37 protein-coding genes and 1 pseudogene (2 of these 38 cut by a window edge) are annotated in these 57,671 nt (G+C 71.2%); 22 read left to right on the plus strand and 16 right to left on the minus strand.

The window, feature by feature from the left end; all coding sequences use genetic code 11:
* The 6 genes in view from Q0967_RS09685 to wecB are tightly spaced (at most 14 nt apart) and all read left to right on the plus strand, a layout consistent with a single transcriptional unit that may run on beyond the window.
* Positions 1-583: the 3' portion of a nucleoside-diphosphate sugar epimerase/dehydratase gene (locus Q0967_RS09685; protein WP_299449761.1), read on the plus strand. The gene continues 1,235 nt to the left of window position 1, outside the view; the window shows 583 of its 1,818 coding nt (coding positions 1,236-1,818); its start codon lies off the left edge, out of view; the stop codon is at positions 581-583.
* Positions 580-1,464, plus strand: coding sequence for a UDP-phosphate glycosyltransferase (locus Q0967_RS09690; RefSeq protein ID WP_299449763.1), 885 nt, complete (start codon positions 580-582; stop codon positions 1,462-1,464). Before Q0967_RS09685 ends, Q0967_RS09690 begins: the two co-directional genes overlap by 4 nt.
* Positions 1,461-2,804, plus strand: coding sequence for an SGNH/GDSL hydrolase family protein (locus Q0967_RS09695; RefSeq protein ID WP_299449765.1), 1,344 nt, complete (start codon positions 1,461-1,463; stop codon positions 2,802-2,804). Before Q0967_RS09690 ends, Q0967_RS09695 begins: the two co-directional genes overlap by 4 nt.
* Before the next feature lie 5 nt (positions 2,805-2,809).
* Positions 2,810-4,072, plus strand: coding sequence for a glycosyltransferase family 4 protein (locus Q0967_RS09700; protein ID WP_299449766.1), 1,263 nt, complete (start codon positions 2,810-2,812; stop codon positions 4,070-4,072).
* Entirely contained in the window at positions 4,069-5,853 is a 1,785-nt protein-coding gene (locus Q0967_RS09705) for a glycosyltransferase family 4 protein (RefSeq protein WP_299449768.1), read from the plus strand. The genes Q0967_RS09700 and Q0967_RS09705 overlap by 4 nt, the downstream gene beginning before the upstream one ends.
* A gap of 14 nt (positions 5,854-5,867) precedes the next feature.
* Positions 5,868-7,010: a non-hydrolyzing UDP-N-acetylglucosamine 2-epimerase gene (gene wecB, locus Q0967_RS09710; RefSeq protein WP_299449867.1), complete on the plus strand. Its 1,143-nt coding sequence runs from the start codon at positions 5,868-5,870 to the stop codon at positions 7,008-7,010.
* Positions 7,011-7,302: 292 nt separating this feature from the next.
* On the opposite strand, the gene Q0967_RS09715 is transcribed toward wecB, so the two are convergent.
* The gene (locus tag Q0967_RS09715) at positions 7,303-11,409 is read right to left on the minus strand and encodes a glycosyltransferase (protein ID WP_299449770.1); all 4,107 of its coding nucleotides are present in this window, start codon (positions 11,407-11,409) and stop codon (positions 7,303-7,305) included.
* A gap of 123 nt (positions 11,410-11,532) precedes the next feature.
* Between Q0967_RS09715 and Q0967_RS09720 the strand changes: the two genes are divergently transcribed.
* Genes Q0967_RS09720 through Q0967_RS09730 form a run of 3 tightly spaced genes read left to right on the plus strand, consistent with a single transcriptional unit; the run spans position 11,533 to position 15,002 of the window.
* On the plus strand, positions 11,533-12,390 hold the full coding sequence (locus Q0967_RS09720) for an ABC transporter permease (protein WP_299449773.1): 858 nt from the start codon (positions 11,533-11,535) through the stop codon (positions 12,388-12,390).
* Entirely contained in the window at positions 12,383-13,252 is an 870-nt protein-coding gene (locus tag Q0967_RS09725; protein WP_299449775.1) for an ABC transporter ATP-binding protein, read from the plus strand. Before Q0967_RS09720 ends, Q0967_RS09725 begins: the two co-directional genes overlap by 8 nt.
* Position 13,253: 1 nt before the next feature.
* Entirely contained in the window at positions 13,254-15,002 is a 1,749-nt protein-coding gene (locus tag Q0967_RS09730) for a DUF6270 domain-containing protein (RefSeq protein WP_299449777.1), read from the plus strand.
* Here the strand turns inward: Q0967_RS09730 and Q0967_RS09735 are convergent.
* From Q0967_RS09735 to Q0967_RS09760, 6 genes are all read right to left on the minus strand, one after another.
* Positions 14,977-17,835 carry a heparinase II/III family protein gene (locus tag Q0967_RS09735; protein WP_299449778.1) on the minus strand — a complete coding sequence of 953 codons (2,859 nt, stop codon included), beginning with the start codon at positions 17,833-17,835 and terminating at the stop codon, positions 14,977-14,979. The genes Q0967_RS09730 and Q0967_RS09735 overlap by 26 nt on opposite strands.
* Before the next feature lie 3 nt (positions 17,836-17,838).
* Positions 17,839-19,935, minus strand: a complete 2,097-nt coding sequence (locus tag Q0967_RS09740; RefSeq protein WP_299449780.1) for a glycosyltransferase family 4 protein — start codon at positions 19,933-19,935, stop codon at positions 17,839-17,841.
* Positions 19,932-21,182, minus strand: a complete 1,251-nt coding sequence (gene wecC, locus Q0967_RS09745) for a UDP-N-acetyl-D-mannosamine dehydrogenase (RefSeq protein ID WP_299449782.1) — start codon at positions 21,180-21,182, stop codon at positions 19,932-19,934. Before wecC ends, Q0967_RS09740 begins: the two co-directional genes overlap by 4 nt.
* Before the next feature lie 71 nt (positions 21,183-21,253).
* On the minus strand, positions 21,254-22,954 hold the full coding sequence (locus Q0967_RS09750) for a glycosyltransferase (RefSeq protein ID WP_299449784.1): 1,701 nt from the start codon (positions 22,952-22,954) through the stop codon (positions 21,254-21,256).
* Between the two features lie 237 nt (positions 22,955-23,191).
* A complete protein-coding gene (locus Q0967_RS09755; protein WP_299449786.1) occupies positions 23,192-33,307 on the minus strand; it encodes a LamG-like jellyroll fold domain-containing protein in 10,116 nt (3,371 codons plus the stop codon).
* A gap of 713 nt (positions 33,308-34,020) precedes the next feature.
* Positions 34,021-35,529, minus strand: coding sequence for an APC family permease (locus Q0967_RS09760; protein WP_299449788.1), 1,509 nt, complete (start codon positions 35,527-35,529; stop codon positions 34,021-34,023).
* A gap of 51 nt (positions 35,530-35,580) precedes the next feature.
* On the opposite strand from Q0967_RS09760, the pseudogene Q0967_RS17440 reads away from it, so the two are divergent.
* Positions 35,581-36,030, plus strand: a pseudogene (locus tag Q0967_RS17440) (sugar phosphate nucleotidyltransferase); the annotation flags it as partial.
* Positions 36,031-36,074: 44 nt separating this feature from the next.
* Here Q0967_RS17440 and Q0967_RS17445 read toward each other — a convergent pair.
* From Q0967_RS17445 to cysD, 5 genes are all read right to left on the minus strand, one after another.
* Positions 36,075-37,556 (minus strand): HAD-IIB family hydrolase, encoded by a 1,482-nt coding sequence (locus Q0967_RS17445; RefSeq protein ID WP_367181616.1) that lies wholly within the window; start codon positions 37,554-37,556, stop codon positions 36,075-36,077.
* Positions 37,557-37,682: 126 nt separating this feature from the next.
* Complete coding sequence (locus Q0967_RS09775) at positions 37,683-38,390, minus strand: response regulator transcription factor (RefSeq protein WP_299449790.1); 708 nt, start codon at positions 38,388-38,390, stop codon at positions 37,683-37,685.
* A gap of 563 nt (positions 38,391-38,953) precedes the next feature.
* A complete protein-coding gene (locus Q0967_RS09780; RefSeq protein ID WP_299449792.1) occupies positions 38,954-40,204 on the minus strand; it encodes a GAF domain-containing sensor histidine kinase in 1,251 nt (416 codons plus the stop codon).
* 13 nt (positions 40,205-40,217) lie between these two features.
* A complete protein-coding gene (locus Q0967_RS09785) occupies positions 40,218-41,462 on the minus strand; it encodes a sulfate adenylyltransferase subunit 1 (protein WP_299449869.1) in 1,245 nt (414 codons plus the stop codon).
* A gap of 23 nt (positions 41,463-41,485) precedes the next feature.
* The gene (gene cysD, locus Q0967_RS09790) at positions 41,486-42,397 is read right to left on the minus strand and encodes a sulfate adenylyltransferase subunit CysD (protein WP_299449795.1); all 912 of its coding nucleotides are present in this window, start codon (positions 42,395-42,397) and stop codon (positions 41,486-41,488) included.
* A 106-nt stretch (positions 42,398-42,503) separates the two neighbouring features.
* Here cysD and cysC point away from each other — a divergent pair, with 106 nt between their 5' ends.
* Positions 42,504-43,580 (plus strand): adenylyl-sulfate kinase, encoded by a 1,077-nt coding sequence (gene cysC / locus Q0967_RS09795; protein WP_299449797.1) that lies wholly within the window; start codon positions 42,504-42,506, stop codon positions 43,578-43,580.
* A gap of 16 nt (positions 43,581-43,596) precedes the next feature.
* Complete coding sequence (locus tag Q0967_RS09800; protein ID WP_299449799.1) at positions 43,597-44,367, plus strand: 3'(2'),5'-bisphosphate nucleotidase CysQ; 771 nt, start codon at positions 43,597-43,599, stop codon at positions 44,365-44,367.
* A 4-nt stretch (positions 44,368-44,371) separates the two neighbouring features.
* Here the strand turns inward: Q0967_RS09800 and Q0967_RS09805 are convergent, their stop codons facing one another.
* The 3 genes from Q0967_RS09805 to Q0967_RS09815 all read right to left on the minus strand — a co-directional run bounded on the left by Q0967_RS09805 (position 44,372) and on the right by Q0967_RS09815 (position 48,637).
* Complete coding sequence (locus Q0967_RS09805; RefSeq protein WP_299449801.1) at positions 44,372-46,138, minus strand: SLC13 family permease; 1,767 nt, start codon at positions 46,136-46,138, stop codon at positions 44,372-44,374.
* Positions 46,135-47,283, minus strand: a complete 1,149-nt coding sequence (locus tag Q0967_RS09810) for an acyltransferase (protein WP_299449803.1) — start codon at positions 47,281-47,283, stop codon at positions 46,135-46,137. Before Q0967_RS09810 ends, Q0967_RS09805 begins: the two co-directional genes overlap by 4 nt.
* Positions 47,284-47,395: 112 nt before the next feature.
* Complete coding sequence (locus tag Q0967_RS09815) at positions 47,396-48,637, minus strand: RimK family alpha-L-glutamate ligase (protein WP_299449805.1); 1,242 nt, start codon at positions 48,635-48,637, stop codon at positions 47,396-47,398.
* A gap of 111 nt (positions 48,638-48,748) precedes the next feature.
* Here Q0967_RS09815 and Q0967_RS09820 point away from each other — a divergent pair, with 111 nt between their 5' ends.
* The 3 genes from Q0967_RS09820 (at position 48,749) to Q0967_RS09830 (ending at position 50,314) form a co-directional block, all read left to right on the plus strand.
* A complete protein-coding gene (locus tag Q0967_RS09820; RefSeq protein ID WP_299449807.1) occupies positions 48,749-49,135 on the plus strand; it encodes a helix-turn-helix transcriptional regulator in 387 nt (128 codons plus the stop codon).
* A complete protein-coding gene (locus tag Q0967_RS09825) occupies positions 49,132-49,779 on the plus strand; it encodes an SRPBCC family protein (protein ID WP_299449809.1) in 648 nt (215 codons plus the stop codon). Before Q0967_RS09820 ends, Q0967_RS09825 begins: the two co-directional genes overlap by 4 nt.
* Before the next feature lie 76 nt (positions 49,780-49,855).
* Entirely contained in the window at positions 49,856-50,314 is a 459-nt protein-coding gene (locus Q0967_RS09830) for a DUF3817 domain-containing protein (protein ID WP_299449811.1), read from the plus strand.
* A gap of 28 nt (positions 50,315-50,342) precedes the next feature.
* Here Q0967_RS09830 and Q0967_RS09835 read toward each other — a convergent pair whose 3' ends face one another.
* Positions 50,343-51,086, minus strand: a complete 744-nt coding sequence (locus Q0967_RS09835) for an esterase family protein (protein ID WP_298749767.1) — start codon at positions 51,084-51,086, stop codon at positions 50,343-50,345.
* 317 nt (positions 51,087-51,403) lie between these two features.
* Between Q0967_RS09835 and Q0967_RS09840 the strand changes: the two genes are divergently transcribed.
* From Q0967_RS09840 to Q0967_RS09870, 7 genes are all read left to right on the plus strand, one after another.
* Entirely contained in the window at positions 51,404-51,631 is a 228-nt protein-coding gene (locus tag Q0967_RS09840; RefSeq protein WP_298749769.1) for a hypothetical protein, read from the plus strand.
* A gap of 46 nt (positions 51,632-51,677) precedes the next feature.
* Positions 51,678-52,979: a sensor histidine kinase gene (locus Q0967_RS09845; protein WP_299449813.1), complete on the plus strand. Its 1,302-nt coding sequence runs from the start codon at positions 51,678-51,680 to the stop codon at positions 52,977-52,979.
* Complete coding sequence (locus tag Q0967_RS09850; protein WP_299449815.1) at positions 52,976-53,653, plus strand: response regulator transcription factor; 678 nt, start codon at positions 52,976-52,978, stop codon at positions 53,651-53,653. Before Q0967_RS09845 ends, Q0967_RS09850 begins: the two co-directional genes overlap by 4 nt.
* Positions 53,654-53,890: 237 nt before the next feature.
* Positions 53,891-54,664, plus strand: a complete 774-nt coding sequence (locus Q0967_RS09855; RefSeq protein ID WP_299449817.1) for a 4-hydroxy-tetrahydrodipicolinate reductase — start codon at positions 53,891-53,893, stop codon at positions 54,662-54,664.
* 27 nt (positions 54,665-54,691) lie between these two features.
* A complete protein-coding gene (gene dapA / locus Q0967_RS09860) occupies positions 54,692-55,717 on the plus strand; it encodes a 4-hydroxy-tetrahydrodipicolinate synthase (RefSeq protein ID WP_299449819.1) in 1,026 nt (341 codons plus the stop codon).
* Positions 55,714-56,529, plus strand: a complete 816-nt coding sequence (locus Q0967_RS09865) for a 2,3,4,5-tetrahydropyridine-2,6-dicarboxylate N-succinyltransferase (RefSeq protein ID WP_298749780.1) — start codon at positions 55,714-55,716, stop codon at positions 56,527-56,529. The genes dapA and Q0967_RS09865 overlap by 4 nt, the downstream gene beginning before the upstream one ends.
* Positions 56,526-57,671, plus strand: the 5' portion of a protein-coding gene (locus Q0967_RS09870; protein WP_299449821.1) for a pyridoxal phosphate-dependent aminotransferase. The gene runs 39 nt beyond the window's last position; 1,146 of the gene's 1,185 nt are visible here — the first part of the coding sequence; the start codon lies at positions 56,526-56,528; the stop codon falls past the right edge of the window. Before Q0967_RS09865 ends, Q0967_RS09870 begins: the two co-directional genes overlap by 4 nt.

Raw genomic sequence — 57,671 nt, forward strand, 5'->3', positions numbered from 1 at the left:
CAAGGCGGCCAACCCGACGTCCATCCTGGGCTACACCAAGCGCGTCACGGAACGGTTGACCTCCCACTTCGCCTTCAGCCAGCCCGGGCGCTACGTCTCGGTGCGGTTCGGCAACGTCCTGGGCTCGCGCGGCTCGGTCATCCCCGTCTTCACCGAGCAGATCGAGCGCGGTGGCCCGGTCACCGTCACCCACCCCGACGTCGAGCGCTTCTTCATGCTGATCCCCGAGGCCTGCCAGCTCGTCATGCAGGCCGCCTCCCTGGGGTCGGACGGCGACGTCCTCGTCCTGGACATGGGGGTCCCCGTGCGCATCGACGACATGGCCCGCACCCTCATCGCGATGTCGGGCCGCCGCGACGTGAGCATCGAGTACACCGGACTGCGCCCCGGCGAGAAGCTCACCGAGGACCTCTTCGGCCTCGACGAGGAGCAGCAGACCCCGCACCACCTGCTGTGGTCGGTGCGGGTGCCGGGGCTGGACCCCGACGACGTCCCGTCGGGACGCCTCTCGAGCACCCCCGAGCTCATCGCGTGGCTGCGGGACCGCTCCGACCCGGCCGAGAGCGTGCTGCGCCCGGCATGAGCGATCTCGCCCCCGCGGCGCTGGCCGCGGGTGCCGGCGTGCTGACCGCGGCGACCGCGCCCGCCGTCGCCCCGCTGCTGCGCTCCTGGGGTCTGGTCGACGTCCCCAACCACCGCTCGTCCCACGGCACCCCGACGCTGCGGGGCGCGGGGGTGGCCGTGCTCCTCGGCCTCCTGCTCACGGCTGCCGGGGCGCAGCTGCTGGGGGCCTCCGACCTCCCATGGGCCGCGCTGGTGGCCTGCGCCGCGGCGGCCGTGCTGGGCCTGGCCGTGGACCTGCGAGAGCCCAGCCCCCTCGTGCGCCTGACGGCCCTCGCGATCATCGGTGCCGCCCTGGGGTCCCTGCTGGGTGGTCCCGGGACGGCTCTGCTCGGCGCCCTGGCGATGCCGGTGCTGGTCAACGTCGTCAACTTCATGGACGGCATCAACGGCATCACCGCGCTGACCGCCATGGCGTGGGGGCTCGTCGCCGTGCTGGGTGCCGGGACCGGAGCGGCCGTGACCCTGGGCGCGCTCACGCTGGGGGCCGCGGCGGGCTTCCTCCCGTGGAACCTCCCGAGGGCCCGGATGTTCCTCGGGGACTGCGGCAGCTACCTCGTCGGCGCGCTGGTCACCGCGGGCCTGCTCCTCGAGCAGTCCGGGGGCGGGCACGTCCTCCTCCTGCTGCTGCCGTTGCTGCCCTCGCTCGTCGACACCGGCCTGACCCTGGTGCGGCGCGCCGCCCGGGGTGAGCGGCTCACGCAGGCCCATCGGGAGCACCTCTACCAACGACTCTCCCGGCGTCGCGGATGGACGCACGCACGCGTGGCGTGCCTGTGGGCCGGTCTGGGACTCGCCGGGGCCGGGATCTGGTGGCTGCTGCGGCACAATGGTGCCTCGTGAGCGGCGCTTCCAGGGTCAGGTCCACGGGTCTCGGCGTCGTGGTCATCCTGACGAACGTCCTCATCGTCGCGCTGGTGGCGATCGGCTTCTCGCAGCGCGGCTTCTCCGGCTGGTGGGACACCCTGCGCGGGGACTGGCAGCCTCCGACCGTCTCCGACCCCTACGCCGACGACGCCGAGGTCACCGCCCCGCCCACCGAGTCCGAGCCCGAGCCGACACCGACGCCCTCCACCTCACCCTCGCCGTCGCCGACGACCGAGGAGCCGGAACCGCCCTCGCTGACGGAGCGCTTCGAGGAGGGTGAGGACCTGTCCGTCCTCGTCCTGGGCGACCGGACCGGCACCCACGAGAACGACTGGGTCGCGGCCTGGGCCCGCCAACTCACGAGCTCCCGCCAGGTGCAGCTCACCAGCACGCTGGCGGAGGACCCCACCCGCTACGGCGACCCGGTCGGCTTCGGCGGCGAGGGCCCGGCCCTCGACATCGACAACGCGAGCCTGGTGCAGGGGACGCCGGAGTATGCCGCCGCCCGCCTCGACCTCTTCGTCCAGGGCGACCCCGACCTGGTGCTGGTGAGCTTCGGGAGGGCCAACACCCCGGAGAACCTGCCCGAGCAGCTGAGCGACCTGCAGGACGAGCTCGCCCAGGCGCTTCCGGACACGCAGGTGCGCTACGTCGTGCAGCCCCCACGGCGGGACGGCGAGCCTGTCGTGACCGACACGGTCCGGGAGTGGGCCGCCGAGGAGGACGCGGAGGTCATCGACGTGGCCCAGGTCTTCGAGGACGAGGGCATCGTGGACGCGACGGTGTCGGGTCGCGACCCGCTGAGCGTCAACATCTTCGGTGGCCAGCGGTGGGCGGAGATCGTGCAGCAGGCGGTGTTCGGCGGTGACCAGCAGACGGAGGACGACGCAGCGCCGGACGACGGCGCCGGCGCGGCCCCCGAGGTCGACGAGGACGCCGGGGGCGAGGTCGGGTCAGCGGCCGGTGACCCCACCGCCGCCCAGGGGTCGAGCCCCCAGCCCGCGGCGCCGGCTGCGCCACCGGCCGGCCCGACGGCCGACCCCTTCCCCTGGCAACCACCGGTGTCACCGTGGTCCCCCCCGTCGACCCCCTCACCGGAGCCGGCACCCACCACGCCGGCACCCACGGGTCCCACGTCGCCTGCCCGGCCGACCGACCCGACCGACCCCACGCCCACCGACCCACCGACCACGGAGCCCGAACCGTCCCCGACCGACCCCGGCCCCACGGAGCCCGAGCCGGGGCCGGAGCCGACGGACCCCGAGACCTCCGGCCCGGACGCCGCCGAGCCGCTGTCCTGGCGGACGGCCAGCTGATCCCCGTGCGGATCCTGCTCCTCAGCCACTACTACCCGCCCGAGACCGGGCCGCCGCAGCTGCGCTGGTCCGCGCTGGTCCGGGACCTGCTGGCGGCGGGCCACGAGGTCGACGTGGTGACGCCGGCACCGCACTACCCGGCCGGTCGTCTGCTTCCCGGTGAGGACCCGTCCCAGGTAGGGCGGTCCCACCCCGGCGAGCACGGCGAGACCGTGCACCGGGTCACCTTCCGACGCTCCACGGGCGACGCCCGGTCACTCCTGCTGGACCAGGTCGTGGCCGCCGCGGACACCGTGCGGACGACCTGGCGCCGGCGGGACGGGCTGCGTCCGGACGTCGTCATCGCCACCGTCCCGGGGCTGCCCACGGCGCTCGCCGGACGCGCCGTGGCCACCCTCCTCCGCGTCCCCCTGGTGCTGGAGATGCGCGACGCCTGGCCGGACATCCTCGGGGGTGCCGCGTCCGGGGACCGGGCGACTCCCCGGGCCGCTCTGCGCGCCGGCCTGGTGCGGCTGGTCTCGACCGGCGTCACCTGGCTGCAACGGTCGGCGGACCTCGTGGTCACCACCACGGACAGCTTCGCCGCCACCCTGCGGGAGCGACAGGTGCCCCGGGTGGTGACCGTCCGCAACGCCCACCACGGGCTGCCGGGCCCCTCCGCGCCGGTCGACACCTCACCCTCCGGCGGCCCGCTGCACGTGGTCTACGTCGGCACCGTCGGTCGGGCCCAGGGCCTCGAGACGGCCGTCCGGGCGGCGCACCTGGCCCGGCGGGACGGCGTGGCCATCCGGCTGCGGGTGGTGGGCACCGGCGCCCGGCTGGCCTCGGTGCGCGGCCTGGCCCGGGAGCTGCAGGCTCCCGTGGAGTTCGCCGGCCCGGTGACGCGGGAGCAGGTGGCCGCGCACTACGACTGGTGCGACACCTTCCTCGTCTGCCTGCGCGACTGGCCCGGGCTCGACAGCACCGTGCCCTCGAAGCTCTACGAGGCCCTGGCCCTCGGGCTGCACGTGTCCGCGTCGGCCACCGGCGAGACGGCCACGATCGTCCGCGAGACCGGGGCGGGCTTCGCGACCGCGCCCGGCGATGCGCAGGGTCTCGCCCGTGCCTGGGGGGCGCTCGCCCAGACGGGACCGCAGCAGGACAGGGCGCGGATGAGCAGCTGGGTGGACCGGCACGCGAGCGAGTCCGGTGCGGCCGCGGTCCTGCTGGACGCCCTGGCCGACCTGGGTGACCTGGCCGGCCCAGGCCACGAGAGGGTCGGGGTATGACGCCCGCTCGCCCCTGGCGCCGCGCACGGCACCTGGGGGCGGCCGGGGTCACCGTGCTGGCGATGGCCGTCGACGACCCCGCCTGGCTGACCGTCCAGGCCGGGCGCCGGGCCCCGCGCCGGCTGCGGGGACTGCTGGGCCGGCTGGCGACCCGCACCGACAGCTCCTCCCCCACGGCCGTGTGGGGCGAGCTGCTCCTGGACCGGCCGGAGCAGGCGCGCGAGCGCCTCTCGCGGCAGCGGCGCAGCGGTGCGCTCTCCCGGGCGCTCGCCGTGCACGCGGGCCAGCGCCCCGACCAGGTCGGCCCCGGCGGCGCGCGGGCCCGCTGGGCCTGGCTGGTGGGTGACCTCGAGGAGGTCGAGGTGCTCCTCGCCGACGACGACGTGCCGCGGCGTCTGCGGGAGAAGCTGGCCGGCGACCTCGCGGCCCTGCAGCCCGGCCCGCGCCCCGCGCCCGCCGTACCACCACGTGACTGGCGGACCGACCCGGCCCGACCCCGCGTCGTGCACGCCCTCACCAACTCCCTGCCCTGGACCCGTTCGGGCTACACCCTGCGCAGCCACGCGGTCCTGCACGCACAGCAGCAGGCCGGGATCGAGGTCGCCGCGCTGACGCGACCCGCATACCCCGTCTCCATCGGTCGGGTGCTCACCGCGGACGTCGACGTGGTGGAGGGCGTGCCCTACCACCGCTGCGTCCCGACCCTCCTGGCCCCCGGGGAGGCCGGCCGGATCGACCGGTGGGCGACCGACCTCGCCCGCCTCGCCCGCGCCCGCCGCGCCACCCACGTGCACTCGACCACGCACTACCCCAACGCGCTGGCCGCCCAGGCCGCGGCCCGCGCCCTCGACCTGCCCTGGGTCCACGAGGTGCGCGGCCAGCTGGAGCGCACCTGGGCCTCGGCACGCCGTCGCGCCGGTGACCCCGCGCCCTACGCGAGCAGCAGGTTCGTCGCGTGGCGCGCCCGGGAGGCCGAGCTGGCGGCCGCCGCCGACCACGTCGTCACCATCAGCGAGACGATGCGCGCCGACCTCGTCGAGCGCGGCGTCGAGCCGGGCCGGGTGAGCGTCGTCCCCAACGGCATCGACGCCTCCCTGCTGCAGCGCGACATCACGCCGGAGCGGGCACGCGGTGTGCTCGGGCTGCCGGGTGCGGGCCTGTGGGTGGGTGCCGTGTCGTCGGTCGTGCACTACGAAGGGCTGACGGACCTCGTGGAGGCGGTGGCGCTGCTGCGGGCCCAGGGGGTGGACGTGCGCGGCGTGGTCGTCGGTGACGGCGTGGCGTGGCCGGGCCTGAGCCGCCGGGTGGCTGAGCTCGGCCTCGAGGAGACGTTCCTCCTCCCCGGCCGGCTCGACCGCGACGACGCCCTGCGGTGGCTCGACGCCCTCGACGTGGTGGTGGTGCCCCGGGAGGACCACGAGGTCACCCGGCTGGTGCCGCCGCTCAAGCTCGTCGAGGCCATGGGGGTCGGGCGCCCGGTCGTGGCCTCCGACCTGCCGCCCATGGCGGAGATCGTCGCTCCTGGCGAGACCGGGCTGCTCACGCCGCCCCAGGACCCGACCGCCCTCGCCACGGCCGTCGGCTCCTTGCTCGAGGACGCCGACCGACGCCACGACCTCGCCGCGCGGGCCCGCGCCTTCGCAGCCGGGCGGACCTGGGGGGCGCTGACCGGGACGTACCGCGACATCTACGACAGGTCGACCCGTAGGGTCGATGCGACCACAGACCGCCGAGCAACGTCCCGCGTGCCCGGTGAAACCGACCACGAGAGGCATTCGTGAGCACCAAGACCGTCATGACCGTGTACGGCACGCGACCGGAGGCTATCAAGGTGGCCCCGGTCATCAAGGCGATCGAGGCGGAGGCCGGCCTGACGTCGGTCACCGTGGTGACCGGGCAGCACCGGGAGATGCTGGACCAGGTCAACGAGGTCTTCGGGATCACCCCGGACCACGACCTCGACGTCTTCGCCCACGGACAGACGCTCAATGCGCTCATGGCGCGGGTGTTCCACCGTCTTGACCCCGTGCTGGAGAGCCGTCGACCGGACGCGCTCCTCGTGCAGGGCGACACCTCCACCGTGGCCGCCGCCTCCATCGCGGCGTTCTACCGACAGATCCCCGTCGTGCACCTCGAGGCGGGACTGCGCAGCGGCGACATCCTCTCCCCCTTCCCCGAGGAGGCCAACCGCAAGATCACGACGCAGGTCGCCCGGCTCCACCTGGCCCCGACGGCCACGTCCAAGGCCAACCTCCTGGCCGAGAAGGTCGACGCCGGCACCGTGGCCGTCACGGGGAACACGGTCATCGACGCCTTGCTGCACACCGTGGCGGAGGACATCCCCTTCTCCGACCCGCAGCTGCGGCAGATCGAGGAGTCCGGCCGTCGCGTCCTGCTCGTCACGACCCACCGACGTGAGAACTGGGGCGGCGCGATGGAGGGTGTCGGGCGCGCCCTGCGCCGGCTCGCCGAGCGCTACCCGGACACCGTCGTCATCCTGCCGGCGCACCGCAACCCGATCGTCCGCGAGGCGGTCCTGCCCCAGGTCGAAGGCCTGGAAAACGTGCTGGTCACCGAGCCCATGCCCTACGGGGAGTTCACCCGTCTCATGAGCCTGGCCACGGTCGTCCTCACCGACTCCGGAGGTGTGCAGGAAGAGGCGCCCTCGCTCGGCAAGCCGGTCCTGGTCATGCGCGAGAACACCGAGCGCCCGGAGGCCGTCGAGGCCGGCACCGTGCGGCTCATCGGGACCGACGAGGAGCGCATCGTCACGGAGGTGAGCGCCCTCTTCGACGACCCCGCCGCCTTCGAGGCCATGTCCCATGCCGTCAACCCCTACGGCGACGGCAAGGCCGCGGACCGGTCCGTCGCAGCCATCACGCACCTGTTCGGGATCGGGTCCAGGTTGCCTGACTTCACCGGACAGCCCACAGACTGAGGTTCTGCCGCGCGGCCCCGGCCTGCGTCACCCGCGGCGAGACAGCCGAAGACCTCTTCACGGCCGTTCTCTTCGACAGCCAAGGTCGTGTGACCGACCCGCGGGCTGGGCCGCGTCGGCGCCAGGACCGGTTTCATGAAGGGGTACGCAGTCGGCCGACACGCGTGGGAAAACCTCGGAGGCGGTGGCGCAGTACGCGCTGATCCAGCGTCAGCATCCGGTGCTGCTGTTCTTCGGCATCAACTCTCGCGAGAACCTCTTCCAGCGTTTGGTAGGCCGGCGGTAGGGGCGGCTACTCCGCGCACTCCAGGTGCAGCTCGGTGCGGGCCCCGCCGCGGGTCCGTACGTCGAAGGCGACCCCGAAGGACCAGGCCGGCTCGAGCTCGTTCTCCTCGCGTGACCTCCACCCGCGCAGCGGCGACTCCTGACCTCGGACCGGGTCGAGCACTCGCCCGTCGCTCCCGACCTGGAGGACGTCGCCCGAGGGCAGGCGGAAGCGCAGACCGGTGCTGGACCCGTCGAGGAGCTCGAGCGAGCCGTCCAGCAGGAACCACGCGACCGCATCACGGTCGTGGTCCAGCTGGGAGTGCACGGAGTCGAGCACGATGAGCCTGCGGCCCGGGACGAGGTTCAGCTTGCGGCGGTGGGTGTAGTCCCGGTAAGGCGCACGCGTGGTGATGGCGAAGGCTGATCCCTCGCGCTCGGCCGACACCAGGCCTGACCCGAACGGCGACCGACGTCGGTCCTGGATCTGCCCGTCGAGCTCGAGGGCGTTGTGGGCCCTGGTCGACTCGACGTGCTGTCGTCGCGGCTCGTCGTAGTAGAAGCCCTGCGCACGCAAGGGGTGGTCGGCCGGGAGCAGCGGCCCGTAGGCGAAGCGCCCCCCGTCGACGCAGATCTCCTGACCTCGGTCGTACCAGACGAAGGACAGGTCATCTGCGTGCTTGTGGGCCCGGGAGTGGAACCCCGCCTGCACCGCCAGGTAGGACGACGCAGCCCTGGCGCCGGGCTCGTGCGGCTGTGGGCTCCGCACGAAGGCATACCCACTCTCCGGCAGCGCCAGCATCTCGGACTCCTCAGGTCGCCCTTCGGCCCCGTCACTGGCGATCCACAGGGTGTGCTCGTCACCCATGGCGTGAACAGGACGCAGGGGACGTGACGGCGAGTCGCCCATCGTCACGATCGTCCCGTCCGGCTGCGTCATCCAGCCCAGGACGTTCGCTGCTCGCCTGATCCGGGCCACCAGCTCCTGGTCCTCGATGAGCCCGTCGCGCACCGCAGCGTGGAAGGAGCCGAGCAGCATGCGGTGATAGTCCGGCGAGTGCTCGAGATGGCCCCCGTCGTCCCCGAACTGGCTCTGCACCAGCAGCGACATGCGTTCCCTCGCCTGCACGAGCACCTCCTCCCGCTCCGGCAGACCGGGGAGGTGCTTCTCCAGGTGCAGCTGGGCGGCGGCCGAGTAGAACCCGTGGTTGGTGCGAGGCGTGAAGGCGTCCTCACCGCGCAGCCTGTCGCGATCGTCCAGGATCAGCCTCACCACGACCGGGACGGCCGGGCGGGTGGTGTCGTGCCCGGCCAGGGCCTCGAGCACCAGGAGGAGCCGGGGCGCTCGCAGGGCGAGCGCCATGTCGTAGTAGGCCATCGACTCGTCCGGGTCGTCCGATGCCTCCCGCGCATCGCGTGCGGCGACCCAGTCGAGGACGACCGTGGCGAGGAAGCAGGCTCGCTCGACGCTCACGGTGGTGCCGCTCCGGATCAGGGAGTCGACGAACTCCCAGGAGTGCAGGTGGAAGGCCCAGGACCGGTCGGTCTGCGCATAGGAGGACCAGTCGCTGACCTCATCGAGCCTGATCGGCGGACGCCCGTCGCGGACCCAGCCGTCCGTCATCACGTCCCCGTCGGTGTCCGGCGGCCCGTCCGGCTGGAACCAGCCTCTCCTCGGTGGCGGGTTCTCGCGCAGCATGTGCAGGACGTCGTCGGGATCGACACCCCGGAGTCCGAGCTGCTCCTCGGCCGTGCGGATCTGGCTCTCGTGCCACCTCGCCCCCAGCTCCTGGTAGAGGCTCAGGGCGCCGCGTGCGTTGGCGTCCCAGCTACGCTGGCGCACCACCCACTCCCTGCCACGACCGCCCAGCTCCCGTCGGAGGTCCTCGTCGTCCAGCAGGTCCTGGAGCCGTCGTCTGAGGTCGACCGCGTCACCCGCCCGGAAGGTCTGCACCGCGGCGCTCTGGTCAGCGATCTCCTGCAGAGCTCGCACGTCCGACATGACGACGGCCTTGCCCGCCGCGAGCGCCTCGAACGGCTTGAGCGGGGTGACGAGCTGGGTGACCGGAGTCGCTCGCCGGGGCACGACGAAGATGTCGATGAGGGAGTAGTAGCGATGCACGTCCTCGTGCGGCACGCGTCCGGTGATGACCACCGAGGCGTCGATGGCCTCGGCACGGAGACGGAGCTGACCGAGAACCGGCCCATCACCCACCAGGAGGAGATGCACCCTGGCACCCGGGCGGTCGGCTGGGGCGCGCAGGCCGCGCATCGCGTCGATGAGCAGGTCCACCCCTTCGTACTCGACCATCGAGCTGACATAGCCGATGACCAGGTCACCAGCCGCGATGCCGAGGTCGGCGGCCGTCTCGGCGTCCCGACCTCGGGGGACGAAGGAGCTGGGGTCGACCGCGTTCGGGAGGAGCCGGAGAGGAGTCGGGCGCGTTTCCCCTGCATGCTCGTCCTCGATGTGCTCGCGCATCACCTCGGCGAGGGTCACGACGGCGTCAGCCGCGGCGCGGACCTGCTTCTCTGCCTGTCGGCGCAGGACGTAGGCCTCGGGGAGACCGACGGCTGCCAAGGTCGACTCGGGGTCTGATCCCAGCCCCCAGGCGTCCCCGACGCGCGAGAGCCACGACTCCTCCCAGAATCCGCGGCTCTCGAACACGACGGGTATGCCCCGCGCCCGCCCCACGGCGACGGCCGCCGCACCGTTGAGGAAGTCGGAGTGCGCGTGCAGCACGCTGGGACGACGCTCGCCCACGACGCGGTCGAGAGCCACGACGTAGCCCTCGAGCCAGTCGTCCAGTGCCGTTCCGCCTCGGGCCGGACCCCCGAGCGCGACATGGGGGATGTCGTCGTGCTCGAACCTCCGGTCGGACTCCCCGTGGGCACCGTCCCCGCCGGGCTGCACGACCACGACGACAGAGATACCGAGGTCCGCCTGGGCCCTCACGGTGTAGGCGGTCCGAAGGGTGTAGCCGGTCTGGGTCGCCGGAAGCGCCTTCCCCACGAGGTGGAGCACCGGACCGGACCGGTCGTGATCCATCCGGTCGTCGGAGGGACGCCAGGCCGGCACGGGTGAACCGAAGACGGACAGCTCGGCGCTGACCAGTCGGCGGACCTTCTCGTCCCGCTCGTTGCCCGAGGCGAGGTACATCGCGGTGGCGACCTGCTCCTGCAGTCGCCAGTAGCCGGTGGCCCTGAGCAACCGGAACATGGCTCTCATCTGCGTGAGGTTGATGAGGGTGAGGAGATCCACCTGTCGGGAGAGGGCCACGAGGGCGAGAACTCGCCCACTCTCGATGAGCCGGGGCACGAGACCCCTGATCTCCTCCGGCGTGAGGACCCGGCTCGCGTCGCGACCGCTGAGGACCATCTCCTCCACGAGACGCCCCCTCAGGTCCTCGACCTGTGCGGGCAGCTCGGCGAGCTTCGCCGTGAGGTCCTCGCCCGCCTGGACCTTGCGACGCAGCACGACGTTGTCACGTCGGAGCTGGTCGAGGGCCTCCGCCGCAGGGGCCGCCTCGGCGGTGAGGTCGGCCGTGCGCTCGTCCAGGACACCGAGCCTGTCGGCGAGCATGTCGGACCGGGCGCCCGCCTCCTCCAGGCCGCGGCGGACCGTCCCCAGGTCGCCGCCGAGCGCGCCCTGCATCTCGCCCAGCTGGTGGAGGTCGCCGCTGAGCTCACCCTGCACCTCGCCGAGTCGGCGGAGCTCGTCTCGCGCGAGGACCACCCCGCTCTTGGCCTCCTCGAGGCCTGCCCCCAGCCCGTCGTCGCGCTGCTGCAACGCCTCCAACCAGGCGCGATGCACGCGTGCCCGCTCCTCCGCCAGTGCCTGCGTCCTCGCGCCGGCCCCGGCGCTCTCGCCCACCCGCTCGAGCTCGGCCCGCACCGACGTCAGCTCGGCGGTCACGTCGTCGAGGCGATCGCGCAGGCGCCTCCGTTCGACCCGCACGACGGCTCGTGCTCGGAGGATGAGGCGGACCGCCACCACCGCTGCGACGGTCAGACCGATCACCACGAGCGCCAGCGCGATCCACCCGACGTCGTCACGGACGACCGAGAGGGCCCAGCCGAGCAGAGCGACCGCGAGCGCTGCAGAACCGAGAAGAACGGGGGGGCGGAGGCGCATGGGGACCTTTCGTCGACGGGTCGTGACAGCGCTCCGGGTAGCCTAGTTCAACCGGCCCCGCCGGACGGCCGGACACGGGAGCCGTGGAGGGGCGCAGTCGAGTTCGGAGGCACGCGCGTTCACATGACAGGCACACGACCGCGCACCCCGGTAGCCAGGCCCTTGCTGCCGGTAGGTCGGCGGCCGGGACTGGGCGAGTACCTGCGACAGCTGTGGGAGCGGCGGCACTTCATCGTGGCCGACTCGCGGGCCAAGGCCTACTCCGGCAACCGCGACATGCTCCTGGGCAACCTCTGGCTGGTGGGCGTCCCCATCCTGCAGGGCGTCGTCTACTACGTCATCTTCGCCCTGGTCCTGCAGACGGACCGAGGCATCGACAACTTCACGGGGTTCTTGCTCATCGGGATCTTCCTGTTCCGACACACGACGAGCTGTGTCACTCAGGGGATGACCGTGATGAGTGCCAACCGAGGACTCATCACCTCCTTCTCCTTCCCACGGGCGGCGATCCCCTTGTCGTTGCTGCTCCGTGAGACCCTCTCGATGGCGCCGGTGCTCGCGACGATGGCGCTCCTGCTGCTCACCGTCCCGCCAGGGACGAGCATCACCTGGACATGGTTGCTCTTCCCGCCGATCTTCGGTCTGCACACGCTCTTCGTCGCCGGCCTGGTGCTCTACGCGGGGCGACTGGGGGCGGCGATCCCGGACCTCCGGCACCTGGTGAGCTTCCTGACCCGCTTCTGGTTCTACGCCTCCGGCGTCTTCTTCTCGATCGACCGCTTCGTGGACCGCGGCCCATGGCTCGCCGTCCTCCAGAACAACCCCATGTTCATCGTCCTGGACATGTCGCGGGACGTGCTGATCTACGACACGGTCCCCCCGCTGGAGCACTGGCTGCTCCTGCTGGTGTGGGCGACCATCACCCCCGCGCTGGGTTTCTGGTACTTCTGGCAGGGCGAGGAAGGGTATGGCCATGAGTGAGGCCCAGGCCACCGTCCTGGTCGACGCGGTGGCCCGCACCTTCGAGACACCCGTACGGCGCGAGACGTCTTCGACGACGCTTCGGGCACGAGTCACCCGCGCCCTCCGGCCGGCGACGACCCTGTCCGTCCACGCCCTGCGCTCGGTCTCGTTCGTCGCCCACGGCGGGGAGTCGATCGGCATCGTGGGCACGAACGGGTCCGGGAAGAGCACTCTCCTGCGCATCATCGCCGGGCTGGACCAGCCCACGAGTGGCGAGGTGCGATCTGTCTCCCAGCCCGTCCTCCTGGGAGTGCACGCGGCGCTCCAGCAGGATCTCACCGGACTCGAGAACGCGCGGCTCGGTCTCCTGGCGCTCGGCTTCACGCCGGAGAAGGTCGCCCAGACGCTCCCGCAGGTCCTGGAGATCGCCGGTCTGGGCGACGCCGTCCGACGCCCCATCCGCACCTACTCCTCCGGTATGGGCGGGCGCCTGCGGTTCGCCATCGCCGCGGCGGCCGAGCCGGAGATCCTCTTGCTCGACGAGGTGCTCTCCACCGGCGACGCCGCTTCGGTGCAACGCGCCGAGGCTCGCATGAACGAGGTGCGGGAGCGGGCTGGCACGGTCTTCCTGGTCTCGCACGCGGCCAAGACGATCGAGGAGACCTGCAGCCGGGCACTCTGGCTGCACGAGGGCGTCCTGATCCAGGACGGCCCCGCCCCGGAGACCGCCGAGGCCTACCGTTGGTGGGCGTGGAACCAGGCAAAGGGCGAGCATGCCGTCGCGGACCAGCTGCTCCGGCGGGCCCGGGAGTCCCGCACGGGGGTCGACGCCGCCGTGGACGAAGTGGCCCGCCTTCGCGACCAGAGAGAGAACACCTGACATGAGCGTCCGCACCTTCATCTACGGCAGCTGCGTGTCGCGTGACACCTTCGAGCGGCTGCCCGAGGGTTTCGAGCTGGTGAGCTATGTCGCCCGCCAGTCCCTCATCAGCGCCTTCACCCCGCCGAGCGCGCGGGGGGTCCCCGCCATCGACACCGACTCCGAGTTCCAGCGACGGATGATCGTCGGTGACTGGGAGAGCTCGCTCCCGGCTCAGCTGAGGCAGCATGCCGACGGCATCGACCTGCTGCTGTGGGACCTGTGCGACGAGCGGGTCGGGCTCCGCCGTCTGGAGCGCGTCGGCGCACGCCCCACGGCGCACGCCTGGGGCACGCGATCCGTCGACAGCATCCGGGCCGGCGTGGACGCCCAGCTCGACAGCTCCCGCCTCGTGGCTTTCGCCTCCGCGCGTCACCGGGTGCTCTTCCTCCACGCCCTGCGCCGCTTCCGCGCACTCCTGGACGAGCTGGGGCTGCGCGAGCGCACCCTGCTGCTCGCTCCGGCCTGGGCGACCCGGACCAGCGACGGCGAGTCCGTCCCCACGTCCTTCGGCCTGGACCCCGATCGCGCCAACCGGCTCTTCAGGGACTACCACCGCACGGCCACGCGCGTCACCGACGTGGCCGCTGCCCACGTCGGCGAGGTCGCTGCCGACGCGGGCCACCCCTGGGGCGTCGCCCCCTTCCACTACACGGAGAGCGTGTACTGCTCGCTGGCTGGGCAGGTGATCGATGCCGCAGAGCCTTCCGCAGCTCGACCTGAGGGCGTGCGTCTCGAGGTCCGCGGGAAGGACGCAGACCTCCCTGCGGCCACCTCGGCGGAGAGCCCGGCACCCCCGAGCGAGGAGGAGGTCGTCGTGGACCTCGTGGGCAGCCTGGTGCACGACCCTGCGTCGCTGTGGACAGGGGACCGTTCCCACATGTCGCTGCGTCAGCAGGGCCTGCTCGAGAAGTTCCAGGCGCGCAATGCGCTGCGTGACCTGGACGAGGTCCAGGTGGCCGTGCTGCGTTGGGCCCGCTCACGGGCCGGTGATCGTCCCATGACCTACTTCGTCGTCAACCCCGGTGGTGCCGGGTCTCACTGGTTGCAGGAGATGATGGCCGACGCGGGTGGGATGAACCCCTGCGGCGAGGTGTACCTCCCGCCGGGCATGACGTCCGCCGCTGCATCGCTCGGCGACGAGGCTCGTGGTCTTCTGCTGGACGCGGTGCACCTGCTGCAGGCCAACCGGCCGGTGGCAGACCTGCTGGACGCCCCCTTGATCAACACCGCGCACATCCGCGGCTGGCACCAGCACGAGCTCATGCCTGCTCCCAAGAGCCTGGTGCTGCTCACCCGCGACCCGCTGGACGTGGTCCTGTCCCGCACCTTCCGCAAGCAGGCCTACCGCACCCAGCACTTCGCCGGGGAGAGCGACGAGACCTACCTGCGACGCAACATCGACTTCGTGCAGAAATTCTACTTGCGCGGCGAGGGGACGACCCCGGACGCCAGCGTGCGTTACGAGGACCTGCGGGCCGACGCCCCCGGCACCATCTCCCGACTCGGACGGGCGCTCGGGGTGGATCTCGAGGGGCCCCGGGCGCTCGAGGTCGATGCCCGTGGGGGCAGCAACAAGTACGCCGGACCAGCGGTTGAGATCTCGCCACATCTGAGGCAGCTGGCCGCTGACGAGCTGGCCGAGCTGCGAGAGCGTCTCGGGTACCTCGAGGCCGCCCCGGCAGTCACTGACGGCCCAGCCTCCACCTGATCCACGAGGTGACCTCGGTCGCGGGCAACGCGAAGTGGCCCTTCCCGCCCTCGATCTCGGTCACCGAGACCGTCCCCAGGCCCCTGTCCCTGACCCGCTCCGTAAAGGGTCGCACATGACGCGTCTTGTGCAGCTCGTCCTGGGTGTTCAGCACGATGTGCGCCCTCGGCCCGCCCGGGACCCTCGACCTCTCCCACCTCTCCACGGCGCTGACCCGCACGTCGTCGGACTCCGCCATGGTGGGGATCCCGAGGACAGCCAGGGCCGCCCGGTCGGCGAAGGAGCGGTGGTAGGCGCGGAGGTCGGTCTGGGGGTTGAAGGCCAGCGCCGCAGACCGTGGCAGCAGCGCAGAAAGATGGAGGGCCGTGAAGCCGCCCCCCGAACTGCCCACGGCGAGGACGTCGCGCAAGCCGAGCGCCTGGCGGACCTGCTCCACCAGAGATGCCAACCACACGTGGCCGTCGACATCGGGAGAGCCCGCGAACCATGCCAGGGTCAAGTCGTCCCGCCGGTCGAGTGCCGGGTCCTGCAGCACGAGGTAGGGCTGCGGCTGACCGGCTGCCGAGCTCATCCCCGGGAGGACGGGCAGAGTCAGGCGCGTGCGGTTGACGGCGCCGTGCAGCCGCACGACCAGGGTCTGACCCTCTCCCGCCCGGGCGACCCAGGGCATGACGAGCGGACCGGCCAGGCTGCTCCCCATCACTGGCCCCTCAGCCCCGCCGGCCAGCTCGCTCAACGCGTCCGCCTCCGTGCGTTGCACCAGATGGTCGTACCCACTGGCGGGTGCAGGTCGCTTGTGCACCCCCAGCGCCGGGAGCCGCCGAGGTGAGCGCTCGCCCAGCAGGGTGCGCACCTTCGGCCACAGGGTGGGGCCGACCACGTCGATCAGCCCGGCGACGAGGGCATCCTCAGCGCCGCCCAACCCTCGTGAGGCAGGGATGCGGTCCACCAGAGCACCGGCCCACGCACCGCGCACGCTCTCGCTCCCGCTACGGCTGACCTCCTCCCGCGCCAGGGCGAGCAGAGTGCCCAACGGGAGGTCGGCAACCTCCTGCGGCCTCTCGACCTCGATGAAGGGCTGCCACAGAGCTCTCTGCCGAGCTGCCCGATCCTCGGGGTCGGCATCTGCCACCAACCCCGGACGCACGCCGTCCCGGTTGATGCTGAAGGAATGGGTGCGGCCCCCCTGCCGCAGCACCAGGCCGACACCAGCAGGCAAGGTCACCGACTTCTCGACAGCCAGGTCGTCATGCTTCTCGGGGGCCAGGATGGTGACGAAGCGGAAGGCCTTGCCGGACTTGGTCGCGAGCACCTGGGTCGCAGCCTGCGCCTCCATCCAGGTCTCGGAGACCCACCCCGCGATCGGGTCCTTCTCTCCGCTGCGCAGCTCCCACTCGGGAAGGCTGCCGGACCAGAGCAACCGGACCGAGCGGTCCCCCGACGCGAGCCGGAAACCGGCCCGGACGGCAGTGGTCTCGACCTGCTTGCCGATCTGCCATTGCTGGACGGCCTGCACCTCCCGGTCGGCCTGGACGGCATCGATGACGACCAGGGCCTCCGTGGGACGGTGGAAGACGATGCGACGCCTGATCCGCACCCCCGGGTACCCCGTGTCCAGCAGGGCGATGTCGTCGGCCTCCGGCCCGTGGTGCGCCCGAACGACGCTGACGGTCGCATCCTTGTCGCGGCGCTCACCCCGCAGCGTCACGACGTTGTGTGCGGCGCGGCTGTTGAAGTAGGCCCGGAAAGGGTCGCGCACGTAGGCGTACTTGCCCGCATCCACGATCCACGGCCGACCGCGGGTGTAGTAGGTGACGGCCCCTGCCTCGTCGTGCCCATGGACCTTCACGCCGGTTCCGTGAGCCACCGAGTAAAAGGTCTCGTCGGCGTAGTCCGTCTCCAGGGCGCCCCAGCCGGAGCGGCCGAAGACATATCCCGCGGCGTAGGCACGGAACACCTCGGCGGGAGGTGAACCTTCGGCGCCGGCGGTCGCCGTGTACGTCATCTCTGGCGAGTCGCGGTCGCGCATCGGGGTCCGCGCGGTGTCTCCGATCATCTCCATCAGCCCGTCCGGGCGGGTGGCGTGCACGATGCCGAGGCGCGCCAGCTCGAGGCGACGCGTCGACTCCCCGAGCGAGCAGCCCTCCACCTCCAGGACCTCGAGCGTGCTCTTCCACCAGCGGTAGTTGAGGAGGTGGTACGCCAACGCTCCCTCGGCGTTGATGCCCTCCTCGTCGTACTGCTCCAGGAAGAGCTCGTCGAGCTCCTGGACCGCCTGCTGCCACCAGGCTTCCTCGCGTAGAAGGCGTCCGACGAGGAACAGACCGATCAGCTGGTGGAGCGCGTGGTTCGAGTGCCCCCGGTTGGCCGTGTCCGAGAGCCAGCTCCCGTGGTCGCGCAGGGCCTCGACATAGCGCCCTCGCTCAGCTTCCGGCACGAGGGGAAACCCGAGGACGAGGGCCTTGGCCCGGACCCCGTCGATCATGTCCATCCACGCGAACTCCCGGATGTGGGAGTGATCGCTCGTCAGCCACCCGCGGACGTGCTCCCACCAGAGGGCCCTTGCCTCGTCGTCCCCGTCGAGCGCGACCCGGCGCAGGGGGTCGAGCCAGCGAAGCATGTGCAGCTGGGCCCGCCAGTTGCGCTGCGTGAACGGATCGGCCGCCCAGTCGACGACCGTGGGGACCTGCCACTCCGGGTGGGGACTCATGGTCACCGATCCCCTCAGGAGGTCGTCCGCCAGCCGGCGGTCCCGCGCCGTTCGCTCGAAACCGGCCCCGAAGGACTGGCGCCGGCAGACCTCCACGTCGATGTGCGTGTGCGACCCCGTCATCGGTCAGCTCCCCCGGCGGGTAGCCGATCCGCCGAGCGACGTATACAGCTCGCTCACTCGTCCTGCGAGGGATCCCCAGTCGCGCTCTCTCCGGACCCAGGCGAGCGCCTGCTCGCCCAGGCGCTGACGGCGCTCCGGGTGCTCGAGGAGGTCTCGGATGACGGCGGTCAGGGACTCGGCATCTCCCTTGCGGTGCAGGAGCCCGTTCTCGCCCTCGGTCACGATCTCGGCGAGAGCCGCGACGTCCGAGGCGACGACCGCCTTGCCCATCGCCATCGCCTCGAAGGGCTTCAGGGGGGAGACCATCTCGCACACGGGCAGCGGGAGGCGCGGGAACGGACAGATGTCCACCAGGGAGTAGTAGTCCTCCACCTCGTGGTGCGGGACCCGGCCGGTGAAGATGACCACGTCACCGAGGTTCTCCGCCTCGACACGCTCACGGAACTGCACGAGCTCCGCCCCGTCACCCACGAAGAGGAAGGCGACGTCGGAACGCTCGGCCTTCAGCGTGGCAGCCGCGTCGATGAGCAGGTCGAGGCCTTCGTAGTCGAGGATCGAGCCGACGTACCCGACGACGGTCCTGCCCTGCACGCCCAGACGCCGGGCGAGCTCCTCGTCCCGAGGCCGTGGCACGAACCGCGAGGTGTCGACACCGTTGGGGACGACTGAGATCTTGTCGTCCTCCACGCCACGGTTGACGAGCTCGTCCGCGAGGGCCTGGGTGATGGTCAGCACCCTGGTCGCGCCACGCGCGGCGTCGGCCTCCATCCGCGCCATGTAGCGGAACATGCCGCCACTCATCCAGTCGGGGTCACGAGAGCCACGGGTGACCTCCCACAGACCACGCACCTCGTACACCGACGGGATACCGAGCCGACGGCCGCACTCCACGACGCTCAGCCCGTTCCAGTGGTTCGAGGCGGCGTGCAGCACGAAGGGACGCTCGCGCCGGGCCAGCCCGCTCAGCGCGTCGACGTAGCGCTCGACGTAGGGCTGGATGGGGTTCTTCTTCTCGATGCCCGGCGAGTGGCTCAGTCGGTGGTAGGGGACGTCGTCGACCTCGATCCGAGGGGCGATGTCGCCGAGATCGTCCTGGCCGGGCATGTCGTACGGGTAGCCCAACCGAGTGACACCCTGCACGTTCCAACCCTCGGCGCGAACTCCCCGCAGCAGACCGTGGGTGCGGGTCGCGTATCCCGCCGAGTGGTGCGGGAGCGAGTTGTGCAGGCAGTAGAGGGAGGTCGACAGGTCAGGGTCGTAGGCGGGCTCACCTGCGGCACGACGGAACGGGAAACCCTTGGTGGCGAGCTGGTAGTGCGACAACGGCTTGACCGCGGTGAGCTCGCGCAGCTTGTCGCGGGACCACGCGTCGTCGGGCCGCACCCTGCGGTAGGGCATTAGCAGGCGGACGGCCTGGGTGGTGCGTCCGCGGCGGAGCTCGCGTCGGATCGCGACACGCAGGGCTCGGACCGGCACGGTCGTCGGGTCGGTCTCGGCCAGGATCTCGTTGGCCGCGCCATAGGTTCCGCGACTCAGCAGCACCGTCAGTCGTGCCTGCGTGGCGACCGCCGGGTCAGCGGTGGCGCACAGGTCGTCCCAGATCTCGGGGCTGGCACCGACCAGGTGGCTGGACAGACGGGCCACCGGGTCGTCCGAGAGGTCCAGGCCCCGGATCGCCCCGCCGATCCGCTGGCTCTTCATGCTCGGGATGAGGAAGGCCAGCGCCTCACGGTCGACGCCCTCCCGGAGCGGCAGGGCGTCGGCCAGGGCGTCGAGGACCCGGGTGAGGGCGCCGGCGGGCCCGGGGTGCTTCGCCTCGACCTCGATGTAGAACTCGAGGGCGTCGAGGTTGGACGGGTCGTGGTCGACCGCGTCGTGCAACGCCTCGCGCGCAGCCCAGCCGTGACCCAACGCGAGCGCACGGGTGCCGTAGGCGAAGCTCGTCCACGAGTCTCCGCCCAGCTCGACGCGCGCTCGGCGCAGCATCTCGAGGGACTCTTCCTTCCGACCCGCCTCCCACAGCGCCGTGGCCTCGGCGCGGGCGGCCCGCAGCCCTTCCGGGGCGTTGGTCGGCGCCGTGGCCCCGACGAGAGCGCTCATGCCCCTGCCGTCCGCCAGGCACCCCTGGTGTCGACGACGGGCACCTGGCGTCCGGGGCCGTCGAGCTCCTTGAACTCCTTGTGGTCCACGAGGAGCACGACGACGTCCGCCCGGTCGAGGGCATCCTTCAGGGGCGTGAGCTCGACGTTCGACTGATCGGCGAGACGCGGGGGGAGCGCCTCCACGTTCGGCTCGACGGCGAGCACCGTCGCTGCCGGCAGCCGCTCGGCCAGGTTGCGGGTGATGTCGAGGGCCGGCGACTCCCGCATGTCGTCGATGTCCGGCTTGAAGGCCAGCCCCAGCGCGGCGACGGTGGGGGCCTGCAGGCCCTCGACGTGCGCCGCCACCTGCTCCACGACGTACTCCGGCTTGCTGTCGTTGACCTCTCGCGCGGTGCGGATGAGCCTGGCCTGCTCCGGGACGGCGGAGACGATGAACCACGGGTCGACGGCGATGCAGTGCCCACCCACGCCCGGACCGGGCTGCAGGATGTTGACGCGGGGGTGCTTGTTGGCCAGCTCGATGAGCTCGAAGACGTCGATGCCGACCTTCTCGGCGATGATCGAGAGCTCGTTCGCGAAGGCGATGTTGACGTCGCGGAAGGAGTTCTCGGTCAGCTTGGCCATCTCGGCGGTCACCGCGTCGGTCAGGTAGATCTCACCGTGGCAGAAGCTCGAGTACAGCTCCTTGGCCCGTTCGGCGGCGCGCGGGGTGAGGCCCCCGACGATCCGGTCGTTCTCGACCAGCTCGACCATCACGCGGCCCGGGAGCACCCGCTCCGGGCAGTGGGCCACGTCGACGTTGCGCTCGCCCCCCGCGTCGTCCGTCGTGAGCTCGGGTCGCGCTGCGGTGATGCGGTCGGCCAGGTGCTGGGTCGCCCCGGGAGGCGAGGTCGACTCGAGGATGACGAGCTCGCCGCCCTCCAGCTGCGGCAGCAGCGCGTCGGTCGCGGCGTCGATGTAGCTCAGGTCCGCCTCATGACCCTCGGCGAAGGGCGTCGGGACCGCGATGATGTAGACGTCCGCCTTGGGCGTGTCCTTCTGAGCCGTGAGGAGGCCCTGGCTGACGGTTCCCGCGACGTGCGTCCCCAGGTCGGGTTCCACGAAGGGGATGCGACCGGCGTTCACCGCGTCGACGTGCTTGTCACTCACGTCGACACCCAGCACCCGGTATCCGTGACTGGCGAGGATCGCGGCGGTCGGTAGGCCGATATACCCGAGGCCGATGACGGCGACGCTCTGGGACATGGAGAAGGGACCTCTCAGTTGTGACTGGGACCGTTGAACTCTACAGAAGGGCCGGGCGGTCCCCGTGCTCCTCAGGTAAAGACATGGTCAACTCCAGCGCCGAAGGCGACGACCCGGCCGTTGGCGAGCAGCTCGGCGTCCGAGGCCTGCCACGTGTGCCCCTCGGTCTGTCTCACCTGGATGAAGTTGTAGCGGTCGCTGGCGTAGATGGTGCCCCGACGCGCGAGGACGCGCTGCAGGAAGTCGGTGTCCTCACCGGTGTTCCGGTCGCCGAAGGTCAGCTCCTGGAAGATCTCCCGGCGTCCCAGCAGGGTGGGACCCATGACGAGATCGGTGAACCGGTGCTCGTAGTAGCCGAATCGGACCAGGAGCACGTCATGACCGGTGAGCAGAACGTGGTGGGCCCGTTTGCCCACCACGTCGGCGCCGGAGAAGTCCAGCGCCCGGACCTGGTCCGCCAGGTAGGCGGGGCCGTAGAGGTCGTCGTCGTCCATCTTGGCGACGATGTCCCCGTCGGCGCGAGCCACCGCCGCGTTCAGGCACGCGCCGAGGCTGCGCTCCTGGGCGACCTGGAGCACGACCGGGGACCGGACGCCGTGGTCCTCGGCCCGACGGGCCAGGTCGGCAGGTGGCTCGAAGCCGTGGGTGACGAGCACCAGCTGCGGCTCCACCTCGCGCTGGGCCGCCACCGTGGCCAGCACGTGATCCAGCTGCCCGGGGCGGTGGGTGGAGCAGATGACACTCACGCTCGGGGATGGGCGTCGGTGTTCGACGAGACCGACGTGCTCCAGGACCTCGTCCACCCGGTGGGAGTAGGTGTGCTCGCTCAACACCTTCCGTGCCGCCCGGTGCCCCAGCCGCTCCCGCCACTCGTCGTTGCCCACCAGCGCCCGGAGCTGGAACTGCGCCTCCTGCGGCTCGCTGACCGTCACCATCTCCTCGGCGTCGAAGTACGACTCGATGGCGGGGGTGGGCGTCGACACGACAGGAGTCCCGCACGCGCTGATCTCGAAGATGCGCCGAGGGCACATGGTGGCGCTCTGCGGCACCGAGCTGACGTTGAGGAAGACCTTGAACTCCCGGTAGGCCGAGAGCATCTGCAGGTAGGTCAGCGAGCCCACGACGCGGTCGGCGAAGACGGACGGGAACTGGTACCGCTCGTCCCCGCCGTGGAAGCGCGAGAAGATCTCGAGGCCGTGCCTCATCCGGTGGGAGACCGCTGCCGCCGCACCGAGCAGCAGGTCCATCTGCGCTCGTCGCTCCGGGAACCGGTGCGTGTAGTACATCCCCGCGAAGGCGATGTCCCGTGCCGCGGACCCCTGAGGACGCACGGGGTTGTGGATCCATGACGCCGCTGCGAACGCCATCGGCGCCACCCGCTCGTGCCCCAGCCTCGACCGGTAGGCGGGGACGGTCTCGGCGTCACTGGTGAGGACCCAGTCGAACAGCGCCGCCGTCGCCAGGAAGTCGTCGAAGTGGACCGGGTCCTCCTTGTTCCAGAAGACCGTGGGGATCCCCTGCTCCTGGCAGTGGGCGACCAGCTCGCGCAGTGGTTGGCTCGGTGCCTTCGAGCCGGTCAGCTGGTACTTCCACGCACCCCCGTTGCCGTTCCACGCCGACTCGACGAAGAGGAGCTCCAGCCCCCGGACCTGCTCGCGCCAGCTCTCGGGGGTCAGGAGGGTCTGGTCCCACTCCCACCTCAGACACAGCTCGGTGAACTCGTCGGCGACCAGACCGACCCTCAGCTCGCGACGGGGGCTCCGGACGGGCAACGTCCACTCGCGGACCTGTGGGAGGCCCTGATCGGGCTCGGCAGCCTGCCTCGACTCCCCCGGTGGCCTGGGCAGGTGGCGACGTGCGCGGTGGCGTCTCCAGGCGGGGAGGCCACCGTGCCGAAGATGCCACAGCTGCGTGCGGATGGACCGGACATTCACGCTGCCGACCATAGGCGATGCCGGCCGGTCACCGTCTGTGCGGTGGCCGGCCGGCATCGTCGGTACCCCGGTCAGTCAGTCGGCAGGGGCGACGTTCGTGACGAGGTAGACGTTGTCGTTGAAGTCGTAGTTGATGCCGGAGTAGTCCATCACCACGAAGTACGACCCGGGGATGGCTGTGCCGTCCCGGTCCTCCACCGGCCAGATGCGGACGTGGTGACCGAGCTGGCACCCGTCGTTGCCCGTACCGCAGCTGTCCGGTGAGGTGTTGTTGAGCCGCCAGTCGCTCGACTCGGGGTCGATCCTCCAGCTGAAGGTCGACTGGGTCGGGGTGAACGTCCGGTAGGCCGGGTTGGTGGACGACCCGTTGATCCGCGGACGCAGGGTCTGGGCCCACTGACCGTTGTGGGTCAGCTGGTTCTGCCACGTCCCCTTGCTGCCGACGGGGTGCGTGCCGAAGGTCGCCGTGTTGCTGCAGCACGTGTGGTACGCCGCGAGCTGTCGCACGGTGGCCGGCTTCGACGTGTCCAGCCGCTTCCAGGTGGCCGAGAGGACCTCGTCGCCGATGGCCTCCAGCCGCCCCTGGTTGTTGAGCTGCTGACCGGGTCCGACGATGGTGGTGCCCGGCCCGTACGCCTCGATGATCTCGGCGACGTTCGGCTCGTTGCCTCCCTCGCTCTGCGACTGCCAGATGGCACCGAGCTCGACCGTGCTGGTCGGCCCGTCACTGCCGTTGTGGCGGATGAGCATCGCGGACTCGAAGTTGGTGTTCTGCCCCGAGCCGGTCCCGATGAAGCGGACGGTCACCGGGAGCGTGCCACCGACGGCGATGGTCGCCGGGAGCGCGGGCGGGTTGACCAGCTCGAAGTCGTCCGGGTCGACGATGTCCAGCGCCGAGACCACGACCGGCTCCGACCCGTTGTTGCCCACGTTGACCAGAGCGGTGTCGGCGGTCGCCGGGTTGCTGGTGGTCGACTGGATCCGACTCATCACGAGACGGTCGTTGAACGGTGCCGCCTCCGGGTTGGTGAGGGTGAGGTCGCCGTCCGCGAGCTCGACGATGGTGAACGTCACGGTCCGGGTCGTGGTGTTGCCCGCACCGTCCACGGCCGTGACGACCACCTCGTGGTTGCCGGAGCCGGAGACCTCGAACGGAGCGGTGTAGTTGAGCTCCGGGGCACCGTCCACGCTGTAGTCGACGAACTCCAGGGTCCGGTCCGTCGCCGTGACCGTGACGGTGACCGACCCCGTGTAGGTGCCGCCCTCGCCCTCGCCGTCCAGGGCGACCGCAACCTGCGGCGGCACGACGTCACCCTCCGCGGTCGAGGTGATCCGCACCCACTGCAGCTTGGTGTTCGTGCCGTCGGAGGCGAGCGTCAGCGCGCCGTCCGAGACCTCGACCGTCGCACTCCCGGTGCCGTAGTCACCGAGCCCGTTCGGGACGAAGCCGTCGATGACGGACTCGCCCTCCGCGGTGATGCCGTGCGTCGAGTCGCTGTAGTCGGCGTCACCGACGGACACCTCCACCGTGTACTCGCCGTCGGCGAGGGCATACTCCCACTCGCCGTCGACCACCGCCGCGACCTCGGCGTCGTCCACGAGGATGGTCGTCGCCTCCAGCACGTTCGACTCGGAGGTCCGGTTGCGGGTGTCGGCCGTCTTCGCCGCTCCGCCCTCGGTACGCACCCAGCCGTAGCCACGGTCCTCGGTGAACAAGGCGCCCGTGTCGGCCGTCCACCCCGTGGGGGTGGTGACGGCCGCGGGCTGGAAGTTGACCTGCGCCACCGTCTGGGTGACCGGGCCGTCCATCGGGACCACCTCGACGTAGTTGATCTTGGTGTTGGTCCCGCCGAGCTGGTCGACCGTCAGGGCGCCGTCGAGCACCTCGACGGCCACCGTCGCCACCTCGTGACGGGCGTCGGACCCGTTCGCGGCGGTGGAGTTCCCGAAGGCGTCGACGGCCTTGGCGCCCTCGACGTTGATGGTGTGCACCTCGGGAGCGCTGCCGCGGTTGGGGTCGCCCACGGCCACCGTGACCTCGTACGTGCCGTCGGGCACCGCGACCTGCCAGGAACCGTCCAGCAGGACCCCGCCGTCACTGTCCGGGGGCAGGTCCATGTGCATGAGGGTGTCCAGCCGCTGGTCGTCGTTGCTGTCGCGGTCGCGACCGTTGCCGACGAGCGTCAGCGGCTCCAGGGTCTCGTCATCCACCCACCCGTAGGTGAGGTCGCTGCCCTGGTTGGCGCCGGAGCGGGGTCCGTACGCCTGGCCGAAGTCACGCAGGTACCCGTCGGGCACCGGCGCCGTCTCGGACTGGAAGTTGAACCTCAGCGCATCGTCGGCCGGCGGCGGCTCCACGACGTCACCGGCGGGGACGACGTTGTCGATGACGAAGACGTAGTCCTGGTAGTCACCGTTGGAGGCGTCCTCGAAGGCCACGAGGAACCGGTCGCCCGAGAGCGGGTAGATCCGCGCGCGGTGCAGGCCGCCGGCGTCGTTGCGACCGTCCTCGGTGTAGCCGACCCGGTTGAAGGTGTTGGAGTCGTAGTAGAGCCCGAACACCTCCGTCCCGGGGTCGAAGGACGTGCCGCCGGAGCCCAGCGCCGGGTTGAGCGTCTGGAGCTGACCGTTGGCGATCGACCCGACCTCGTTGAGGCTGACGTCGCCCTCGGCTGCGGCGTACCACCCGAAGGGCAGGTTCTCCTGCGGCGCGAACGCCGCCACCGGGGTCATGGTGACCGGGCCGTCACCGGCCCGCTGGAACAGCGGCTCCAGGACCTCGTCGCCCTTGGCCGCCGGGTCCATGCCGCCGGCCAGGTTGGTCCACCCGGCAGAGATGCCGTAGCCGAGGGCGTCGATGACCAGCTGGAACGGCGGCTCGTTGCCACCCTCCTGCCCCTGGAAGGCCAGGCCCCGCAGGTCGACCGTCTCGCTGTCGCCGTCCTGCGTGGACAGCACCAGCTGTGCCGACTTGACCTGCACGCTGCCGCTGGGGTCGAAGGTCACGGTGAGCTCCGTGTCCTCACCTGCGGCGAGGGTCCCCGGAGACGGGGCCGAGAACTGGCCGGCGTGGGTGCCCTCGACCGCAGCCGTGATCTCCACCGGCTCGCTGCCGTTGTTGGTCACGGTCACCTGGGCCGTGTCGGTCGGCTGCTGGGTGTTGAGCGTGGCCGACATGACCAGCTCGTCGACGTCGGTCGATATGGACGAGGCCGTCTGACCGTCCGGGACGCGCAGCAGGTAGAGCTCCTGCGGCTCGCCACCGCGGTTGTACTGGTTGATGTAGAGGTTGCCCTCGTGGACCGACGTGTCCTCGATGACGTCCAGCGGGTCGGCATACCCGGTGAAGCCGGGGATGTCCGTGCCGGGCTGCGCGCCCAGGACGGTGCCGTCGGAGTCGACCTGCATGGTGAGCAGGTCGTCGTTGCCGCTGAACCGGACGACCATCATCCGGCCCTGGAGCTGACCGCCGAAGGTGTTGGACGTGTACTCGATGACCCCGTTGGGCGACTTGTTGAAGTCGAAGTCGTAGGCCCAGCCGCGGTAGTTCTCGTCGGGGTCCTGGCTGGCCGGGTACTTGCTCCCGCCCGAGCCGGCACCCTCGGGGTCGCCCCCGTTGTTGAGCACCCATTCGCACCGCGTGGGGTTCGGGTGCCCGTAGTAGCCACCCTGCTCCACCTCGAAGAGGAAGTCGCGCTGGGTGGGGTGGTTGGAGATCGCCGGCACCGACCCACCCGTGTAGGGCTCGCCGTCGATCCTGCGGGTGGCGCACTCCTCCGTGACGTCGGTGCCGTTGCCGTAGCCGTTCTGCCCGGCCTGCTGGTTGCTCGTCATGGTCATGGTGCCGCCGTTGACCGTCACACCCGGGCTGTTGCCGCCACCGGCGGTGCCGTTGGTCGGCACGTAGATGCTGCCGTTGGAGTGCCAGATCAGGTCGTAGGCGTTCCGGATACCGGTGGCGTAGATCTCCAGCGGAGCGTCGTCGGCGAACGGGTCGTAGCTCCCGCCGACCTCCTCGGTGGCCACGTTGATCGGCCCGTTCGCCCGGGCGGTGGCCAGGGCGTCCTGCGGGTCGAAGCGCAGGAGCGCGGCGGTCAGCTGGGTCTCCCCGCGGTTGCCCCATCCGCTGTCGACGTCTCCCGCGGCCTGGTTGGACCCCTGGAGGAAGTACATCCACGGGTCACCACCGTCGCCGGAGGGGCCGTAGGCCAGCGAGTTGGACAGGTGGTCCTTGGCCGATCGCGGGAGGTTCGTGATGACGTCGGTGACGACGGGGTTGTCGACGTCGCTGAAGTCCACCACGGAGACCTTGGACCCGAGCCGTGCGCTCTCGTTGCCGAGGTTCGCGGTCGCGTGGGTCACCCATGCCAGGTCCGGGTCCTCCTCGTCGAAGACCAGGCCGACCGAGGCGCGCCCGCCGAAGACACCGAGGTCCTGGGCCGGCCCGAGGGTGCCGTCCTCGAGGATCTCGTAGCGGAACATGCCCTGGCCGATGGTGGTTGCCCACAGGTGGCCGTCGTGCACCACGAGGGAGGCGAAGTACTTGCCGTTGGCCGCACCGGAGGCGGTGGGCAGCAGGACCTTCTCGAAGTTGACGTCCTCGACGGGGTCGAACACCCCGCTCCCGCCCGGCGCGTCCGCCTCGCCGGTCGTGAAGACCGACTCGAAGGCCCCGAAGGTGTTGCCGGCCTCGTCGAGCGCTCCGTCGATGACGTAGCGGTAGGTGGTCTCCGCCTCGAGCGGCGCGGTCGGGCTGAAGGCGATGGTGTCGTTCCCACCCGTCGAGCCACGGTTGCCCTCCACCTCGACCTCGCCGGCCTCGGTGATCTCGAAGAGCTTGACCGCGTCGTCCGTGAGGGAGGTGGACCTCGAGGGGTCGACCCCGATACCCGTGCCGGGCACCGCGACCGAGGCCGACACCGAGGTGGTCAGCGCGGCATCGGTCGCCCGGTTGGCCGGGATCGTGTTGGTCACGAACGGCTGCGTGCCGAGGCTGCGGATCTCCACGTAGCTGATCTTGGAGTTGGCGCCGCCGACCGCGTCGATGGTCAGCCGGCCGTCCTGGACCCCGGCGTAGGCGGTCACCTCTTCGTACTCGTCGCTGCTCGTGGCCTGGAACTCACGGATGGCCACACCGGTCTCCACATTGATGGCGTGCAGCGAGTCGTAGACCCCGCTGCTGGGCTGGTCGCCCACCGCCAGCGTCACCTCGTAGAGGCCGTCGGGAAGAGCGATCTCCCAGGCGCCCTCGGTGCACTGGTTGGTGCTGCAGTTGGCCGTGCCGTTGTAGACCTCGCTGATGTCGTTGTACTGCATGTGGATGAAGGTGTCGAGCAGCTGGTCGATACCGGCGCGGTTGCGGTCCCGACCGTTGGCCGACATGTTCAGCGGGGTGCTGGTGCCCTGCTCGACCCAGCCGTAGCTGAGGCCGTTGCCGCGGTCACCGTAGGCCGCTCCACCGTCGGCCAGGTAGCCGGAGGGCGTGGGCGCGGTGGGCAGCTGGAAGTTGATGTCCAGTGCGATGTCCTCCACGACCTCGATCTCGAAGGTCCCGCTGCCGCTGGCGGTGCCGTCGTCCGCCGTCACCTCGACGGTGTACGGGCTGTCGGCGGCCGCCCCCTGCGCCACGGTGCCCGAGATGGATCCGTCTGCGTAGGACAACCCGTCGGGCAGACCGGTGACCGTGACCTCGACGCCCTCACCCTGCGGGTCGGTCGCCCGGACCGGGATGAGGGTCTGCTGTGCCTCGAAGAGGGTCCGGTCACCGCTGAGGGTGACCACCGGTGCACCCTGGTCGGCCTGGCTGACCGCGAAGTCACCGAAGGTCACGAACAGCTCGGACGTCGCCTCGTTCCGCTTGGTCGCGAAGACACCGGTGAAGCTGGCCGGACCGGTCTCATCGTCGGCGAGGATCTCGCCGTCGAAGAAGGCCTGCGGCACGGTGAACTCGCCGAGGGTGACCGGCGCAGCGGTGCCGACCTGGTAGCTGCCGATGACCGTGTTGTCCGCGTCGTCCAGCACCATGGTCAGGACGACGTCCGTGCCCTCGGGGAACGAGGAGCCGTTGATCTCGTTGGCGTCACCGTTGGCGACCCCGTCGATCTCCCGCTGGAACTGGGCCCGCACGTTGGTGCCGGCCTGGTTCTGCAGGGTCAGGTTGACCAGGTTGTCCTCGTCCAGGCCGAACCACAGACCAGCCTTCTCGGCGTTCGCGGTGCCGTCGAAGTCCGGGGCCTCGACGGTCGTGCTGACCGTGGTCACCTCACCGGCCGCCTCGACACCGACACCCAGCCCGTTGATGAGGGAGTTCGTGTTGCTGGACTGGACGTTGTCCGCGTACTGGATGCCTCGGGTGGCCTCGATGGTGAGGCCGCCGTCGGCGATCTCCAGGTTGCCCGGCTCGTAGCCCGGGACCCCAGGGATGCTGGGGTCACCGTCAGCCGCGAGGCGCGTCGAGGGCGGGTCCACCATGGTGAAGCCGACGTCCTCACCGGCCTGGTCCTCCAGGCCACCGTCGGTGCCGTCGAAGGACAGCTCCACCGGCAGCTCCGGCACCACGTCAGCGCAGACGAGGGTGGAGATCGGCGAGCAGGGCTCGGCCTGGACGGGCGCCTCCGGGGTGGCGGTGACCTCGTCGGAGACCTCCGACTCGTTGTCCGAGGAGTCGACCGCGGTCACCACGTAGAAGTACTCGGTGCCGTTGGTCACCCCGGAGTCGACGAACGACTCCGTCCCGGCCGCGACCAGCTCGGTGTTGACCGGCGACCGCTGCTCGTCCACACCGGTGGACTGGGAGCGGTACACGTTGTAGCCGGCCAGGTCGTCCTCGCCGTTGGCGTCCCAGGTCAGCTCGACCTGGCCGTCACCGCCGGTCGCGGTGAGTCCGGCGGGGGCCGCCGGAGCGGTCGTGTCTGCATCCGCTCCCTGGGTGACGGCGAAGTCACCGAAGGTCAGGAGCAGGTCGTTCGTCGTCTCGGCGCGCTTCGTGGCGAAGACGCCGGCATAGCTGGCAGGACCGGTCTCCTCGTCGGCGAGCAGCTCGCCGTCGAAGAACTCCTGCGGGACCGTGAGCTCCGGCAGCTCGACAGGCGAACCGGTGCCGACCTGGTAGCTGCCGACGACCGTGTTGTCCGCGTCGTCCAGCGTCATCGTCAGGACGACGTCCGTGCCCTCGGCGAACGCCGAGCTGTTGAACTCGTCAGTGGCGGTGACGACCTTGCCACCGACCTCCCGCTGCACCTGCACCCGCACGTTGGTGCCGGTCTGGTTCTGCACGGTGAGGTTGACCAGGTTGTCCTCGTCCAGCCCGAACCACAGCCCGCCCTTCTCGGAGTTGGCGGTGCCGTCGAAGTCCGGGGCCACGACGGTCGTGCTGACCGTGGTGACCTCACCGGCCGCCTCGACGCCGACACCCAGCCCGTTGATGAGGGAGTTCGTATTGCTGGACTGGACGTTGTCCGCGTACTGGATGCCTCGGGTGGCCTCGATGGTGAGGCCGCCGTCGGTGATCTCCAGGTTGCCCGGCTCGTAGCCCGGGACCTCCGCGTTGCTCGGGTCACCGTCCAGGTCCAGACGCGCCGAGGGCGGGTCGACCATCGTGAAGCCGATGTCCTCACCGGCCTGGTCCGCCAGGCCACCGTCGGTGCCGTCGAAGGAGAAGCCGACCGGCGCGTCCAGGACCACCTCGACGCACGGGAGGGTCGAGATCGGCGAGCAGCCCGCGACCGGCTCGGCGTCCGGGGTGGCCGTCACCTCGTCCGAGGTCGCGGACTCGTTGTCCGAGGAGTCGACCGCCGTGATCACGTAGAAGTACTCGGTGCCGTTGGTGACCCCGGAGTCGACGAACGACTCGGTCCCGGCCGCGACCAGCTCGGTGTTGACCGGCGACCGCTCCGCGTCCACACCGGTGGACTGCGAGCGGTACACGTTATAGCCGGCCAGGTCGTCCTCCGTGTTCGCGTCCCAGGTCAGCTCGACCTGTCCGTCACCGGCAGTCGCAACCAGCCCGGACGGCACGGCCGGAGCCGTCGTGTCCGCAGGCTCGCCGAGAGCGGCGCCGGGCTGACCGTAGTCCGGGGTGCCGCGGTACTGACCCGGGAAGGTCCCGGTCTCGTCCACCGCGACAGCGCCACCGACCTCGTCCATCCGCCAGTGGCCGACAGGCCCGTCCCCGGACACCTTCGTGCCGTATCCGGCGTGGTCACCCGCAGCGATCAGGTCGTAGTGCGCGGCCACGTCGGCAGCGGACAGCGCCCGGTCGTACACCGCGACCTCGTCCATGTCGCCGACGATCCCGGACAGGTACCCGTCCCCGATCCGCAGCGGGAAGATCGAGGTCGAGGGCTGCACCGACATCGTCTTACGCGAGTCGAGGGCCCCGTCCAGGAACATCCACACCGTGGACCCCGCACGCGTGACCACCACGTGGTTCCACTCCCCCACCCGCAGAGGGGCGCCCGACTGCAGAGCCGTGTACGGCTTGGCGTTCCCGCCGGCCGGGCCCTGGTAGAACTTCACCAGACCGGTCGGCTCCAGGGTCATCACGCCCTCACCCGAGTACGCCGTACCCATCACCACCCGCCGGCTGTCGAAGTCCTCAGGCTTGACCCACACCTCCCACGTCGAGTCGCCCACCAGCTCGGAGGACACCCCCGGCACCACCACGTCGTCATCACCCGAGAACCCCACCGACTGCCCCAGAGCCACGTCCGGCTCACCCGGCAGGCTCGCGCTGGCACCGGGCTGGGCGAAGGCCGGGGTCCCGCGGTACTGGCCCGCGAACGTCCCGGTCTCGTCGACCGCGACCGTCCCGCCGTTCTCGTCCATCCGCCAGTGGCCGAGGGGCCCGTCCTCGGACACCTTCGCGCCGTATCCGGCGTGGTCACCTCCCGCGATCAGGTCGTAGTGCGCGGCCACGTCGGCAGCGGACAGTGCACGGTCGTAGACCGCGACCTCGTCCATGTCGCCGTCGATCCCGGACAGGTACCCGTCGCCGATGCGCAACGGGAACGCCGAGGCAGAGGGCTCCTCCGACATCGTCTTGCGCGAGTCCAACCGCCCGTCCAGGAACATCCACACCGTGGAGCCCGCACGCGTGACCACCACGTGGTTCCACTCGCCCACCTGCAAGGACGAGGAGGACAGCAGCGCCGTGTACGGCTTCGCGTTGCCGCCGGCCGGGCCCTGGTAGAACTTCACCTGCCCCCCGACCTCCAGGGTCACCACGCCCTCACCCGAGTACGCCGTGCCCATCAGCACCCGCCGGCTGTCCAGGTCCTCGGGCTTGACCCACACCTCCCACGTCGAGTCCCCCACGAGCTCGGAGGCCACCCCCGGCACCACCACGTCGTCATCACCCGAGAACCCCACCGACTGACCCAGAGTCACCTCCGGCTCGCCCGGCAGGCTTGCAAGGGCGCCGGGCTGAGCGAAGGTCGGGGTGCCGCGGTACTCACCCGGGAACGTCCCGGTCTCGTCGACTGCGACCGTCCCCCCGTTCTCGTCCATCCGCCAGTGCCCCAGCGGACCGTCGTCGGCAACCAAGGACCCATAGCCCTCGTCATCGCCCCCGGCGATGGCCTCGTAGTGCTCGAGCACATCGAAAGCGGACAGCGCGCGGTCGTACACCGCGACCTCGTCCATGTCGCCGACGATCCCGGACAGGTACCCGTCCCCGATCCGCAGCGGGAGTTCCGAAGCCGAGGGCTGCACCGACATCGTCTTTCGGGAGTCGAGGCTCCCGTTCAGGAACATCCACACCGTGGAGCCCGCACGCGTGACCACCACGTGGTTCCACTCCCCCACCCGCAGAGGGGCGCCCGACTGCAGAGCCGTGTACGGCTTGGCGTTCCCGCCGGCCGGGCCCTGGTAGAACTTCACCAGACCGGTCGGCTCCAGGGTCATCACGCCCTCACCCGAGTACGCCGTACCCATCAGCACCCGCCGGCTGTCGAAGTCCTCAGGCTTGACCCACACCTCCCACGTCGAGTCGCCCACCAGCTCGGAGGACACCCCCGGCACCACCACGTCGTCATCACCCGAGAACCCCACCGACTGCCCCAGAGCCACGTCCGGGTCGGGCTCTTCCAGCGACTCCGCCGGCCGGGCCGTGGTGACCAGATAGGCCAGCAGGAGGGCGAAGACGGACAGCACGGCGACGAGGTGGCGACCGAAGGCGGCCTGAACGTTCACGGGGTTCCCCTTGGTGTCGTGAGATGAGAGAGCGAGGGAGTGGCCGCGCGCGGTGCGGCCGAGAGAGCGGGGGGGCAGGTCTGGCACGTCGTTCAGCACGGAGTGCGCCGATCGGCGGAGCGAGGAGAGCTGGTGCGGTCTGGGCGCACCCGCAGGCGAGCGAGAGTGACTTCCACGTACATGAGCTCCCCTTCGAGCGTCGTCACACCCAGGACGGCGCGGCTGCTCGACGCGGACGGGCCCGCGTCAGCCTGTGACTCGAGTCATCGAAGCACAAGGTATAGAACAAGTAAAGAGTCAGTCTGGAACTGGTCAAGAAAAAGTTTAGGTATCGCATAGTCCTCACCCAGGAGGGTGAGCCACAACGGCTTTGTCCGGCACCGCGAGGGCAGCGGGGCGCGCTCATGAGCCACTGCGCCACACGGGCACGTCTGGACAAGGGTTGAACCGAGGCGTGTTTCTTCGCAGGTCAGAGGGGTATCGACGCGGTGCACGACGCACGGGTCAGGTGGTGCTCGAAGAGTGGAAACGTGGACGGCCACGCGTTGGGCGAAACGAGTGACCATGGGGACGACGGCTGATGACGAGTGGCGCCCCGAGGCCGAACGAACACCCTGCCGTTGGTCAAATGTTCAATGTTCGTCAGCACGACATTCGTGCGACTGAAACGACGATCCCGGGGACGCCGACGATGGAGGCCCTCGGCGAGCCCCCTACTCGGGCTGGTCCGAGCCCCCCACACCGGGCCGGCGGGGCTGCGACGACCGGTAGCCGGCGTGCTCCCCGAGCACGAGGTGACGCATCTCGTCGTCGTCCACCTGTCGGCTGGCCGGCAGCCGCACGAGGTAGAACACGACGCCCAGGGCCACCCAGATGCCGAGCGCCACCCACGACGGCGTGCTCAGCTGCGCCGGGGAGCCCGGCAGCAGCAGGAGCCCGAGGAAGAGCAGCCCGGTGAGGACCCCGAGACCGCTGAGCACCTTGCGGGCGGTGGAGCGGGTGTCCGGGTCACCCACATCGCTGCCGGACCACTCCCAGAGCCGGTATGCCGCGAGGCAGGTGTAGGTGTAGGCGACGGTGACGCCGACGGAGGTCATGTCGACCACCCAGAGCAGCGCCTCGCGGCCGAAGAGCGGCGCGACGAGGCACAGTCCGGCCGCGAACCACACGGCGTTGCCGGGGGCACCCGCCCCGTTGACCCTCGCGAAGAACGGCGGGAGCACCGTGGCCCGCCCCATGGCGAAGAGCAACCGGCTCGCGGAGACGTAGAAGCCGTTGAGGCCGGTCGAGACCCCCATGACCACGGCGATAGCGAGCAGGACCAACCCGACGGGACCGAAGAGCCTCTCCAGACCGTCGGCGGTGCCCCAGGCCGGCGCGTCCGCGACCATCTGCGGCCACGGCTGCGCGACCGCGGTGGCCACCACCATCGCGACGTAGATCCCGGCGGCGGACACGATGGCCAGCACGATGAGACCGAAGGCCTTGGTCGGGGAGAAGTCGAACTCCTCGGCCGCCTGGGGGACGTTGTCGAAGCCGACGTAGGCCCATGGAGCGATGGCGACGATCATCAGGATGGCCGCGAGCGGTGACACGCCCTCGGGGAAGCCAGGCTCCAGGTTGGACAGCGGCGTGTCGGGGTGCAGCCACGTCGCGACGAGGATACACGCGACCGCGGCCAGCATGACGAGGCAGAAGGCATACTGCACCCGGCCCGACAGTGTGCCGCCGCGCGCGTTGAGGAGCGCGAACAGGACCAGCGCCGCAGACGCGACGACGACCTCACCGAGGTAGACCTGCCAACCCACGACCTCCCACAACGGCACCCACTCCACGACCGCCGGCAGCAACCGGCGGAAGAGCAGCGCCAGCGCCGAGGCGTTGAGCGCGATGATCGAGATGTAGCCGAGGACCAGCGCCCACCCCGCGACGAAGGCGTGGGTGCGACCGAAGAACGTGTAGGCGTAGGCGTACTCGCCGCCGCTCACCGGAAAGTGCCGGATGAGCAGCCCGTAGCTGACCGCGATGACGCACATGAGCGCGCCGCCGATGACGAGCCCCAGGCTCGCCCCCAGCGGGCCAGCCTGGCCCAGGAGGTCCTGCGGGAGGACGAAGGCACCCCACCCGATGGCCGAGCCCAGGGCCACCGCCCACACCCACTGAGGCTTGAGAGTCTTCCGCAGCTCTTGTCTGCCCGAGGGCGCCTCCGGTGATCGAGTCACGACTCGGGAGTGTAGCCACGCCGTGGGTCACCGAACCCTCATGGTGGGCCAATGCGTGCCAATCCACGTGGCAGACAAGACCACTTGGCCGATTTCACCGCAGTGATCCCCGCCGGCGGCACGGGGACTCGTCTGTGGCCCCTGTCACGGGCGCACCGGCCGAAATACCTGCTCGACCTGGCCGGAACCGGCCAGTCGATGCTCCGCGACACCGTGGATCGGGTCCGGCCGCTGTCGGGCGCGGACGTCCTGGTGGTCACCGGTCGCCGGCATGCCAACCTCGTCGCGGGCGAGATCGAGGACGCGGACCGGCGTCCGCTCGTGGTCGAGCCGTCCCCCCGCAACTCCATGCCCGCGATCGGGCTCGCCGCCGCCATGCTCGAGCGGGAGAACCCTGACGCCGTCCTGGGCGCGTTCCCGGCCGACCACATCGTCGACGACGTGGCCACCTTCCATGCGTGCGTCCGAGCGGCGCACGAGGCGGCCGGGCACGGCTACCTCGTCACCCTCGGGATCTCGCCGACCCGGGCCGCCACCGGCTTCGGCTACATCGAGGTCGGGCCTCCCCTCGACCTGCCTGGAGCGACGGAGGTGCGCCAGGTCGGGGCCTTCGCGAGAAGCCAGCGGCGGACCTGGCCGCGGCCTACCTCCGTGGTGGCCGCCACCTGTGGAACGCCGGCATCTTCGTCGTGGGCGCCACGGTCCTGCTGGACCTGCTGGCCGCGAGCGACCCCGAGATGGCCAGGGTCCTTCGAGACATCGCCCAGAACCCGGACTCCTTGGAGGCACACTGGGCGCAGACTCCGAGCATCGCCATCGATCACGCGGTCGCGGAGCCCGCTGCCAGGGATCGTCGCGTGGCCGTCGTCCCCGCTGAGTGCGGGTGGGATGACGTGGGCGACTTCGCCTCGCTGGCAGGCCGGACGAGCCCGCACGGGTCCAACCCGTCGGTGCGGGTCCTGGGTAATCAGGACGCTGTGATGGCGCTCGGTTCGACGGGCTTCATCGCTCCCCACGGCGATCGGCTGGTCGTGTCGCTCGGCCTGCAGGAGGTCATCGCGGTCGACACCCCCGACGCGCTCCTGCTGACCACCCCCGATCAGGCCCAGCAGGTCGGGTCCGTCGTCGACCTTCTGCGCGGCATGGGCCGCGAGGACCTCATCTAGGGGCGAGGCCCAGGTCGGGAACGCCCACCTCGATGCTGGGCCTCCGCGCAGCCCTCGGAGCAGGTCCTCGATCACCTCGACAGTCTCGACATGGTCCGCCACCTGCCGGGTCTGCACGCCCAGCGCTCTGACCGGGTAGTCGTTGCCGCCAGGCTCAAGCCTGTCGCCGACGAAGAAGATCTCCTTCATATCGATGTCGAGAGACTCGGCGAGTTGTCGTATGCCGTAGGCCTTGTCCACACCTCGCTCCGTGATGTCGATGGACGTGGAGCCGCCGGCCCGGACCTCGAGGTCGGGCAGCATCTCCACGAGCCGCTCGGCCAATGCCGCTCGCTTCGCCCCCTTCGGGTCCCACGCCTTCTTCTCCGCGACCCCCGCCTGCTGTCCGAGTGCCGAGTACGTCACCTGAGAGCCCCGGTCCTCGATCCGGTCACCGCTCACCCGGTGGTCGGGCTCCCAGAGACCGAGGTCGCGTGCAGCACGTTCCACGGCGTCGATGACGAGCCGCCGCTGAGCCTTGGACATGTCGCGGCCGTAGACGAGCTTCCAGTCAGCACCATCGGGGTTCCACCTGTAGTAACGGGTGCCGCAGGTGGGCATCAGGTGCAGGGCGGACAGGCGATGACGTTCTGAGAGCTGCGAGAGCAGCTGGTCCCGAAACTGCGCGAACCGGCCACCGGAGATCACACAGACAGGAAGCTCGTCCAGCAGCTCGCCCAGGAGCGCCACCGTCCGCGACGGCACCAGGGACTTTGACGGGGCGAGAGTGTCGTCCAGGTCGAAAGCGACCGCGCGAACCTCCACGATGGACACCTGGCTCTCCCCGACCTTGTCGCTACCTCGAAGACCCTGGTTCAGCACCAGGCCACAGGGTGATGACCCTAGCGCAGACGGCTCTCGGTCGCACTCACGCGCTTTCGCCTCCTCGGCGAGCAACGACAAGGGGTGCTCGACCTGCGGCAGCGCTGATCTGTGCAGAGTCCGGACTCAACCGTCGTCCGTCTCCAGCCGGAAGCCCACCCCTCGCACCGCGGTGATCCGCACCGGAGCGTCCGCACCCTCGAGCTTGCCGCGCAGACGTCCGACGGTGTTGTCCAAGGTCTTGGTGGAGCCGAACCAGTTCTCGTCCCACACCTCGTTGATGAGCGTCTCCCGGCTGACGACGGCCCCACGACGTGCGGCCAGCAGTGCCAGCACGTCGAACTCCTTGGTGGTGGTGGGCACGTCGACCCCACGCACGAGCACGCGTCGCGCGTCGACGTCGATGTGCAGACCTCCGTCAGCCGGACGGGCCGTGGCCCGAGGGGGGTCCGGAGCCCGGTTGATGGTGCTGCGGCGCAGCAAGGCCCTGGTGCGCGCCTGCAGCTCGGCGAGCCCGAACGGCTTGGCGAGGTAGTCGTCGGCGCCCGTGTCCAGCCCGACGACACGGTCCAGCTCACCGTCCCTGGCCGTGAGGATGATGATGCCGCCGACGTATCCGGCCTCCCGTACCGCACGGCAGACGTCGATCCCGTCCATGTCCGGCAGCCCCAGGTCGAGCAGGACCAGGTCGACCGGTGGATCGGCGGAGACCACCCGGTCGACGGCAGGCTGCCCCTGGTCGAAGCGGTCGACGGCATGGCCGTCTCGCTCGAGGGTGCGCACCAGCGGGGCGGCGATCTTGTCGTCGTCCTCAACGACCACGACCGTGGCCATGCCATGAATCCTAGGCAGCGCGAGGCTCATCGTGACGGCACCCGGGTATGCCGCGGGTGTCGCGACCCGGGGCGTGCCCGGTCGGGCTGACCTCGGCGCTCCGCGCCTCACGCGCATACCTCCTCGGTCGACCTCGTGCGGTCGGTGGCGGCAGTCGGTCCCTGCGTCATCCGCCTCGCCCCTCCTCGTCTGACGTGAGGGCGGTGCAGCAGCAGCTGGGCTGCGGGGTGTCGCCGCCGTCCCTGACGGCGACGCCCCGCAGCAGACAGGGGCTCTGTCGCCGTCACGGAAGGCGACAGAGGCCCCGGGGCCTGGCCCGGAGGGGGACCGGCCCTGGCCTGACGGCTGTCCCAGTGCCGTCAGGTTGCGGTTGAGCTCGCGTGAGCGAGCAGTGCGGTGGCGCCGGCTCGGTCCGTGCTACGGACCTGGTGCGGCGCCACGTGTCCAGCTGCGTTGCTTGATGTCTCCGACCTTACGCAGCGCTTCTCCACGGCTGATCCACGCGAGATCCTCATCTGATCCACAGTGTCGCCACGGTCGACCTGGCTGACCCGCAGTCGCGCTCAGGTCGCCTCGTGGCGGTCCGTGGCGGGCTGGTCCAGGGGCAGCTCGAACCACGCGCAGGTGCCGCCCTCGGGCGCCGGTTCCAGACCGACCCGCCCGCCGTGGGCGGTCACGACGCGGTGCACCGTGGCCAGCCCGATGCCGTGCCCCTCGGCCCGGGTCACACCCTCGCCGGGGCGGGCACGGACGAAGGGCAGGAAGACCGCGTGCTCGTGGCCAGGGGGTATGCCCGCGCCGTTGTCGGTGACGCAGATGCGCCACCAGCCGGGCCTCGCGAGGGCGTGCACCCGTACCTGGGGCGCGATCCCGTGACGGGTGAACTTCAGGCTGTTGTCGAGGAGGTTGAGCAGGACGGAGTGCAGCAGGGCGGGGTCGGCCGGCACGACCGGCAGGTCCTCGACCTCGACGTGCGCACCCGCCTGCCGGACCAGGGGACTCAGGTCCAGCAGCACCCGGTCGACGACCTCGCCCAGGTCCACCTCCCGGACCGTCGGCCGGCCTCCCTCCTGCGCGAGCGAGAGGACGTCGTGGATCATCCCGCTCATCCCCCGTGCCGCGTCGGCGATCCGCTCCACGGCCGCTGCCAGCTCGGGGTCCGCACGGATCACCGGCTCGCCCGCGAGGACCTCCGCGTTGGCGCGCACGGCCATGAGCGGGTTGCGCAGGTCGTGGCTCACCTGCGCGGCGAAGTGCGAGAGCGCCACGTTGGACCGCGCCAGCTCGTCGCGTGCCTCGGTCAGCTCCTCCAGCGACGTGCTCAGCTGCCCGCTGCGCAACCGCAGCTCCAGGATGTCCGTCGCCCTCGCCGCCAGGAAGCCGAGCGCGTCGCGCTGGGTCGCCGTCGTCCGCCGGGCGCGGTGGTCGAAGACGCACAGCTGGCCGACCAGGGCCCCGTCGGGGCTGCGCATGGGGGCCGTGGCGTAGAACCGGATGCCGGGCCGCGCGGTCACCGTGGGGTGGTTCGCCAACCTCGGGTCCCGGCGGGCGTCCGGCACCACGACGACGTCGTCGATCTCCACCAGGGTGCACAGGGACTCGCCCAGGGCGCACACCGACGGCTCGGTCCCGGTGGCGGCGATCCGGTGCTCGCTGGTGGCGGTGAAGATCGTCACCGCCGCGCCGGGGGCGCCGAAGATGCTCGCCGCCAGGTCGGAGAGCGAATGGAGCTCGTCGCTGGACGGGGCGCCGACGAGCCCGTAGCGGTCGGCCTCGTCCGACGGCGCGCGTGCGTCCGGCTCCGAGGCTGTCATGACCGCTCGCGGCTCAGTCCCGGATCATCCCCGCGCCGACGGTGACGCCCGAGGCCTGGTCGATGAGGATGAACGAGCCGGTGATGCGGTTCTGCTCGTAGAGGTCGACCATGAGCGGCTGCTGGACGCGCAGCCGGATCCGACCCATCTCGTTCAGACCGATCTCCTCGGCGTCCTGGTCGCGGTGCAGGGTGTTGACGTCGAGCCGGTAGTCGATCTCCGTGACCAGTGCCTTCACGGTCCGGGTGGTGTGCTTGACCAGCAGCTTGGAGCGCGGCTTCAGCGCACCCGGCGACATCCAGCAGACCATCGCGTCGAGATCCTGCGTCTGCTCCGGCTGGTTGTTGACCCGGGCGATCATGTCGCCGCGGCTCACGTCGACGTCGTCCGCGAGGCGCACCGTCACCGACATCGGGGGGTATGCCTCGTCCACCTGGGTGTCGAAGGCGTCGATCGACTCGATGGTGCTCGTCATGCCGCTGGGCAGGACGATGACCTCGTCGCCGGGCTTCATGACGCCGCCGGCGACCTGACCGGCATACCCGCGGTAGTCGTGGAACTCGTCCGACTTGGGTCGGATGACGTACTGCACCGGGAAGCGGACGTCACGCATCTCGCGGTCGGAGCCGATGTAGACGTGCTCGAGGTGGTGCAACAGGCTGCTGCCGCCGTACCACGGCATCTTCTCGCTGCGGGTCACGACGTTGTCGCCCTGTAGCGCCGAGATCGGGATGACCGTGAGGTCGGGCACGTCGAGCTTGCGGACGAAGTCCGTGAACTCCGCCTCGATGCGGCGGAAGGTCTCCTCCGAGAAGTCGACCAGGTCCATCTTGTTGACGGCCAGCACGAGGTGCGGGACCCGCAGCATCGACAGGATGACCGCGTGCCGGCGCGACTGCTCGGTCATGCCCTGGCGGGCGTCCACGAGCACCAGGCCGAGGTCGGCCGTGGAGGCGCCGGTGACCATGTTGCGGGTGTACTGCACGTGGCCCGGGGTGTCGGCGATGATGAACTTGCGCCGCGGGGTCGCGAAGTAGCGGTAGGCGACATCGATGGTGATGCCCTGCTCGCGCTCGCTGCGCAGTCCGTCGGTGAGCAGCGCGAGGTCGGTGTAGTCGAAGCCCTTGTCCTTGGAGGTCCGCTCGACGGACTCGAGCTGGTCCTCGAAGATCGCCTTGCTGTCCAGCAGCAGGCGCCCGATGAGCGTCGACTTGCCGTCGTCCACGGAGCCCGCGGTCGCGAAGCGCAGCAGGTCCATGCCTGTCTCGGTGCCGGTACCCATCAGAAGTAGCCTTCCTTCTTGCGGTCCTCCATGGCGGCCTCGGAGAACTTGTCGTCGCCGCGGGTCGCGCCGCGCTCGGTGATCCGGGAGGCGGCCACCTCTTCGATGATCTTGTCCAGGTCGTCGGCGTCCGACTCCAGGCACCCGGTGAGCGTCAGGTCGCCGACGGTGCGGAAGCGGACCTGCCGCTCGCTGACGGTCTCCCCGTCGCGCAGCGGGTTGTGCTCGCTCTCGGAGAAGAGCATGCCGTTCCGCTCGAAGACGCGCCGCTGGTGGGCGAAGTAGATCGAGGGGATGTCGATGGCCTCGCGCCGGATGTAGTCCCACACGTCGAGCTCGGTCCAGTTGGACAGCGGGAAGACCCGCATGTGCTCGCCCTCGTGGATCCGGCCGTTGTAGAGGCTCCACAGCTCTGGCCGCTGGTTCTTGGGGTCCCACTGGCCGAACTCGTCGCGGTGGGAGTAGACGCGCTCCTTGGCGCGCGCCTTCTCCTCGTCGCGGCGTCCGCCCCCGAAGGCGGCCGTGTAGCCCTCCTCCTCGATGGCGTTGAGCAGGGTGCCGATCTGGAGCCGGTTGCGCGGCGTCTTGCCGTCGTCGACGACGATGCCGTCCTTGATCGCCTGCTCCACCGAGGCGACGTGCAGGCGCAGCCCGAGCCGCTCTACCCAGCGGTCCCGGGTCGCCAGCACCTCGGGGAAGTCGTAGCCGGTGTCCACCTGCAGCACCGGGAAGGGCACCTTGGCCGGGTAGAACGCCTTCTCCGCCAGCCGCAGCATGACGATGGAGTCCTTGCCGCCGGAGAACATCAGCACCGGCTTCTCGAACTCCGCCGCCACCTCACGGAAGATATGGATCGACTCGGCCTCCAGCTCGTCGAGCTGGGAGAGTCGGTAGTTGCCGTCGACTGTCACTCCTGCGCCTTTCCCCTACGGATGCTGCGGGCTGCACGATATCGGACATCGGCTCACCTTCCAGCATCGTTCCACCGTCGGCCACGACCTGACCTAGGGTGGCGAGGTGACCACGCCCCTCCCCTCGTCGCCGATCTTCCCGGGTGTCCCCACCCTCGACGACCTCGAGCTGCTGCGCCTGGGCCTGCTGCCCGCCGACCTCGTGGACGTGCCGGCGGGGCCCGTCACCCTGGTCGACGCCGAGGGGGTGCCGGTCGTCGACGTCGACCACGAGGACGGCCTCACCTGGCGCTCGCCCCGTTCTTCGCGGCCGTTCGAGCGATGGCACCTGACCGACGCCGACGTCGAGCTGCCGGCCGTCCTGGTGGACGACCACGAGGCACTGGCCGGCCTGCCGGAGGGGACCCGCACGGTCGTCGTGCTCGCCTCGACCGACGGGGACGACAACCAGCGCGACCTCGACCTCGTGCGTGCCGCCCGCACCCTGGCGCAGGAGCAGGGGTATGCCGTGGGCGTCGCCCCGGTCGGCCGCAGCGCTGACCGGCGCACCGACAAGGTGACGCACCTGCAGCAGGTCCTCGGGGGCACCGACCACGTCCGTGACCTGACCTCACCGGCTGGCGGGACGGCATACCTCGAGGGACGCGGTGGCGTCGTCGTGCTGCTGACCGGGTTGTCCGGCTCCGGCAAGTCGACCCTGGCCCGCGCGCTGCGCGACCGGCTCGTCGAGGACGAGGGACGCACCGTCTCCCTGCTCGACGGTGACGTCGTCCGCCGCCACCTGTCCGCCGGGCTGGGCTTCTCCCCCGAGGACCGCGAGACCAACGTGCGCCGGATCGGGTGGGTCGCCGCCGAGATCGCGCGGCACGGCGGCACCGCGATCGCCAGCCCCATCGCCCCCTTCGACGGGACCCGCCGCGCGGTGCGCGCCATGGTCGAGGGACGAGGCGGGAGGTTCGTCCTGGTCCACGTGGCGACTCCGCTGGAGGAGTGCGAGCGCCGGGACCGCAAGGGGCTGTACGCCCGCGCCCGCGCCGGCGAGATCCCGGACTTCACCGGCATCAGCTCGCCCTACGAGACACCGACCGACGCCACGCTGACCCTGGACACGACCGACCGCGACGTGGATGAGCTCGTCGACCAGATCCTGGCGACGACCGCGCCGCCGACGACCACCCGCTGACCTCCGAGGGGACACCATGACGACCGACGACCACCAGCTCGCCCGCGAGCTCGCCGACCTGGCCGGCGAGCGCCTGCTCGCCGTCCGCGCCGACCTCCACGCCCGGGGGGTGGAGGGTCGCGACCTCAAGGACGCCGGCGACGCCGCCTCCCAGGAGCTGCTGGCAGCCGCGCTGGCCGAGCGCGCCCCCGGCGACGCCGTGCTGAGCGAGGAGGCGGCCGACGACCACGCCCGGCTCTCCACCGAGCGGGTGTGGATCATCGACCCGCTGGACGGGACGCGGGAGTTCAGCGAGGTCCCCCGGGACGACTGGGCCGTGCACGTGGCGCTGTGGCAGTCCGGTGAGCTCGTGGCCGGGGCGGTCGCGCTGCCCGCGCGCGGCGTCACCTACGGCACCGACCCCTCGCTCCGGCTCGACCTGCCCGCCCGCCCGGCCGGCGACCCCCCGCTGCGGCTGGCCGTCAGCCGCTCACGGCCCCCGGCCTTCGCCGAGGAGCTGGGTCGGACGATGGGGGCCACGACGGTGCCGATGGGCTCGGCCGGCGTCAAGGCGATGTCGGTCCTCGACGGGTCCTCCGACGCCTACGTGCACGCGGGCGGGCAGTACGAGTGGGACTCTGCGGCACCTGTCGCGGTCGCGATGGCCCACGGCCTGCACACGAGCCGGGTCGACGGCAGCCCTCTCGTCTACAACCGGGAGAACCCGTGGTCGCCGGACCTGGTCGTGTGCCGCCCCGAGGTGGCTGACGAGCTGATGGCGGCGCTCGCGACCATGGACCTGGGCTGAGGGCTCAGGGCCAGAGCAACGGCGTCAGCAGCACGGTGGCCAGGACGACCATGACGGTGAGGACCCACCCGAGCCGTGCGTAGTCGGTGAACCGGTAGCCGCCGGGGCCGTAGACCATCATGTTGGTCTGGTAGCCGATCGGTGACAGGAACGACGCCGAGGCGGCCACCGCCACGGCGATGGCAGCGCCCCGTGGGTCCAGCCCGACGGAGTCCGCCGTGGCGACCGCCACCGGCAGCATGAGCAGGGCCGCGGCGTTGTTCGTCACCAGCTCGGTGAGCACGATGGTCGCCAGGACCAGCCCGAGGAGCACCCCGAGCGTGCCGAAGCTGCCGAGCGAGGCAACCAGCCCCCCGGCCAGGGCCTCGGCCAGCCCGGAGACCTGCATCGCGCTCGCCAGGCCGAAGGCGGAGGCGATGACGAGGATGACCTCCGGGTCGACCGCCCGGCGCGCCTCCTGGGCGGACAGGACGCCCGTGGCGATGAGGGCCACGGCGCCCAGCAGGGAGCCCTGCAGGATCGGCATGACCCCGAAGGCCGCCAGCCCGACGACCAGGGCGAGGACGGTGGCCGGGATCCACGCGCGTGGCGTCGCCGCCGGGGGCGACCCGTCGAGGCCGGCGACGAGCAGGAAGTCGGAGTGGTCGCGCCACCGCTTCCGGAAGTCGGGGTCGGACACGACGATGAGAGTGTCGCCGAGCCGGATGGTCTGGGCGCCGAGCTTGCCGTCGACGAGGTGGCCCGACCGGTGGATGCCCACCACCGCGGCCTGGTAGGTCGACCGGAAGTCCGACTCCCGCAGGGTGCGGCCGACCAGCGGCGACTGGGAGCCCACGACGACCTCGAAGTACTTCGCGCTCTCGCTCTTGAGGTCGAGGACGTGCTCGAGCTCGGCCGAGCGCAGTCCCGGCATGAGCTGGGCGTCGACGACCTTGCTGACCGAGCCGACGAAGTGCAGACGGTTGCCGCCCCGCAGCACGGTGTCGGGCCGGACGGGGGCGATGACGGTGTCGCCCCGGTCCACCGACACGAGGAACAGACCGGGGAGGGAGCGCAGCTTGGCCTCCTCCACGGTGCGGCCGTCGACCGGCCCGCCGGGCTGCACGATCATCTCGATGGAGAAGCGCCGGCCCTCGCTCTGCAGCTCCTCCCGCGCGGAGCGGCGGGCCGGGAGGAGCCTGGGCGCGACGGCGACGAGGACCAGGAGCCCCAGGATCGCGATGGGCAGCCCCAGCCGCCCGATCTCGAAGAAGCCGATCGCCTCGAGGCCCAGCTCGGTCATCTGCCCGGAGACGACGAGGTTGGTCGAGGTGCCGATGACGGTGAGCAGGCCCCCGAGCACGGCCGCGAAGGAGATCGGCATGAGGAACTTGCTGGCCGACCGGCCCTGCCGCTCGCACCAGGCCGTCACCTGCGGGATGAGCATGGCCACGATCGGGGTGTTGTTGAGCAGGGCGGACGCCCCGACGGTCGGGGTCAGCACCCGCAGCAGCGGCAGCCGGTATGTCCCCCGGTCCCCCAGGGTGCGTTGCATCACCGGGGCCAGGGCTCCGGTCTTCTCGATGCCGGCGGCCACGACGTAGAGCGCCGCCACCGTGATCGGGGCGGGGTTGGAGAACCCGGTGAAGGCCTCCGCCGGGGTGATCACCCCCAGCACGAGGAGGGCGATGACGCCGCCCAGCACCACCACCCAGGGGCTGGTGCGCTGCCGCACGAGGGCGGTCAGCACGCCCACCAGGACAGCGACTGTCACCCAGGCGTCAGCGCTCACTCTTCCCTCGACACGTGTCGTGACGGGCTCTCTGGCTGGGCGCGCGCGGCAGCAGGAGCGGGACCCCGTCGGCTCGGGACCAGGGACTTCAGCCTCATGGCGGGCGACTCGACCCAGAGCCACGACATCCAGGCGAGCGGGATCACGAGCAGGACGTTCAGGGTGATGCTCTGGACCACGCCCAGGCCGCCGGCGTAGAACGCCAGCAGCTGACCCACGGGAAAGCCGTAGATGTAGATCCCGTAGGAGATGTCGTTCGTGCGAGCGACTCCTCGCAGAGGAAGCACCGCTCCGAGATAGATCGACAGATACGCCATGGGCGCCCCGATCAGAGCGCCGGCGACACCGAACCACGCCATCACCGCCAGGGCCACCACGCACGCGGCAGCCAGCGTGGCCCTGCCCGGGACCCGATGAGCCATCATCCGCAGCGCGGCACCGGCCAGGAAGTAGGAGCCCAGACGGGCGCCCTGGCCCACGGCGGACCCGGTGGAGATGGACACCCAGTCCGTCTCGCGGATGACCACGGTGGCCGCTGTCGCGGCACCCCAGAGGAGGAGCACCGGCCACGGACGCGTCCGGGCCGTGCCCCAGAAGAACACCAGCGCGATCCCCAGGTAGCAGAGCATCTCCCACGAGAGGGTCCACAGGGACTCGTTCCAGGTGCTGACCGGGTTGCCGATCAAGGTGCCGTCGATGGTGGGCTGGAAGATCCACAGCCCGGCGTTCTTCACGACGTAGGTGAGGGCACTGACCGGCGACCGCTCCCCCTCGTCGGACAGCCACGTCATCGGTGCGAAGACAGCAGCCGTGATGAGCAGCGCCACCCAGAAGGCCGGCATGATCCTGATCAGGCGGCGCCACATGAAGGGAGCGAAGTCGGTCGACATCCTCGAGCTGGCGATGAGCCACCCGGACACGACGAAGAACCCTGCGACCGCCCACCCCCCGACGTCCAGGTCGGCGATGGCATACGGGTCGTCGCCGCTCACGATCATGGGGGCGTGCGAGACGATCACGGAGCTGGCGAGGACCAGTCGGATGGCGTTGAGGCTGTTGCTGCGCGGGTCCAGCAGGTCGAGGAGGGACCCAGGTCGACCCGCCCTGCCGGCGTTGGTGCGAGCATCAGGGGTGGGGCTGACCACGCGCTGTCCTCCTAGGTCGACTCCGGGCACCAACGACAGTGGTCCACCGCATGAGGGTTCGACGGCAGGCTACTTCACGAACAGCCCTTCGACCGCAGACTCCTGGCGGGGGTTACCGCTGCTGGTCGGTCACCCACATGCTCGTCAGACCCCGGAAGTGCGCGATGAACTTCTCGTGCTCGTGCGCCGGGTAGTGGCCGCGCACGGTGTCCACCAGGAGGCGGTCGAAGTCTTCCGAGGCGACCCAGTCCATGACCCGCTCGGGCAGGTGCGCCAGGTGCTGCTCGCACCACTCCCAGTAGCGGTCCGTCTCGAACTCGGCGTCCGCGAGCTCGCGGTAGGCCTGCATCTTCTCGGTGTAGGTGCGGTCCGGGTCGTCGCCGATGGCGAAGTAGTCGCGCGGGTTGCGGACGCCGATGGCCGACTTGCGACCGGTCACGAGGCAGTACGTCGACCACCGGACCAGGGCGGTGATGGCCCAGGGGAAGTAGTAGTGCAGCGAGGTGATGGCGACGTCGGGGCAGGCGTTGGCGTAGTCGATGGGGTAGACCTCGTCCCCGGCGACGAGCATCTCGGCGGAGTTGAACTCCCACCCGAAGAAGGCGTTGACGACCTTGCTCACCGTCTCGGCCTCCCACCCGGCCTGCGGCGAGAGGAAGTCGTGGGTGACGGCATACCTGTTGTGCATGGGCTCGTCGGGTCGGAAGTCCATGACCATCGTCTCGGGGCCGATCGTCAGGGCCCGGGCGAACTTGTCGTAGTCGACCGTCGCCTGCAGGTGCATGAGCATGTTGCCGGACTCGTCGTAGGCCTTGTGCAGCCCCTCGACGTCCTTGACCTTGGAGACGCCGCGCCAGCCGCCCCCGTCGAAGGGCTTCATGAACAACGGGTAGCCGATGTCGGCCGCGATCGTCTCCAGGTCGAACGGGTCGTTGTACTTCGCCGCGGTGTAGGCCCACCGGACGTTGTCGATCGGGTTCTTGTAGGGGACCAGCACCGTCTTCGGGATCTTCATCCCGAGCCGCAGCATCGCGACGTAGGCGCTGTGCTTCTCCATCGACTGGAAGGTGAACGGGCTGTTGAGCAGGTAGGTGTCGTTCATGAGCGACGCCTTCTTCAACCACTCGCGGGGGTGGTAGTACCAGTACGCCAGACGGTCGATGACCAGGCCGTGGCGCACCGGGTCGGTGAGGTCGAAGGGGTGGATCCGCACCCGCTCGCTGCTGATGGAGTGCGTCGCGCCGCCGGCCTGCACGGGGCCCACCAGCGACATGATCGACTCGAAGGCGCGCGGCCAGTCCTCCTCCGCGCCGAGCAGCAGACCGATCAGGTGGGTGCGCACGTCGTTGGCCATGACCGGAACGTTAGCGCCTCGACGCCCTCGCGTCAGCGCACGACTCGGCGGCCGAGTCGACCGCCCTTGCATAAGCATTGACTTATGGAAGGCCGGTGTCACTATCACCTCATGACAGCACTCGACGTCCTGGGCGACCCGGTACGGCGGAGGCTGTTGGAGCACCTGGCCCTCGGCGGGGAGATCTCCGCCGGCGGACTGGTCGCCCTGGCGCAGGAGGAGTTCACGGTCAGCCAGCCGGCCGTGTCCCAGCACCTGAGGGTGCTGCGCGAGGGCGGTCTGGTCAGCGCACGCGCCGTCGGCCGACGCCGGATCTACACGCTGGAGCCGGGCCCCCTGGCGGAGGCGGAGCGCTGGTTGGCCGAGCTGCGCGGCTTCTGGTCGCAACGGCTCGACGCGCTGGAGACGGAGCTGGCCCGAGGGCGCCGGGCGGCACGGACGGACGACAGCACCCACGAGGCGGACCCCGCCGAGGACACGACACGGAGGATGGCATGAAGGACCTGATGCAGGAACTGGCGATGGTGGACCGATCGGTGGGCGAGGGCAGCGTGCCCGCGGGGCCGGCGCAGGTGGTGACGCTCTCCCGCCGCTACGCGACCACCCCGGCACAGCTGTGGGACGCGCTCACCGACCCCGACCGGCTGTCCCGGTGGTTCCTCCCGGTCGAGGGCGACCTCAGCCTCGGCGGCAGGTATGCCTTCACCGGCAACGCCGGTGGTGTCATCCGGGCCTGCGAGCCCCACCGCCGTCTGCTGGTGACCTGGGAGATGGGGCCCACCGGACCCGAGGACGCCTCGCTCGTCGAGGTCGTCCTCGAGGAGGACGCGCAGGCCCCGGGCAGCACCGTGCTCACCCTGACCCACCGCGCGCAGACCCCGCCGGAGATGTGGGACCAGTTCGGCCCCGGCGCCGTCGGTGTCGGCTGGGACGGCGCGCTGCTCGGGCTGGCGCTCCACGTGGCCGGCGGCGAGCTGCCCTCGGTGGAGGACCTGGACCGGGACCCGGCCGTCCGGGAGTTCAACGTCGCGTCCGCGCGGGCCTGGGGCGAGGCGCAGCTGGGGGCGGGAACCGACCCCGAGGTCGTCGAGGCCAACGTCGCCGCGACGACCGCCTTCTACGTGCCGCCCCAGGACGACTGACCGACGGGGCGTGACGCGCCCCGGCTGAGGGGGGGGCGTCGCCGGCCCGCGCCGGACGATGCCCGAGAATGGGTCGATGACCTACCCCGGGCCCGGCCGGCTGCTCCGCGTCCTCGCCGACGCCGAGGCGGTGACCTGGTCGCTGCTGCTCATCGGTATGGCGCTGAAGTACCTCACGAGGACCACCGACCTCGGGGTGAGCATCGCCGGCCCCGTCCACGGCTTCGTCTTCCTCGCCTACTGCGTGGTCGTCGTGGTCGTGGCGCTCGACCAGCGCTGGGGCCCGAAGACCCTGGCCCTCGGGCTGTTCAGCGCGGTGCCACCGTTCGTCACCATTCCCTTCGAGCAGTCCGTCCGCCGGCGTGGGCTGGCGGGCCCGACCTGGCGTCTGCGTGAGCGCGCCGCGGCCCGGACGCTGCCCGAGCGGGCCCTGCACGCCGTCCTGCAGCGGCCCCTGCTCTGGGCCGTCGTCGCACTGCTCGCGGTGACCGTGGTCTTCGTCGTGCTGCTCCGCCTCGGCCCGCCCGTGGGCTGAGCCCGGGGGCGTCCTGCGTCGGCGGGCCTCAGCAGAAGCGCGGCAGGTGGTGCGCCAGCTGCTTGCGCCACCACGGCCAGTCGTGGGCGCTGTCGTGCCCCCACAGGTCGAGCTCGTGCGGGATGCCCTTGTCCGCGAGGATCCCGGCCATGCGGTGCGCGCCCGGCAACGACTGGGTGGGGTGCACCTCGAAGGCACCCTGCCCCACGACGATGAGGATGTTGGCGTGCTCGCGCACCCACTGCAGGTGCTCCCCCTCCATGCCGGCGACGTAGGCGGTGGGGTTGTTGAAGTAGGTCGCCTCCCCCAGCTCGCCCCACCCGTGCCAGGAGCTGGGGTCGAAGTTGCCGGACAGGCTCATGCCGATCCCGAAGACGTCGGGCCGCTTGAGCGCGAAGTTGACCGCGTGGAACCCGCCCATGCTGGCGCCGACGGTGACGATGCTGCGGTGACCCGGAGAGTCCTCGTCGATGAGCGGCACCACCGTGTCCAGGACCCAGCGCTCGTAGGCCCCGTGCCGACGTGCCCGCTCCTCGGTCGGCAGGCTGTTGTCGCTCCAGGTGAGGTGGTCGAAGGAGTCGACGCAGTAGAGCTTGATGCGCCCGTCCTCGAGCAGGTCCGCGACCGCCTCGATCATGCCGTTGTTCTCGAAGTCCCACGCGCGACCGGCCTCCGACGGGAAGACCAGCACCGGGCGGCCGTAGTGGCCGTAGCGGATGATCGCGCCCCGCCCGACGCCCTGGGTGTCGAGATCGACCTGCTCGCGCTCCATGGCACTCCTTCGTCACCGGCCGGGACCTGACCCGACGTGGGGGAAAGCCTGCCACACGTCATACCTCCCGCACCGGCGGCCGTCCGGCCCGGGAGGCGCAAGGTCGACCTGGATATCCGTCTGCAGGATGACGCGCGCCACCTGCCGTCCCGGCCAGACTGTCAGCCGTGCAGTTCCGAGGACACGTGCGCGTCATGACGGGTGATGCAGAGGGACTCTCGAGCCGGACCGTCGGTCGGGCCGAGCTGGTCACCCCCGAGTGCGCCGTGATGCGGCTGGGTCACAGGGAGCCCCATCCGTCCCTCCCCCTGCATGTGGTGCCCGTCCCTGCCGCAGCAGGGGGCGGCAGGGACGGGCACCCCCGCATCGAGGTGGTCGAGGTCCTCACCGCGGCGGACGGGGAGCGCGAGGTCGCCCTCCGGCTCTCCCGTGCGGTGCCCACGCCCGGGCCGCGCGACGAGCTGAAGCCTGGGGCGATGGCCGGTACGACGGCGTTCGGTCTCCCCGAGTGGTTCTGCACGAGGTTCCCCCGGATGTGCGACTAGGTTGGGTTCCTGGAGCCCGACGGGACCGGGAGGAGGGGCGAGGACCGTGACCAGCGCGACACCGACCCCCCCGGACATCCCGCACGGGCGTGGGTGGCGGTTGCTGATCCGCGGCCTGGGCGTGCTGGCCATCGTCATGGCGACCGTCTTCGACCTGGGGACGACCGGGGTGCTCATCGACGACCTCTACCTCGTCGGTGGCGGCATGGCGCCGGCCTGGATCGGCACCACCCTGGTGCTGGCCATGGGCGCGCTGCTCGTGGTGCGCTACCGCTACCCGGTGGTGGCGCTGCTCGGGGTGGCCGGGATCAGCATCGGCCTCACCCTCGTGCTGGAGTATGCCCAGCCCATCTTCTGCTTGCTCGTGGCCATCCACGCCGCCGCCCGGCGCGGGGGGCCGGTGCGGTGGTGGGGCTCGTTGGCCCTCGGGCTGGTCCAGGTGCCGCTCATCGTGCGCAACGTCGCGAAGTCCTTCGAGAACCCCGACCTCGGCAACCTGCTCTCCACCACCACCTTCTTCGCGGCACTCGTTTTCGCGGCCTGGGCGGCCGCCACGGTGGAGCGCTACACGCACTACCGGACCACGGCTCTGCACGACGAGCTGGACGTGCGGGGGGAGCGCGCGGCCCGGGCGGAGCGCCAGCGGATCGGCCGCGAGCTGCACGACATCGTGGCGCACTCGGTCAGCGCGATGATGATGCAGGCCGCGGGGGCGCGGGCCATGGCCGGCTCGGTCGACCGGGACCACCCCGGGGACCAGCGCCTCGAGACGGTCCTGCGGTCGCTGGGCACGATCGAGTCGACCGGCGCCCAGAGCATGCGCGAGCTGCACCGCCTGCTCGGCGTGCTGCGCGGGGATGCGGCCGCCGAGGGCACGGGAGGCGGACTCACCCTTGACCAGGAGTCGAGCGTCCAGCCTGGCCTGGGAGACCTCGACGGGCTCGTCGACCTGAGCCGCAGCAGCGGTCTCATCGTCGAGGTCCACCGGTCGGGGGACCCGCACCAGGTCGACCAGTCTGTGGGGGCAGCGGCCTACCGCGTCGTCCAGGAGTCGCTGACCAACGCCCTGAAGCACGCCGGTCACGGCGCGCTCGTCGACATCTACGTCGCCTGGCACGGGGCCGAGCTGCAGATCCAGGTGCGCTGCCGTGGCAGCCGCGACGCGGCCCGCACCGACATCCCCAACGGCGGCACCGGGCTGCGCGGGCTGCGCGAACGGGTCGGCCTGGTGGGGGGACGGTTCGAGGCGGGCTGGGCCGGCGACGAGTTCGTGGGGACCGCCGTCCTGCCGACCGGGTCGGCCGAGGCCCCGCGGGGGTCGACGACGCGGGAGGCGAGGCAGCCATGACCATCCGCGTCGTCGTCGCCGACGACCAGGAGCAGGTCCGCGACGGCCTGTCGATGCTGCTCGCAGCGGAGAGCGACCTGGAGGTCGTCGCCCTCGCCGCCGACGGCGTCGAGGCGGTCGAAGCCGTGCGGCGTGAGCGGCCCGACGTCGTCGTCATGGACATCCGCATGCCGCGGATGGACGGCATCGAGGCGACCCGGCAGATCACCGCCGAGGGGGAGCGCGGCGGTGGTGACGCCGACGGCGTCACCACTGTGCTGGTGCTGACCACCTTCGACCACGACGACGCGCTCTACGGCGCGCTCCGGGCCGGGGCCTCGGGCTACATGCTCAAGGAGGCCGTCCCCACCCGGATCGGCGACGCGGTCCGTCGCGTCGCCGACGGCGGCTCGTGGATCGACCCCGGGGTGGCCGGCAAGGTCATCGAGACGCTGCGCGAGACGGCCCCCCGGGACCCCAGCGGCCTCCCCAGCCTGGAGATGCTGTCCCCCCGCGAGCTGGAGGTGCTCACCCTCATGGGCGACGCACCCTCCAACAGCGACCTGGCCGAGCAGCTCTTCATCTCCGAGGCCACCGTCAAGACGCACATCTCGCGGCTGCTCATGAAGACGGGCAGCTCCGAGCGCGCCCAGCTCGTCGCCCTCGCCTACCGCACCGGCCTCGTCCAGCCCTGACCGTCGCTGGGCACGCCCACCGCACCGAGCGCCGCGAATGGTGGGCGCAGACCACCATTCGCGGCGCTCGGTGGCGCGGGCGCGTACCAACTTGCGCCGGTCCGGCGGGAGGACCGGGACGGTCGCGGACGGCGTGGCAGGACATCGTCCGGCCTGTGGGCCGATCGGCAGGACACCTGCCCTGACCTGCACAAACACGCGTTGCGGTGCGTCGTGGGGCGACGACATACTCGTCCGGTGCCCACCTCCCTCGGACTCTTCGGGACCGGACGCCTCGGCTCGGCGATCCGGCGGCTCGCCGACGCCCGGGACGACCTCGAGGTGCGCTGGGCGGTCGGGAGCGAGGGCCCGGGCGAGGATGCTCTGGAGGCGGTCGACGTCGCCATCGACGTCAGCACCGCGGACGCCGTCGCGGACCACCTCGCGTGGGCGCACCGTACGGGCACCGACCTCGTCATCGGCGCGACCGGGTGGGACCCGTCCCTGGTGGACGGCGAGCTGCCCGTCCGGGTGCTGGTCGCCCCGAACTTCTCGCTGGGCGTCGCCCTCGTCCGACGACTGACCGCGGTCCTCGGCGCGTACGCCGCCGCCACCGGCAGCGCGGGCACGCCCGTCGACCTCGCGGTCGCCGAGACCCACCACCGGCACAAGGTCGACGCACCCAGCGGCACCGCCCTCGCGCTGCGCGAGGCCCTCGCCCGCGGCGCCGGGACCCGCCTCGAGGACGTCCAGACCACCAGCCTGCGCCTCGGCGAGGTCGTCGGCGACCACGAGGTCACCGTCACCACCGCCCTCGAGACCGTCATCCTGCGGCACGCCGCACACGACCGCGACCTCTTCGCCGCTGGTGCGCTGACCGCCGCCGGCTGGCTCACGACCCGGCCGCACCCCGGCCTGTTCACCCTCGACGACCTCGCCGAGGACCACCTGCGACCGCTGCTCGGCGATCCCGCCGAGCAGGCGGGCCCCGGGCCCACCACGCGGTCCACCACCGCCGACGCCCACGCCTGAGCGCCGGCACCCCACGAAGGAGACACGATGCCCACCACCCTCACCGCTGCACCGTTCACCGGTCTCGGCGTCGCCCTGGCGACGCCGTTCACCACCGGGACCGACGCCGTGGGTGGGAGCCGAAAGCCCGCCGTCGACCACGCAGCCTTCGGGCGGCTCGTCGAGCACGTGCTGGCCGACGGGCTCGGTGTGGACTGGCTCGTGGTGCTCGGGTCCACCGGCGAGGCCGCGACCGTCACCGACCCCGAGCGGCACGCGCTGGTCCGCCAGGCCGTGCAGGCCGGCCGGGTCCACGGAGGGGGCGTGCCGGTCGTCGTCGGGATCGGCCACAACGACACCGAGCGCACCTGCGAGCTCGCCGGGCAGGCCGCGGCGGCCGGCGCGGACGCCCTGCTGGTGGTCACGCCGTTCTACAACAAGCCGCAGGTGAGTGGGCTCGTCGCGCACTACCGCGCCGTGGCGGAGGCGGCGGACGGGCTGCCGATCATCGCCTACAACGTGCCCGGCCGGACCGGCTGCAACATCACCCCGGACGCCATGCGGCAGATCTGGGGGGTCGAGCAGGTCGTGGCGCTCAAGGAGAGCTCGGGCGACCTGCGTCAGGTCGGTCGGCTCTGCCGCGAGGCTCCGGCCGACCGCGCCGTCCTGGCCGGCGACGACGACCTCGCCCTGGCCTCGATCGCGGTCGGCGCCCAGGGGCTGGTCTCGGTCTGCGCCAACGTGGCGCCGGTGGAGACCCGGCGGCTCGTGCACGCCGCCCGGGCCGGCGACCTGACCCTGGCGCGGCGGATGGACGAGCTCCTCGCCCCGCTCATGGACGCCATGTTCACCGAGACCAACCCGGTGCCGCTCAAGGCTGCCCTCGCCTGCCTGGGCGTCGCGACGGCCCAGGTCCGGCTGCCCCTCTCCCCCGCCGAGCCGGGGACGTGGAGCCGGGTGCAGACCGCGCTGGCCGACCTGCAGGCGTTGCGGCGCAGCGCCGCGGGCGCGCTCCCCGGGTCGCTGCCGGGCCGGTTCGCCGTGCCGCACGACGCCGCGGCGCTCGCCTCGTGAGCGCCCTCCCGACGACCGCGTCGTCCCAGCTCGAGACCGCCTTCGCCGAGGGCGGGTCCGATCCGACGGTCGAGCAGGTCGAGCAGCTGCTCGCCGCCCTCGAGGCCGGCACGGTCCGGGCGGCCAGCCCCGGTGACGACGGGCAGTGGCGGGTGCACGGGTGGGTCAAGCGGGGCATCCTCGCCGCCTTCCGGCTCAGTGAGACCGTCGAGATCGACTGGCCCGGCGGCAGCGTCGACAAGTCGCTCGTGCCCGCGCGCCGGATCACGGCGAGCGACGGCATACGCCTCGTGCCCGGCGGGACCGCGGTCCGCCGCGGCGCCCACCTCGCGCCGGGCGTGGTGGTCATGCCACCGAGCTACGTCAACGCCGGGGCCCACGTCGGTGCCGGCTCGATGGTCGACAGCCACGTCCTGGTCGGGTCGTGCGCGCAGGTGGGCACCGGCGTGCACCTGTCCACCGCCGTGCAGATCGGCGGGGTGCTCGAGCCGGTCGGCGCGCGGCCGGTCGTCGTCGAGGACGAGGTCTTCGTGGGGGCGCAGTGCGGGCTCTACGAGGGCGTCGTGGTGCGGCGCGGGGCGGTGCTCGCGCCCGGCGTGACGCTGACCGCAGGCACCACGATCTACGACCTGGTCGAGCAGCGTGAGGTGCGCGGCGAGGTGCCGTCGGGCGCGGTGGTCGTGCCCGGCACCCGGCCGGCCCGTGGGGACTACGCCGCCGTCCTCGGGCTGTCCCTCTACGCGCCGGTGATCGTGAAGTACCGCGACTCCTCCACCGACGCCGCGACCGCCCTCGAGGAGTCGCTGCGGTGAGGCCGGCGACCAGGGTGGCGGGCCAGGGCCTGTCACCGATCCGACGCATGTCCCTCGACGCCCCGGCCGACACGGTCGACCTGGGCCTGGGCGAGCCGGGGTGGCCGGCGCCGGACGCCGGCCCCCGCGCGGCCGTCGCCGCCCCCTCGCTCGGCTACGGACCCAACACCTCCGACCCCGCGCTGGTCCGCGCCGTCGCCGGGTACGCCTCCTCCCCCGCGCACGACGTGGCGCCCGAGCAGGTCATGGTCACGGCGGGCAGCCAGGCAGCGCTCTTCGCGCTCTTCCAGGCCTGGGTCGAGCCCGGCTCGACCGTCCTGGTCCCGGACCCCGGCTTCGTCGCGTATCCAACCCTGGCCCGGATGTGCGGGGCGACACCGGTCGGCTACCCCCTCACCGCCGACGGCGACCTCGACGCCGAGGCGCTGGTCGCCGCACTCGGTGAGCAGCCGCATACCTCGATGGTCGTGCTCAACCACCCGGCGAACCCGACCGGTGGGCTCGCTTCGACGCAGGCGTTGTCGCGGGTCGCCGAGGCGTGCGCCGAGCGCGGCCAGCTGCTCGTCAGCGACGAGGTGTATGCCGAGCTGTGGGTCGACCGCCGTCCCGCGTCGCTGCGGGACGTGAGTGCGGCGGGGGTCGTGCTGGGCTCGATGAGCAAGGCCTTCGCCGCCCCGGGGCTGCGGATCGGGTGGGCGCTCGGCGACCCCGAGGTGCTCGCGCCCGCGCGGCTGGTGCACAACGCGATGACGACGGCACCCGCGCGGCTGTCGCAGGCCGCCGCTCTGGGGCTGCTGCTCGCGGCCGACGAGGTGCTGCCCGCGGCTCGGGAGGAGATCCGGGTGCGCTGGGAGACGGTCGACCGGGTCGCCCCCGAGTTCCTCACTTCTGGACATCGACTTCTGGGAGACGGGCACCAGAACCCGATGTCCAGAACGGTGACGAGGGCCGGGTTCTACCTCTGGCTCGCGCTGCCCGAACCCCTCGGCAGGGCCGCGTGCGCCGACCCCGCCGGCACCGAGGCGGTCGCGCTGCGGCTGCGTGACGAGGCCGGGGTGACGACCATCCCCGGGACCGCCTTCGGACCGCGGGGCGCGGGCTTCCTGCGGGTGAGCCTGGGCGGCCCGGTGGACGTGCTCGAG

The organism is uncultured Serinicoccus sp., assembly GCF_947500995.1.
Lineage (GTDB): Bacteria > Actinomycetota > Actinomycetes > Actinomycetales > Dermatophilaceae > Ornithinicoccus.

Excerpts from the sequence above, each read along its gene's own strand:
- Q0967_RS09690 (WP_299449763.1), top strand. The coding sequence starts at position 580 with ATGAGCGATCTCGCCCCCGCGGCGCTGGCCGCGGGTGCCGGCGTGCTG.
- Q0967_RS09705 (WP_299449768.1), top strand. The coding sequence starts at position 4,069 with ATGACGCCCGCTCGCCCCTGGCGCCGCGCACGGCACCTGGGGGCGGCC.
- wecB (WP_299449867.1), top strand. The coding sequence starts at position 5,868 with ATGACCGTGTACGGCACGCGACCGGAGGCTATCAAGGTGGCCCCGGTC.
- Q0967_RS09715 (WP_299449770.1), bottom strand. The coding sequence starts at position 11,409 with ATGCGCCTCCGCCCCCCCGTTCTTCTCGGTTCTGCAGCGCTCGCGGTC.
- Q0967_RS09720 (WP_299449773.1), top strand. The coding sequence starts at position 11,533 with ATGACAGGCACACGACCGCGCACCCCGGTAGCCAGGCCCTTGCTGCCG.
- Q0967_RS09725 (WP_299449775.1), top strand. The coding sequence starts at position 12,383 with ATGAGTGAGGCCCAGGCCACCGTCCTGGTCGACGCGGTGGCCCGCACC.
- Q0967_RS09730 (WP_299449777.1), top strand. The coding sequence starts at position 13,254 with ATGAGCGTCCGCACCTTCATCTACGGCAGCTGCGTGTCGCGTGACACC.
- Q0967_RS09735 (WP_299449778.1), bottom strand. The coding sequence starts at position 17,835 with ATGACGGGGTCGCACACGCACATCGACGTGGAGGTCTGCCGGCGCCAG.
- Q0967_RS09740 (WP_299449780.1), bottom strand. The coding sequence starts at position 19,935 with ATGAGCGCTCTCGTCGGGGCCACGGCGCCGACCAACGCCCCGGAAGGG.
- wecC (WP_299449782.1), bottom strand. The coding sequence starts at position 21,182 with ATGTCCCAGAGCGTCGCCGTCATCGGCCTCGGGTATATCGGCCTACCG.
- Q0967_RS09775 (WP_299449790.1), bottom strand. The coding sequence starts at position 38,390 with ATGGCCACGGTCGTGGTCGTTGAGGACGACGACAAGATCGCCGCCCCG.
- Q0967_RS09780 (WP_299449792.1), bottom strand. The coding sequence starts at position 40,204 with ATGACAGCCTCGGAGCCGGACGCACGCGCGCCGTCGGACGAGGCCGAC.
- Q0967_RS09785 (WP_299449869.1), bottom strand. The coding sequence starts at position 41,462 with ATGGACCTGCTGCGCTTCGCGACCGCGGGCTCCGTGGACGACGGCAAG.
- Q0967_RS09800 (WP_299449799.1), top strand. The coding sequence starts at position 43,597 with ATGACGACCGACGACCACCAGCTCGCCCGCGAGCTCGCCGACCTGGCC.
- Q0967_RS09815 (WP_299449805.1), bottom strand. The coding sequence starts at position 48,637 with ATGGCCAACGACGTGCGCACCCACCTGATCGGTCTGCTGCTCGGCGCG.
- Q0967_RS09820 (WP_299449807.1), top strand. The coding sequence starts at position 48,749 with ATGACAGCACTCGACGTCCTGGGCGACCCGGTACGGCGGAGGCTGTTG.
- Q0967_RS09825 (WP_299449809.1), top strand. The coding sequence starts at position 49,132 with ATGAAGGACCTGATGCAGGAACTGGCGATGGTGGACCGATCGGTGGGC.
- Q0967_RS09830 (WP_299449811.1), top strand. The coding sequence starts at position 49,856 with ATGACCTACCCCGGGCCCGGCCGGCTGCTCCGCGTCCTCGCCGACGCC.
- Q0967_RS09835 (WP_298749767.1), bottom strand. The coding sequence starts at position 51,086 with ATGGAGCGCGAGCAGGTCGATCTCGACACCCAGGGCGTCGGGCGGGGC.
- Q0967_RS09850 (WP_299449815.1), top strand. The coding sequence starts at position 52,976 with ATGACCATCCGCGTCGTCGTCGCCGACGACCAGGAGCAGGTCCGCGAC.
- dapA (WP_299449819.1), top strand. The coding sequence starts at position 54,692 with ATGCCCACCACCCTCACCGCTGCACCGTTCACCGGTCTCGGCGTCGCC.